This window comes from Phreatobacter sp. (assembly GCF_027532945.1).
Lineage (GTDB): Bacteria > Pseudomonadota > Alphaproteobacteria > Rhizobiales > Phreatobacteraceae > Phreatobacter.
Window position 1 is genome coordinate 1 of record NZ_JAPZTZ010000029.1, and the last position, 56,233, is coordinate 56,233.

The 56,233-nt window shown below is 69.2% G+C and carries 50 protein-coding genes, 2 tRNA genes and 1 pseudogene; 24 read left to right on the plus strand and 29 right to left on the minus strand.

All coding sequences use genetic code 11. The annotated features are described in order from the left end of the window. Nucleotides 1–312, minus strand: a pseudogene (locus tag O9344_RS18195) (C4-dicarboxylate ABC transporter substrate-binding protein); the annotation flags it as partial. A 361-nt stretch (nt 313–673) separates the two neighbouring features. On the opposite strand from O9344_RS18195, the gene O9344_RS18200 reads away from it, so the two are divergent. Continuing rightward, nucleotides 674–1,612, plus strand: coding sequence for a helix-turn-helix domain-containing protein (locus O9344_RS18200; protein WP_298480734.1), 939 nt, complete (start codon nt 674–676; stop codon nt 1,610–1,612). 392 nt (nt 1,613–2,004) lie between these two features. Here the strand turns inward: O9344_RS18200 and O9344_RS18205 are convergent. The 5 genes from O9344_RS18205 to hemC form a co-directional block, all read right to left on the minus strand. Next, a tRNA-Arg gene (locus O9344_RS18205) sits at nt 2,005–2,081 on the minus strand. 54 nt (nt 2,082–2,135) lie between these two features. Then, nucleotides 2,136–3,794 (minus strand): heme biosynthesis HemY N-terminal domain-containing protein, encoded by a 1,659-nt coding sequence (locus O9344_RS18210; protein ID WP_298480736.1) that lies wholly within the window; start codon nt 3,792–3,794, stop codon nt 2,136–2,138. 10 nt (nt 3,795–3,804) lie between these two features. After that, nucleotides 3,805–5,298, minus strand: a complete 1,494-nt coding sequence (locus tag O9344_RS18215; protein ID WP_298480738.1) for a mitofilin family membrane protein — start codon at nt 5,296–5,298, stop codon at nt 3,805–3,807. A gap of 35 nt (nt 5,299–5,333) precedes the next feature. Then, nucleotides 5,334–6,074 (minus strand): uroporphyrinogen-III synthase, encoded by a 741-nt coding sequence (locus O9344_RS18220; RefSeq protein WP_298480740.1) that lies wholly within the window; start codon nt 6,072–6,074, stop codon nt 5,334–5,336. Next, nucleotides 6,074–7,003, minus strand: coding sequence for a hydroxymethylbilane synthase (gene hemC / locus O9344_RS18225; RefSeq protein WP_298480742.1), 930 nt, complete (start codon nt 7,001–7,003; stop codon nt 6,074–6,076). The genes O9344_RS18220 and hemC overlap by 1 nt, the downstream gene beginning before the upstream one ends. A 97-nt stretch (nt 7,004–7,100) precedes the next feature. On the opposite strand from hemC, the gene tsaD reads away from it, so the two are divergent. The 6 genes from tsaD (at nt 7,101) to O9344_RS18255 (ending at nt 11,825) form a co-directional block, all read left to right on the plus strand. Beyond that, on the plus strand, nt 7,101–8,183 hold the full coding sequence (tsaD, locus tag O9344_RS18230) for a tRNA (adenosine(37)-N6)-threonylcarbamoyltransferase complex transferase subunit TsaD (RefSeq protein ID WP_298480744.1): 1,083 nt from the start codon (nt 7,101–7,103) through the stop codon (nt 8,181–8,183). A gap of 16 nt (nt 8,184–8,199) precedes the next feature. Continuing rightward, nucleotides 8,200–9,198, plus strand: a complete 999-nt coding sequence (locus tag O9344_RS18235; RefSeq protein ID WP_298480958.1) for an NAD(P)H-dependent glycerol-3-phosphate dehydrogenase — start codon at nt 8,200–8,202, stop codon at nt 9,196–9,198. A gap of 42 nt (nt 9,199–9,240) precedes the next feature. Then, the gene (locus O9344_RS18240) at nt 9,241–9,531 is read left to right on the plus strand and encodes a hypothetical protein (protein WP_108176241.1); all 291 of its coding nucleotides are present in this window, start codon (nt 9,241–9,243) and stop codon (nt 9,529–9,531) included. After that, nucleotides 9,531–9,953, plus strand: coding sequence for an EVE domain-containing protein (locus O9344_RS18245; RefSeq protein ID WP_298480747.1), 423 nt, complete (start codon nt 9,531–9,533; stop codon nt 9,951–9,953). Before O9344_RS18240 ends, O9344_RS18245 begins: the two co-directional genes overlap by 1 nt. A gap of 123 nt (nt 9,954–10,076) precedes the next feature. Next, nucleotides 10,077–11,288: a CoA transferase gene (locus tag O9344_RS18250; protein WP_298480749.1), complete on the plus strand. Its 1,212-nt coding sequence runs from the start codon at nt 10,077–10,079 to the stop codon at nt 11,286–11,288. A gap of 66 nt (nt 11,289–11,354) precedes the next feature. Beyond that, a complete protein-coding gene (locus O9344_RS18255; RefSeq protein WP_298480751.1) occupies nt 11,355–11,825 on the plus strand; it encodes a hypothetical protein in 471 nt (156 codons plus the stop codon). On the opposite strand, the gene O9344_RS18260 is transcribed toward O9344_RS18255, so the two are convergent. Beyond that, nucleotides 11,822–12,985, minus strand: coding sequence for a serine hydrolase domain-containing protein (locus O9344_RS18260; protein WP_298480753.1), 1,164 nt, complete (start codon nt 12,983–12,985; stop codon nt 11,822–11,824). The genes O9344_RS18255 and O9344_RS18260 overlap by 4 nt on opposite strands. Before the next feature lie 254 nt (nt 12,986–13,239). On the opposite strand from O9344_RS18260, the gene acs reads away from it, so the two are divergent. The 4 genes from acs (at nt 13,240) to O9344_RS18280 (ending at nt 18,278) form a co-directional block, all read left to right on the plus strand. Beyond that, the gene (gene acs / locus O9344_RS18265; RefSeq protein ID WP_298480755.1) at nt 13,240–15,189 is read left to right on the plus strand and encodes an acetate--CoA ligase; all 1,950 of its coding nucleotides are present in this window, start codon (nt 13,240–13,242) and stop codon (nt 15,187–15,189) included. 40 nt (nt 15,190–15,229) lie between these two features. Then, on the plus strand, nt 15,230–15,964 hold the full coding sequence (locus O9344_RS18270; RefSeq protein WP_298480757.1) for a hypothetical protein: 735 nt from the start codon (nt 15,230–15,232) through the stop codon (nt 15,962–15,964). A 67-nt stretch (nt 15,965–16,031) separates the two neighbouring features. Beyond that, nucleotides 16,032–17,429, plus strand: a complete 1,398-nt coding sequence (locus tag O9344_RS18275; RefSeq protein ID WP_298480759.1) for a M48 family metalloprotease — start codon at nt 16,032–16,034, stop codon at nt 17,427–17,429. Between the two features lie 81 nt (nt 17,430–17,510). After that, nucleotides 17,511–18,278, plus strand: a complete 768-nt coding sequence (locus O9344_RS18280) for an SDR family oxidoreductase (protein ID WP_298480762.1) — start codon at nt 17,511–17,513, stop codon at nt 18,276–18,278. Nucleotides 18,279–18,281: 3 nt separating this feature from the next. Here the strand turns inward: O9344_RS18280 and O9344_RS18285 are convergent, their stop codons facing one another. Next, complete coding sequence (locus O9344_RS18285) at nt 18,282–18,749, minus strand: L,D-transpeptidase family protein (protein WP_298480764.1); 468 nt, start codon at nt 18,747–18,749, stop codon at nt 18,282–18,284. A gap of 200 nt (nt 18,750–18,949) precedes the next feature. Between O9344_RS18285 and O9344_RS18290 the strand changes: the two genes are divergently transcribed. The 3 genes from O9344_RS18290 to O9344_RS18300 all read left to right on the plus strand — a co-directional run bounded on the left by O9344_RS18290 (nt 18,950) and on the right by O9344_RS18300 (nt 22,582). Beyond that, nucleotides 18,950–19,636, plus strand: coding sequence for a response regulator transcription factor (locus O9344_RS18290; RefSeq protein WP_108176223.1), 687 nt, complete (start codon nt 18,950–18,952; stop codon nt 19,634–19,636). A 108-nt stretch (nt 19,637–19,744) separates the two neighbouring features. Then, nucleotides 19,745–20,194 carry a cyclic nucleotide-binding domain-containing protein gene (locus O9344_RS18295; RefSeq protein ID WP_298480767.1) on the plus strand — a complete coding sequence of 150 codons (450 nt, stop codon included), beginning with the start codon at nt 19,745–19,747 and terminating at the stop codon, nt 20,192–20,194. A gap of 93 nt (nt 20,195–20,287) precedes the next feature. Further along, nucleotides 20,288–22,582 carry a PAS domain S-box protein gene (locus O9344_RS18300; RefSeq protein WP_298480769.1) on the plus strand — a complete coding sequence of 765 codons (2,295 nt, stop codon included), beginning with the start codon at nt 20,288–20,290 and terminating at the stop codon, nt 22,580–22,582. A gap of 2 nt (nt 22,583–22,584) precedes the next feature. Here the strand turns inward: O9344_RS18300 and O9344_RS18305 are convergent, their stop codons facing one another. After that, entirely contained in the window at nt 22,585–23,010 is a 426-nt protein-coding gene (locus O9344_RS18305) for a globin domain-containing protein (protein WP_298480771.1), read from the minus strand. Between the two features lie 247 nt (nt 23,011–23,257). Then, nucleotides 23,258–23,971, minus strand: a complete 714-nt coding sequence (locus O9344_RS18310; protein ID WP_298480773.1) for a response regulator transcription factor — start codon at nt 23,969–23,971, stop codon at nt 23,258–23,260. 110 nt (nt 23,972–24,081) lie between these two features. Between O9344_RS18310 and O9344_RS18315 the strand changes: the two genes are divergently transcribed. The 7 genes from O9344_RS18315 (at nt 24,082) to O9344_RS18345 (ending at nt 33,145) form a co-directional block, all read left to right on the plus strand. Further along, nucleotides 24,082–24,804, plus strand: a complete 723-nt coding sequence (locus O9344_RS18315) for a response regulator transcription factor (protein WP_298480775.1) — start codon at nt 24,082–24,084, stop codon at nt 24,802–24,804. Nucleotides 24,805–24,853: 49 nt separating this feature from the next. After that, on the plus strand, nt 24,854–26,785 hold the full coding sequence (locus tag O9344_RS18320) for a PAS domain S-box protein (protein ID WP_298480777.1): 1,932 nt from the start codon (nt 24,854–24,856) through the stop codon (nt 26,783–26,785). Nucleotides 26,786–27,124: 339 nt separating this feature from the next. Beyond that, nucleotides 27,125–30,430, plus strand: a complete 3,306-nt coding sequence (locus tag O9344_RS18325; protein WP_298480779.1) for a helicase-related protein — start codon at nt 27,125–27,127, stop codon at nt 30,428–30,430. 19 nt (nt 30,431–30,449) lie between these two features. Further along, nucleotides 30,450–30,833: an RNA-binding S4 domain-containing protein gene (locus O9344_RS18330; RefSeq protein ID WP_298480781.1), complete on the plus strand. Its 384-nt coding sequence runs from the start codon at nt 30,450–30,452 to the stop codon at nt 30,831–30,833. A 94-nt stretch (nt 30,834–30,927) separates the two neighbouring features. Continuing rightward, the gene (locus O9344_RS18335; RefSeq protein WP_298480783.1) at nt 30,928–32,103 is read left to right on the plus strand and encodes a homoserine O-acetyltransferase; all 1,176 of its coding nucleotides are present in this window, start codon (nt 30,928–30,930) and stop codon (nt 32,101–32,103) included. A gap of 14 nt (nt 32,104–32,117) precedes the next feature. Continuing rightward, nucleotides 32,118–32,741 carry a methionine biosynthesis protein MetW gene (gene metW / locus O9344_RS18340; protein WP_298480785.1) on the plus strand — a complete coding sequence of 208 codons (624 nt, stop codon included), beginning with the start codon at nt 32,118–32,120 and terminating at the stop codon, nt 32,739–32,741. Between the two features lie 32 nt (nt 32,742–32,773). Next, nucleotides 32,774–33,145 carry a DUF1304 domain-containing protein gene (locus tag O9344_RS18345; protein WP_298480787.1) on the plus strand — a complete coding sequence of 124 codons (372 nt, stop codon included), beginning with the start codon at nt 32,774–32,776 and terminating at the stop codon, nt 33,143–33,145. Nucleotides 33,146–33,154: 9 nt separating this feature from the next. On the opposite strand, the gene O9344_RS18350 is transcribed toward O9344_RS18345, so the two are convergent. From O9344_RS18350 to O9344_RS18410, 13 genes are all read right to left on the minus strand, one after another. Next, nucleotides 33,155–34,126, minus strand: a complete 972-nt coding sequence (locus O9344_RS18350; protein WP_298480789.1) for a tripartite tricarboxylate transporter substrate-binding protein — start codon at nt 34,124–34,126, stop codon at nt 33,155–33,157. A 127-nt stretch (nt 34,127–34,253) separates the two neighbouring features. Then, nucleotides 34,254–36,938, minus strand: a complete 2,685-nt coding sequence (locus O9344_RS18355) for a nitrate reductase (protein WP_298480791.1) — start codon at nt 36,936–36,938, stop codon at nt 34,254–34,256. 1 nt (nt 36,939) lies between these two features. Then, nucleotides 36,940–38,148, minus strand: coding sequence for an FAD-dependent oxidoreductase (locus O9344_RS18360; RefSeq protein ID WP_298480793.1), 1,209 nt, complete (start codon nt 38,146–38,148; stop codon nt 36,940–36,942). Nucleotides 38,149–38,158: 10 nt separating this feature from the next. Further along, nucleotides 38,159–38,959, minus strand: a complete 801-nt coding sequence (locus O9344_RS18365) for an ABC transporter ATP-binding protein (RefSeq protein WP_298480795.1) — start codon at nt 38,957–38,959, stop codon at nt 38,159–38,161. 10 nt (nt 38,960–38,969) lie between these two features. Continuing rightward, complete coding sequence (gene ntrB / locus O9344_RS18370; RefSeq protein WP_298480797.1) at nt 38,970–39,878, minus strand: nitrate ABC transporter permease; 909 nt, start codon at nt 39,876–39,878, stop codon at nt 38,970–38,972. A gap of 91 nt (nt 39,879–39,969) precedes the next feature. After that, entirely contained in the window at nt 39,970–41,307 is a 1,338-nt protein-coding gene (locus O9344_RS18375) for a CmpA/NrtA family ABC transporter substrate-binding protein (RefSeq protein ID WP_298480799.1), read from the minus strand. A gap of 389 nt (nt 41,308–41,696) precedes the next feature. Beyond that, entirely contained in the window at nt 41,697–42,854 is a 1,158-nt protein-coding gene (locus tag O9344_RS18380) for a CmpA/NrtA family ABC transporter substrate-binding protein (RefSeq protein WP_298480801.1), read from the minus strand. Next, entirely contained in the window at nt 42,851–43,453 is a 603-nt protein-coding gene (locus O9344_RS18385; RefSeq protein ID WP_298480803.1) for an ANTAR domain-containing protein, read from the minus strand. The genes O9344_RS18380 and O9344_RS18385 overlap by 4 nt, the downstream gene beginning before the upstream one ends. A gap of 58 nt (nt 43,454–43,511) precedes the next feature. After that, entirely contained in the window at nt 43,512–44,264 is a 753-nt protein-coding gene (locus O9344_RS18390; protein WP_298480804.1) for an SDR family NAD(P)-dependent oxidoreductase, read from the minus strand. A 39-nt stretch (nt 44,265–44,303) separates the two neighbouring features. Continuing rightward, nucleotides 44,304–45,077 (minus strand): trans-aconitate 2-methyltransferase, encoded by a 774-nt coding sequence (gene tam / locus O9344_RS18395; protein WP_298480807.1) that lies wholly within the window; start codon nt 45,075–45,077, stop codon nt 44,304–44,306. 73 nt (nt 45,078–45,150) lie between these two features. Beyond that, complete coding sequence (locus tag O9344_RS18400) at nt 45,151–46,260, minus strand: GTP-binding protein (protein WP_298480809.1); 1,110 nt, start codon at nt 46,258–46,260, stop codon at nt 45,151–45,153. After that, nucleotides 46,250–47,161: an EamA family transporter gene (locus O9344_RS18405; protein WP_298480811.1), complete on the minus strand. Its 912-nt coding sequence runs from the start codon at nt 47,159–47,161 to the stop codon at nt 46,250–46,252. Before O9344_RS18405 ends, O9344_RS18400 begins: the two co-directional genes overlap by 11 nt. Further along, a complete protein-coding gene (locus tag O9344_RS18410; protein ID WP_298480813.1) occupies nt 47,158–48,651 on the minus strand; it encodes a D-alanyl-D-alanine carboxypeptidase family protein in 1,494 nt (497 codons plus the stop codon). Before O9344_RS18410 ends, O9344_RS18405 begins: the two co-directional genes overlap by 4 nt. Nucleotides 48,652–48,913: 262 nt before the next feature. On the opposite strand from O9344_RS18410, the gene O9344_RS18415 reads away from it, so the two are divergent. Further along, on the plus strand, nt 48,914–50,080 hold the full coding sequence (locus O9344_RS18415; RefSeq protein ID WP_298480815.1) for an acetyl-CoA acetyltransferase: 1,167 nt from the start codon (nt 48,914–48,916) through the stop codon (nt 50,078–50,080). 128 nt (nt 50,081–50,208) lie between these two features. After that, nucleotides 50,209–51,276 carry an alpha/beta fold hydrolase gene (locus O9344_RS18420; RefSeq protein WP_298480960.1) on the plus strand — a complete coding sequence of 356 codons (1,068 nt, stop codon included), beginning with the start codon at nt 50,209–50,211 and terminating at the stop codon, nt 51,274–51,276. Nucleotides 51,277–51,280: 4 nt separating this feature from the next. Here O9344_RS18420 and O9344_RS18425 read toward each other — a convergent pair whose 3' ends face one another. The 6 genes from O9344_RS18425 to O9344_RS18450 form a co-directional block, all read right to left on the minus strand. Continuing rightward, a complete protein-coding gene (locus O9344_RS18425) occupies nt 51,281–52,363 on the minus strand; it encodes a P1 family peptidase (RefSeq protein WP_298480817.1) in 1,083 nt (360 codons plus the stop codon). 65 nt (nt 52,364–52,428) lie between these two features. Then, complete coding sequence (gene mog, locus O9344_RS18430) at nt 52,429–52,968, minus strand: molybdopterin adenylyltransferase (RefSeq protein WP_298480819.1); 540 nt, start codon at nt 52,966–52,968, stop codon at nt 52,429–52,431. Nucleotides 52,969–52,999: 31 nt separating this feature from the next. Next, complete coding sequence (locus O9344_RS18435; RefSeq protein WP_298480821.1) at nt 53,000–53,566, minus strand: GNAT family N-acetyltransferase; 567 nt, start codon at nt 53,564–53,566, stop codon at nt 53,000–53,002. A gap of 55 nt (nt 53,567–53,621) precedes the next feature. Then, nucleotides 53,622–54,269 carry a GNAT family N-acetyltransferase gene (locus tag O9344_RS18440; RefSeq protein WP_298480823.1) on the minus strand — a complete coding sequence of 216 codons (648 nt, stop codon included), beginning with the start codon at nt 54,267–54,269 and terminating at the stop codon, nt 53,622–53,624. Between the two features lie 160 nt (nt 54,270–54,429). Next, a complete protein-coding gene (rpmA, locus tag O9344_RS18445) occupies nt 54,430–54,699 on the minus strand; it encodes a 50S ribosomal protein L27 (RefSeq protein WP_298480825.1) in 270 nt (89 codons plus the stop codon). A 76-nt stretch (nt 54,700–54,775) separates the two neighbouring features. Next, nucleotides 54,776–55,447 carry a 50S ribosomal protein L21 gene (locus O9344_RS18450; RefSeq protein ID WP_298480828.1) on the minus strand — a complete coding sequence of 224 codons (672 nt, stop codon included), beginning with the start codon at nt 55,445–55,447 and terminating at the stop codon, nt 54,776–54,778. A gap of 432 nt (nt 55,448–55,879) precedes the next feature. Here O9344_RS18450 and O9344_RS18455 point away from each other — a divergent pair. After that, nucleotides 55,880–55,969 (plus strand) — tRNA-Ser (locus O9344_RS18455). The last annotated feature ends 264 nt before the right edge of the window (nt 55,970–56,233 follow it).

The window sequence follows — 56,233 nt, forward strand, 5'->3', positions numbered from 1 at the left end:
CAGGGTCCAGACAATGTCCGCGACGCCGTCGCGCGCCTGGTCGAAGAGCTGCGGCGGCGCGCCGCCCAGCTGCATCGACGGGAAGATGTCGATCTTGATGCGGTTGCCGGAGGCCTCCTGCACCTTGCGCGACCAGGGCAGAAGGAAGCGCTGATGGGCGTTGGAGACCGGCGGCAGGAAGTGGTGCAGGCGCAGCGTCACCTGCGGGGCCTGGCCCCAGGCGACCCGCATCACGGCAGGAGTGGCAACAGCGGCGCCGGCGAGCGTCAGCAGGTTGCGACGCGAAAGAGCATGGCGACGGGGGGACGTCATGGGCATTCCTCCTTGTTTCGACATCAGCGAACCGACCGCCGGACGAGAGCATCCGGCAGGGTCGCCTGTTAATTTCTGGGGACCGCCGCAAGGCGATTCCGTGTCGAGCCTTATCGCTTGGCTCGTTCTGGCAGGGTGAAAGTGGGGTGAGGTGAAAGCCGGGGCCGGTCGGTCTCTTCAACTGGCCGTTTAGTTCACCCACTGAATTCGTGGACAGGCTCCCGAAAAGCTAAGCGCCAATCGCCTCGTTGCAGGGGTTGAACAAGCCTGCAACGATCCAATCGTGCGGAGACGCTACCCTATTGCGCCGTCGCCCAGTATGGGCAACCGTGAGAAAAACTTGGACTAATCTGGCGAGTCGATGAAGCGCAGCGGAAGTTCGGTCTACAGTATTCCGGTTTTCGGGCTCTACGGCCTCGCCGCCGCCAGCGGCGCGGCCGGATATGCCCATATCGAGCCGATCAGCTCCCGGGCACCGGCCAATGACTGGCATATTTCGACGCACCGGCACTCGGAACTGGCCCAATGCATCCTGCTCACTGCCGGCGGGGGTGATCTCTTCATCGAGGGACGCACCATCCGCATGGAGCCGCCGTGGATCGTCTGGCTGCCGGTGGGCGTCGTCCATGGCTTCCGGTTCATCCCCGGGACGGAGGGACTGGTCCTGACCGTGTCCCATGATGTGGTCGACGCGGCCACGAGTGCCGTCCCGGACAGTGGTCGCCTAGCCTATGTCGCATCCGAGCCGCGTTACACGGCCCTGTCTGCGGCCGGCGAGATCGGCATCGATGTCGCCGGAGTCATGACGGCGCTCGAACGCGAGCAGATGTTGCCTCGCACGGGAAGCGACACTGTCATCGTATCGACGATCAGTCTGCTCCTGGTGGCCATGCTGCGCCTGAAAACGCTCGACACGCTCGACAGTCATCTGGGCGTGGTGCAGGCCTCAGAATTTCGTCGCTTCAGGAAGGTCGTGGAGACGCGGTTCCGCGAACAGCCCACAGTCGGCGAGATGGCGAGCGAATTGGGCATAACCCCCGATCGTCTTCATTCGATCACGACCAAGGCCGTCGGCAAGGGACCCCTTGCCATCCAGCACGAGCGCATCATCCTCGAATGCAAGCGGGAACTGATCTACACGCTGAAGCCAGTTTCCCAGATCGCCTTTGATTGTGGCTTCGATGACGTCGCCTATTTCAGCCGGTTCTTCAGTCGGCACACCGGCACGTCGCCCCGCCAGTTCCGTGACCAGCATTCGACGTACGGGACGAGCCGCCACAGATCGGCTGCCGACGCCTGAGTCTCCTTCACCTCGCTCCGCGAAGCGCGGGCCTTGATGCCGGGGTTAAGCCATTTCCCATGCGTGCTGCGGCCGCGACACGCTTAAGGCGGAGGTCCACACCAATGGCCATCGCGCAGGCCTGGCCTCGCGGTGAACAAGCTCGAAGCTATCTCCCAGCCGCCGGCTGGGGCATCGCAGTGAGAACCGGACGTTCCGACGTCCGCTAGGGGCTCAATAGCGGACGCCTAGCCGGCTCGATCTCACGCCCCCAATTCGCTGGAGTTTGCTTGAAGCGAGCGGAGGGGTCGGTCCAGGAGCTGTGAGCCGAAAGTCAGGACGGGAGGCCGTTAGGGCAAGCGTTGGGGTAAGTCGCAAAAAACGCGATTTTTCCCAGCAATATCAGCGGCACTTGGCGGTCCCGAAGGGATTCGAACCCCTGACCTTCGGTTTAGGAAACCGCTGCTCTATCCTGCTGAGCTACGGGACCGGCGCGCTCTCTATCTCATGGCCAGTGGCCGGCGGGCAAGCACCGCCCGGCCGTTCAGCCGCCGAAGAGCGAGGCCCGCTTCGGCTTCGCACCCACATCCGGGCCCGGATCATCCGGCGGCCTGCCGATTGGGAACACCGTCTCGGTCGGCACGATACGCGGCTTCGGCGCGGAGACCAGCGTCTGTGCCGGCATCGGCTCGGCCTCGGCAGGCGGCGTCGCAGTGGTGGGAGCCGGCGCGGCGACGGGTTCGGGGGCTGGCGCAGGCATCGCCTCCGGCGCGGCCGGGATCGCCTCGATGGTCTTTGCCTCGATAGGTTTTGCTTCGACGGTCTTGGCGTCGGTAACAGGCGCCTCGATCATCACCGCCGGCTGCTCGCTCTCGTGATGGTCCGCGAGGACGTCGTCGACCTGCAGCACAGGGCCGCCGATCTCCGCCACCGGCACCTTCCACTCGAAAGAATCGAGGCGTCCGGAGACGAGCGAGGCGGGGAACCAGATGTCCGAGGCCTGGCCGTCGGCGGTCCAGACGGGATCGCGGGCGGCGCGCAGCGCGCGGGCCATCCATTCGCGGGCGCGTCCATGGTCGCCGCCGTCCTTGGCGGAGAGCTCGGCCATGAGCAGGCAGGCGCGCTGCGTCGGTCGGTCGGCGACGAGCGGTTCCAGCGCCTTGCGGGCGCGCGCGAACTCGCCGGCGTCGATGGCGGCGCGGGCGACGGCCATGGTGCCCTCGGGATGCGAGGGCACGAGGCGGGCGAGGTGCTCGACGCGCTTCATCTCGTCGAGGCGGGAATCGCCGCGGCGGGCATGGGCATAGACCTCGGCGATGTCGGGATGCGGCATTGCCTTCCAGGAGGCCTCCAGGACGCGCGAGGCCTTGCGGGCATCGCCATCGGCGGCGAGCAGGCGGCCGGCGACGACGGCCGCGGGCACCAGGGTCGGGGCGAGGCCATGGGCCTCGAGGGCGAGGGCCCGGGCAGTGGCGGGATCGTGGTCCTCGGCGGCCATGGCCTTGGCGGTGAGGAGAACGGCGCGCAGGCGCTTGGCCTTGTCGCGGTCGATGGTGCGGGCGGCATATTGGCGCTCGATGCTGGTCAGCGCGCCGTCCCAGTCGCCGGCCAGCGTCTGGCTCTCCAGAACGGCCTGGCTCGCCCAGGCAGCCGAGGGCGCGTCCTTCACGGCCTCTTCGGCGAGGGCCCGGGCCGCCGTCTGGTCGCCGCGGCGCTGGGCCTCGACATAGAGGCCGCGCAGGCCGAGGAGCCGCGTCTCCTGGCCCTCCACCATGGCACGGAAGGCCTGTTCGGCGCCGCCGCGATCGCCCGAGAGCTGCGCCGTCTGGGCCTTCAGGAGCAGGGTTAGCGGCTGGCCGGGGGCGAACTTTGCTGCGTCCTGGGCATGGCGCTCAGCGGCGCGGCGGTCACCGGCGCCAACGGCGAGGATGCCGCGCGTCACCGCTTCGCTGCCCTTGCGGGCGCGGCGGCGGCGCATGGCGCGGCGGGCCATGGCTGGGCTGGTGAGCAGCCACTTGGCGATGCCGATCACCGCCATGGCGACGGCGGCGGCGGCGGCGAGGGCGACGATGCCGGTGAGCACCTCGAACTCGATCTGGCGGCCAAGCCAGACGATGGAGACGGTGCCGGGCTGGTCGGCGACCCAGGCGGCGCCGAAGGCGAGGAGGCCCAGGAGGACGAGGAAGAGGACGACGCGAACCATGATGCTCTCCTCAGCCCCCGCCCATGGCGGTGGCGGCCTCGGCCGACAGGCGGCGCAGCGTGGTGTCCGCGCCGAGCCGCGCCCGCGCCTCGGCGGCGAAGGCGGTGGCGGAAGTCTTCACCCGTTCCGGCAGCTTGTCGAGGTCGGCGAGTGCCCCTGCGAGGTCGGAACGGCGGAGCTTGGCCTCGATGCGGGCGACGACGGTGGGCACATCGTCGCCGGCCGCCTCGCCCACGGGGCGGACGCGGACCAGGCTCTGGGCGCTCTGGGTCAGCCGGTCGAGGAGGGAGCCATCCGATGTGGCGGGTCCAGCGGCCTTGAGCAGGTCAGGCGCCAGCGCGGTGAAGCGCTGGGTGAGGGCGGCGATGGTCGGCAGCCCGCGCTCGGCCTGCGGTTCGAGAGCCGAGACGGCATCCGCTGGCAGTCCGAGGCTGGCTGCGGCGCGCAGCTCGGCCGCATAGGACTGGCCGCGTTCGACGGCGGCGCGCAGGGCGCCGAGGCTGACGACGAGGGCGGCGCGGCGGCCGGAATCGCCGGCCTGGCCGCGGGCGGTTTCGAGCCCGGCGATCTTGGGGGCGAGTTCGGCGAGGGCGCTGCGGGCCGTGCGGATGTCGCCCTCCAGCGCGGCAATGCGCCGCTCGGCTGCCTCGCGCGCGGCGGTCACCGCAGCGGCGATCCGCCCGTCGATATCGGCGGGGCTGACGGAGGGTGCGGGCGCCGTCTCGGCCGGGCGGGCTGCAAGCCGTGTCACCTCTGCCTTCAGGCCATCGATCTCGGCGCGCAGCGGCGCCAGATCCACCGGGGCAGCCGATGAGGTGCTGGCAGGCGCCGTGCCAGCCGTTGCCGATGCGGGTCGCTGCTCCAGTGCGGCGAGCCGGGTCTCGAGGGCCGCACGGGCGGCGTCGAGGGCCTCGATGCGGCGGGCGAGGGGGGTCAGGTCCGGCGCCGGTGCCGTGGCGGGCGCCGGACGGCTGGCCATCTGCCGCAGCTGGGTTTCGAGATCGCCGATCCGCGCGTCGCGCGCCGCGCCGTCGCTGGACGCCGTCGGCAGAAGGCCGGTCGAAAGGGCGCCGATGCCGAGCCCGCCGGTCAGCAATGCACCGACCACGCCGGCGGCGACGAGACGGCCGAAACCGCCGGAGGCTGGTTCAGGCTCCGCGCGATGCGGTGCGGGAGGTGGCGGCTCGGCCGGGACGGGAGCTGCGGCCGGGTCGATCCCGGCGGGTTCCTGCGGCGTCACGACGGCGTCGGGCGTTGGGGGCCTGTCGTGGGCCAAAGCCGCGTCATCCGCTTTCGGCTCGGCAGATGGGTTTTCGCCCGGGATGGCGGCCACCGGCTCGGCGGCGGGCGCGTCCGGGGCCTGAGACTCACCGGAAGGCGCTTCCGTCGCTGCAGAATCTGCGGCCGGCGGCGGCGTCACGTCCGCAGCCTCCAGCGTAATGATCGGGGCCTTGCCACGGCGCTTGGGCTTCGGATCGTCGCCCGGGCGATCGTCATGGGCCATGAGTTGTCTCCGGCTTGCCCCCACAGGCTTCCGGTTTAGCGCGCGGGCGATCCCCCCGGCAACCCGGCCGCGTCAAAGAGCGCAGTCAGGAGGGCCGCCTCGTCGGGCCGCGCGGCGAGGATAACGCGCGGCGGCGACAAAGGGTTCAGCGCCTCGGCAACGGCCTGCGACAGGCAGGCCTGAAGCGGGGCGCGGGCCGCCGCGGTCGTGGAGGCCTCGGCCATGGCGAGGGCCGCATAGGTCGCCGCCGCGCGGGGCGAATAGTGCAGCACTGCGTCGATCGGACCCTTCAGGAGCGCGTCGCGCGCCGCCGCCGGCCACACCGGCACGGCGACCATGCGGTAGAGGGTCGCGGTGTGCACGGCGACGTCGTGCCGGGCGAGCGCTGCGGCGAGATCGCCGGCCCGGTCCTCGCCACCGGCATGAAGGAAGGTCGCGCCCGTGCCGGCCGTCGCCGCGATGAGCGTTGCCAGATCGTCCACGTCCCCCGCGGCGGAGGTGACACGGCGAAAGCCATGGTCCCTGAGAGCTGCCGCCGTTCGGTCCCCTACAGCATAGGCCGGCCGGTCGCGCAGAGCTGCGACAAGGGACGCGGGGAGGAATCGCGGCGTGCGCGGGCTGGTGACGACGAGGCCGGCGAGATCGCGCGTGTCGATTTCTGCCGCGACGGCTTCTGCCGTGAAGAGCGGCGCAACGAGGGCCTCCGCGCCCCGTGCCGCCAGCGCCGCCGCGGTGCGGGCGGCCTCCGGCTCGGCGCGGGTGACGAGCACGCGCATCAGGCGTGCCCGAAGAATCCGGGTCCGCCACGGGCCTTCAGTTCGGCGCCGGCATCGCGGCCGAGCGCTTCGGCCTCGGTCACCGTACCTGCGCGGCTGGCGACATGGCTCTCGCTGCCGTCGGGCCTGAGAATCTCGCCGGTGAAAGCAATGGCGCCGCCCTCAATGCGGGCAAGCCCGGCGATCGGGGTGCGGCACGAACCATCCAGCACGGCGAGGAAGGCCCGCTCGGCGGCGAGCGCGATGGCGGTGGCGCGGTGGTCGAGCGGGGCGAGAAGGTCGCGCGTACGGGTGTCGGCGAGGCGCGTCTCGACGCCGATGGCGCCCTGGCCGACGGCAGGGAGGAAGCGTTCGGCGGCAATCACCTCGGTCACTTCGCCGGAAATCCCGAGCCGGTTCAGGCCGGCCATGGCGAGCATGGTGCCGGCGACCTCGCCGGCATTCAGCTTGGCCATCCGGGTCTGGACGTTGCCGCGGAAGGTGACGACGTCGAGGTCGGGCCGCTCACGGCGGATCTGCGCCTGGCGGCGGAGCGATGAGGAGCCCACCACCGCGCCCCTCGGCAGGTCGGCGAGGGTCGGCGAGGCGCGGCCGATGAAGCCGTCACGCACATCCTCGCGCTCGAGGAAACAGACGAGGCCGAGCCCGTCCGGCAGGACGGTCGGCATGTCCTTGGAGGAATGGACCGCGAGGTCGATGCGGCCGTCCAGCAACTGCTCCTCGATCTCCTTGGTGAAGAGGCCCTTGCCGCCGGCTTCCGAGAGCGGCCGGTCGAGGATGGCATCGCCGCTGGTCTTGATGATCTCGACGGCGATCTCATCCTCCCTGACACCATGGGCTGCGGCGAGAAGGCGCCGGACGAGATGCGCCTGGGCGAGGGCGAGAGCCGAGCCGCGGGTGCCGATGCGGAGGAAGGGCGATTGCGCCATGGGAAGGTCCGGTGATAGGCGGGGCTCACGATCATAGCGACGGATCGGCGGACAGGAAGTCCCGCCGTCCGGCGGGGGAAGGGAGCCCGTGAGGCCCATGCTGGTCCTCGGTATCGAGACCACCTGCGACGAGACGGCTGCGGCAGTGGTCCGGGTCGGGCCAGACGGCCGGGGCACGATCCTGTCCAATGTCGTGCGCACGCAGATCGAGGACCATGCGCCCTATGGCGGCGTGGTGCCGGAGATCGCCGCGCGCGCGCATGTCGAGGTCGTTGATCGGGTGGTGGCGGAGGCCCTGCGCCAGGCCGGTACGGCGGCGGGCGATCTCGATGCGGTGGCGGCTGCGGGCGGGCCGGGCCTCGTCGGCGGCGTGCTCGTCGGCCTCACCACCGCCAAGGCCATGGCGCTGGTGCTCGGCAAGCCGCTGGTGGCGGTCAATCACCTCGAGGCCCATGCGCTGACCGCGCGTCTCACGGATGGCGTCGCCTTTCCCTTCCTGCTGCTGCTCGTCTCCGGCGGCCACACCCAGCTTCTCGCGGTCAGCGGCGTCGGCGCCTATGCCAAGCTCGGCACGACCATCGACGATGCCATCGGCGAGGCCTTTGACAAGGTGGCGAAGCTCCTTGGCCTGCCCTATCCCGGCGGGCCTGAGGTGGAGCGTCGCGCGGTGGGCGGTGATGCCAGGCGTTTCGCCTTCCCAAGGCCGCTGCACGGCCGCCCCGAGCCGGATTTCTCACTGTCGGGCCTCAAGACCGCCGTGCGCATTGCTGCCGATGGTCTGCGCGATCCGTCCGGTGCCCTCACCGAGACGGACATCGCCGACATCTGCGCCTCCTTCCAGGCGGCGGTGGCGGATATGGTGGCGGATCGCTGCCGCGTCGCCATCCGCCTGTTCCGCGAGCGCCATGGCGAGCCCACGGCGCTGGTGGTGGCCGGCGGGGTCGGCGCCAACCAGACCCTGCGCGCGGTGCTTCACAAGACCGCGGAGGCGGCGGGCTTGCCGCTGGTCGTGCCACCACCGAAATTGTGCACGGATAACGGCGCGATGATCGCCTGGGCCGGGGCGGAGCGCCTCGGTCTTGGCCTCACCGATCCGCTGGACGTGGCGCCGCGGGCGCGCTGGCCGCTGGATGCGGCGGCGGCGACCATCGGCTCCGGCCGGCTCGGGGCCAAGGCATGAGGGGGGCGTGAGGCAGATGGCAGGTGCGGGCGTGGCAAAAGTCGGTGTGCTGGGCGCTGGTGCCTTCGGCACGGCGCTCGCCAATGTGGCGGCGCGGGCGGGCGCGGCCGTTACCCTCTGGGCCCGCGATGCCGCCCTCGTTGCCGAGGTGAATGGCCGTCGCAGCAATGCAAAGCGGCTTCCCGGCGCCATCCTGCATGAGCGTGTCACGGCCACAACCGACCTTGCGGCGGCGGTTGCGGCCGATCTTGTCCTCGTCGTGGTGCCGGCGCAGGCGCTGAGGGCCGTGGCGACGGCCGCCGCGCCGCTGCTGAGGCCCGGCACCCCACTCGTCATCTGTGCCAAGGGCATCGAGCGCGGAACGGGGCGCTTTCTCTCGGAGGTCATCGCCGAGGTCGCGCCCGCGGCGGTTGCGGCCGTGCTCTCCGGACCGAGCTTCGCCGCCGATATCGACAAGGCCCTGCCGACGGCGGTGACGGTCGCGGCGGCCGACGATGCGGTGGCGCAGCGCGTCGCGCGAATCCTCGGCTCGCCGACCTTTCGCCTCTACCACACCACCGATCTGCGCGGCGTCGAGATTGGCGGCGCGACCAAGAACGTGCTCGCCATTGCCGCTGGCATCGTCGCTGGCCGCAAGCTCGGCGCCAGCGCCACGGCCGCCATTACCGCGCGGGGCTTCGCCGAACTCAGCCGCTTCGGCGCCCATTTCGGCGCCAAGCCGCAGACACTGATGGGCCTCTCCGGCCTCGGCGACCTGATCTTGTCCTGCTCGAGCCTGCAGTCCCGCAACTTCGCCCTCGGCCACGCGCTCGGCGAGGGCAAGGGCCTCGACCTGCTCTCGGGCAAGGGAGCGCTTGCCGAAGGCGCGCTGACGGCCGAGATATTGGTTGAAAAGGCGAAGGCAGCCGGCGTCGACATGCCGATCGCCGAGGCCGTGGATGCGGTGCTGGGCGGCATGATCGATGTCGACCAGGCCATCGTGCAGCTGATGGCCCGGCCGCAGAAGGCCGAGTGACGAATTTCCCTTTCAACCCCGCGCAGCGCGGAAAGGACGGCGATGACCAATTTCTTCGAGAAACTGGCCCGGGGCGTCGAGGCAGCGACCAAGGCCATGGGCGCCGATCTCGTGGCCGAGACCCATCCCTTCGACCTCACCCATTCCGTGGTGTTTCCGGTCGCCAAGCTGATGAAGCGGCGCACCGGGGGCGAGCCCATCGTGGTGATCGAGCTCTCGGACGGCAAGACGACCATGACGCTGGCGGAGTTCGACCGCTTCGTCACCGAGCTCGACGCCTTCCGCAAGCTCATCCCGTCGGTCTCCACCGGCCCGAAGATCGAGGGCCAGTGATGGCGCACTGGCTCTACAAGTCCGAGCCCTTCAAGTGGTCCTGGGACCAGCAGGTGAAGGCGGCGGCGAAGGGGACGCATTGGGACGGCGTGCGCAACCACGCCGCCAAGCTGAACCTGATGCGCATGAAGACCGGCGAGCGCGGCTTCTTCTACCATTCCAACGAGGGCAAGGAGATCGTCGGCATCGTCGAGGTGATCCGCGAGGCCTATCCGGACCCGACCGCCGAGGCGGGTGAGCCCTGGGTGGTCGTCGATCTCAAGGCCGTGACGCCGCTCAAATACCCGGTGAGCCTCGAGGCGGTGAAGCACGAGCCGAGCCTTGCCAATATGGCGCTGCTCAAGCTGTCGCGGCTCTCGGTCCAGCCGGTGACGGATGAGGAATGGGCCATTGTCTGCCGGATGGGCGGCATCGATCCGTGAGCCTCACGGGCTTTCGACCGGTCCTGCGCTGAGCGCCGGACCGGCTTCCCGCCGCGGCGCTTCGCAAGCAGCGCGGTCGGGGTTACAGTTTTTCCCGAAATGCCATTTCGCAAGGACCCTTCGATGGCCGCTCCTTCCGCCCCGCGCGGGCCGCTCGCCGGCATCCGCATTCTCGACCTGACCTCGGTGATCCTCGGCCCCTACGCCACCATGCTGCTCGGCGACATGGGCGCCGACATCATCAAGGTGGAGAGCCCGGGCGAGGGCGGCGGCGACATCATGCGCTGGCCGGGCGCCTGGCCGGAACAGGCCGGGCCGGGCATGGGCCCGCTCTTCATGATGTACAACAAGAACAAGAAATCCGTGGCCCTCGACCTCAAGCGCCCCGAGGACCAGGAGGCCTGCATCGCGCTGGCCCGCACCTGCGATGTCGTCTGCTCCAACATGCGGATGGACACGGCCGCCCGCCTGAAGATGGACTATGACAGCCTGAAGGCCCGGCTGCCGAACCTCATCTACATCCACGCCGCCGGCTTCGGCGCCGAGGGCCCCTATGCCGGCCGGCCGGCCTATGACGACCTGATCCAGGGCGTCTCGGGCGGCGCCGACATCCTGCCCCGGGTCGATGGTAATCCGGCGCCGCGCTACCTGCCGACGCTGGCCGCCGACAAGACCGTCGGCCTGTTCATGGTCCAGGCGGTGCTGGCGGCTTTGTTCCACAAGCAGCGGACCGGCGAGGGCCAGTTCGTCGAGGTGCCGATGTTCGAGTGCTACACGCACTACGTCATGCACGAGAACCTCTACGGCCACGTCTATGACCCGGCGCCGCCCGGCACGGATTTCGGCTATGCGCGCATCCACAATCCCGACCGCCGGCCCTACAAGTCGAAGGACGGCTGGATCGGCATCCTGCCCTATACGGACCGTAACTGGACCGACTTCTTCGTGCTGGCGGGCCGGCCGGAGCTCAATAGCGACCCGAAATTCTCGACCTACCGGGCTCGGATGGTGAACATCAAGGAGCTCTATTCCATGATGGACGCCATGGTCTCCACCCGCACCAATGACGACTGGGCGAAGGTGCTGACCGAGAAGGCCATCCCCTTCGCGCCGATCAACCGCTTCGGCGACCTGATGGAAGACCCGCACCTGAAGGCGGTCGGCTTCTTCCGCAAGCATGCCCACCCCGATGGCTATACCTGGGTGGACATGAAGCACCCCGTGAACTTCGCGGCGAGCCCGGCCTCGACGCGCCTTGCCCCGCCGAAGCTCGGCCAGGACACGGAAGAGGTGCTGCGCGAGGCCGGAGTCGAGCTGCCGAAGGCGGCGGAGTGAGCGAGGCGCTCCAGCCGGCATCGCCCGGACTGGACGCGCATCACGCAGGCGCTAACTGTTCAGTCCATGCAACGGCTGCTCAAATTCGGCCATTCGATGGGGGCGATCGGCCTCATGGGGGCGCTTGCCTGCCTCCTGGTGCTCGACCATCTGGCGCCGCCGCCCACGGACCTGAAGAGCTTCGCGCTGATCCGCGGCGCCATGGCCGAGATCACCCGCTGGGTGATGCTGCCCTCGCTGATCCTCACCCTGATCCCCGGCCTTCTCGCCATCGGGGTCACCCCGGCCTTCCACAATGCCGGTTGGGTTTGGGCCAAGGCGGCCTCGGGCATCCTCGTCTTCGCCGGCGGGCTTCACGCCATCGGGCCCTTGCAGGACCTGGGGACGCAGAGCGCCGAGGCCCTGGCCGGCCGCATCGACGTGGCGACGCTTTCTGCCGGCATCGCGCCGAATGAGGCGATGACCATGTGGATCCTGCTGGCGGTCTCGACCGCCAATGTCGTGCTGGCGATCTGGCGCGGGCGGATCCTGCGCTAGGCGAGCGCGCGATAGACTTCCGCCTCGAATTCCCGGAACAGCCTGATTGCTCTGGGGTCGAAGAAGGGCACGATCTGGGTGATGAAGACGCCGGCAAGGCCGCTTCGCGGATCGATCCAGTAGAAGGTGTTGGCGAAGCCCGCCCAGGAAAGCGATCCCGCCGGGCGGCCCTCGTCGGTCGGCTCGCGGTTCTGCTGGAAGCCGAGGGTCCAGCCGGTCGGCCGGCCGCGGAAGAAATCGGCGCTGCGCGGGCCCATGGGCGACATCAGGCCGAGCGCGGGAACCGTCAGCTGCGGGATCTGGTCGGTCATCAACCCGGTGATGCTGTCAGGCCCCAGCACCTTCGCGCCGCCCAGCGTGCCACCGGAGAGGATCATGCGCAGAAAGGCGATGTAGTCGCCTGCCGTCGAATAGAGACCGCCGCCGCCGGAGGCGAATTCCGGCTCCTGCACCACCACCATGTCGCTCGGCACATAGGCGCCGTCCTCGGTGACGCCGTGGACGGTGGCGCGCCGCGCCATCTGGGCCTCGCCGAGGCAGAACATCGTGTCGGCCATGCCGAGCGGGCCGGTGATGCGCTCGCGGAAGACGGTCTCGAGCGGCTTATCCGTGAGGATCTCGACGATCCGGCCGGCCCAGTCGGTGGAGATGCCGTAGATGAAGGCCTCGCCCGGCTCGCCGATGAGCGGGGCGTTCAGGGCGGCGAGGCGGCCCGTATTGGTGGCGGGCAGGCCGGTCGCCTTCATGTATTTGCGGATGGCCGAGGAGGCGAAGTCGTAGGAATAGCCGGCCGTGTGGGTGAGGAGGTGCCGCACCGTCACGGCCTTGGCCGGCGGACGGGTGAGCGGCCGGCCCTCGGCGTCGAAATCATGCAGCAGCGCGGCCTCGCCGATGGCGGGGGCGTAGGTCGCGGCCGGCGCGTCGAGGTCGACGCGGCCCTCCTCGACAAGCTGCAGCAGGGCGACGGTGGTGAGCGCCTTGGTCATGGAGGCGATCCAGGCGACGCTGTCCGGCGTCATGGGATCGGCCCCGCCGAGACGCCGGAGGCCGAAGCCGCCCTCGTAGAGAAGCCCGTCGCGGTTGGCGACGGCGGCGACCACGCCGGGCACCTCGCCGGCATCGGCGGCGCGGGCGAGCAGCGTGTCGAGGGCTCTTGTCATGCCGACATCCTTTGCGTCTGGTGCCGCGACCATCCGCGCCGCGCGCCCCGTGCGTCAATTCGTCCGAAGCGCCAAGGCGCGAAGGGGCGGGCGAGCGACCAAAGTGTGAGACGGCTGCCCTTGAGCGCATAACGGGCGCCGACGTATGGTCGCGCCGGATTTCGCGAGGCTGCCGGCCCTAACAGGCGGCCCGCATCAGGAAACGCCGCCGTCCCGGCTTCGCCCTGGCGGCCGCCCAAGGAGAGGGGACCCGCATGTCCGACAAGCTCTATCCCGTCAGCGGCGACTGGGCCGCCCGCGCCTATGTGGATGACGCCAAGTACAAGGCCATGTACGAGGCCTCCGTCGCCTCGCCCGAGGCCTTCTGGGCCGAGCACGGCAAGCGCATCGACTGGATGAAGCCCTTCACCAAGGTGAAGAACACCTCCTATGCGCCGGACAATGTCTCGATCAAATGGTTCGAGGACGGCACCACCAACGTCTCCTACAACTGCGTCGACCGGCACCTCGCCAAGCGCGGCGACCAGGTGGCGATCATATGGGAGGGCGACGACCCCAAGGACGACGCCAAGATCACCTACCGCCAGCTCCACGCCCATGTGATGAAATGGGCCAACGTGCTGAAGAGCCAGGGCGTCAAGAAGGGCGACCGGGTCACGATCTACCTGCCGATGATCCCCGAAGCCGCCTATGCGATGCTCGCCTGCACCCGCATCGGCGCCATCCATTCCATCGTCTTCGGCGGCTTCTCGCCCGACAGCCTCGCCGGCCGCATCGAGGATGCCGGCACCTCCGTGGTCATCACGGCGGATGAGGGCCTGCGCGGTGGCCGCAAGGTGCCGCTGAAGGTCAATGTCGACGCCGCCGTGGAGAAGGCTCCGGGCGTGGTGAAGAGCGTCATCGTGGTGAAGCGCACGGGATCGCCGATCGCCATGGCAGCCGGGCGTGACCACTACTATGCCGATCTCGCCGCCACGGTGCCGGATGAGTGCCCGCCGGAGGAGATGAACGCCGAGGATCCGCTGTTCATCCTCTACACCTCCGGCTCGACGGGCAAGCCGAAGGGCGTGCTGCACACCACCGGCGGCTATCTCGTCTATGCCTCGATGACCCACCAGTATGTCTTCGACTACAAGGATGGCGACATCTACTGGTGCACGGCCGATGTCGGCTGGGTGACCGGCCACAGCTACATCGTCTATGGCCCGCTCGCCAACGGCGCGACGACGCTGATGTTCGAGGGCATCCCGACCTATCCCTCCATCTCCCGCTTCTGGGACGTGGTGGACAAGCACCAGGTCAACACCTTCTACACCGCGCCCACCGCCATCCGCTCGCTGATGGGCGCCGGCGAAGAGCCGGTGAAGAAGACCTCGCGCTCATCGCTCCGCCTGCTCGGCTCGGTCGGCGAGCCGATCAATCCGGAAGCCTGGGAGTGGTATCATCGCGTCGTCGGCGATGGTCGCTGCCCCATTGTCGACACCTGGTGGCAGACCGAGACCGGCGGCATCCTGATCACCCCGCTGCCGGGCGCGACGGCGCTGAAGCCGGGCTCGGCGACGCGGCCCTTCTTCGGCGTGAAGCCGGAGGTGGTGGATGCCGAGGGCAAGGTGCTGAGCGGTGCCTGCGAGGGCAATCTGGTGATCTCCGATTCCTGGCCGGGCCAGATGCGCACGGTGTTCGGTGACCACGAGCGCTTCGTGCAGACCTATTTCTCCACCTATGCCGGCAAGTATTTCACCGGCGACGGCTGCCGCCGCGATGCCGACGGCTATTACTGGATCACCGGCCGCGTCGACGACGTCATCAACGTCTCCGGCCACCGCATGGGCACGGCGGAGGTCGAATCCGCCCTGGTCGCCCATCCGAAAGTGTCCGAGGCCGCGGTGGTCGGCTATCCCCACGACATCAAGGGCCAGGGCATCTACGCCTATGTCACCCTGATGGCCGGCGAGGAGCCGACGGAAGAGCTGCGCAAGGAGCTCGTTGCCTGGGTGCGCAAGGAGATCGGCCCGATCGCCTCGCCCGACCTCATCCAGTTCTCGCCCGGCCTGCCCAAGACCCGCTCCGGCAAGATCATGCGCCGTATCCTGCGCAAGATCGCCGAGAACGAGTTCGGTTCGCTCGGCGACACCTCGACCCTCGCCGATCCGGCGGTCGTCGACGACCTCATCAACAACCGCCAGAACCGCAAGGGTGCGTGATGGGATAAGCGGGGCGCATCGACCGATCGTCCCGCTGTTCTTGCGGCCCCTCACCGGGGTCGTCGCCCTTGCCTGCGCGGTCGCAATGGCAAGGCCGGCGGCGGCCTGCGCTCCCGAGGGACTCCAGCCCGTTGCCGGCCTCGCTGCCCAGGGGCCGCTTCTTGTCGGCGCCGCCGACGGCCGCCGTTTCCGCCTTGCAGTGCTGGTGGGTGAGGCGCCCGTGCCCGCCGGTCGCATCATCCGCATCGCGCCGCTCGGGCCCGCCGACCGCCACGATCGGGTGCCGGTGCTGGCCCTTGGCCCCGATGGTCCTGTGGAGGCGGAGATCCTGCGCCAGGGCCTCGCGCGGCTCTCCCTCGCCCATCGCATTGCCCGCGATTGCTGGGTCCTGCTGGAGCGCGCCGAGGGTGAGGCTATTGCGGCGCAGCGTGGCATCTGGGCCACGCCGCGGTCACTTCTTGATACAAATGATGACGCAGCGCTCGCCGCCAGCGAGGGGCGATTCATCATTGCAACCAGCCGTGTTCGCTCCGTCAGGACCGTCAATCGCATCACTTACGTCAATTTCGGGCCCCCCGGCGCGGGGGCGCTGACGGTCACCATCCGCGAGGCGGACATGGGGGCCTTTCGCGCCGCCGGGCTTGAACCTGCCGCATTCCGCGGGCACATGCTGCGGGTGCGCGGGGTTGTGACGATCCGGCGTGGTCCCTTCATCGCGGCGGCGGTGCCGGAGGCCTTGACCATCGCGGAGGCGCCCGGCGGAGGCGCAAGGTAGCGTCGGGACCGTGGCTCGGTTCGTGGCAGCAGCATCCTTGTTCGGTCGGTCGCGCGGATCGGCCGCGATGGCGCTCGCCCTGCTGCTATCCGCCTGCGCCACAGCACCCGACACCACGCCGCTGCCCGAGCCGGTGCCGACCGAGACGCGCCTGCCGCCGCTCACCTCGCGCGACCATGGCCGGATCCTCGCGGCTTTCGGTGGCGAATACAGCGCACCGGGCATCGATCGGCTGGCCGATGAGGTGCTCGACCGCCTCGCCGCGGCCTCCGACAAGCCGGACCTGCGCTACCGGCTCACGGTGCTCAATTCGTCGACGGTCAACGCCTTCGCGCTGCCATCCGGCCACCTCTACATCACTCGCGGCATGCTGGCGCTCATCAACGACATGAGCGAGTTTGCCGCCGTGCTCGGCCACGAGATGGCCCATGTCTCGGCCCGCCACGCCAATCAGCGCGAGGACCAGGTGCGCACCAGCGAGCTCGTCGCGGTGATGCGGGCGCGGCTCCTCAACGATATGGCCGGCGCCGAGGCACGTCGCGAGGCGGCGCGCGTGTCGCTGGCGAACTTCTCCCGCGCCCAGGAGCTCGAGGCCGACACGATCGGCGTCGCGCTGATCGCCAAGGCCGGCTTCGACCCCTATGGCGCCTCGCGCTTCCTGCAGACCATGGACCGCAACGCCGAGCTTCGGGGGCAGGCCCAGGCCAATAGCGGTTCGCCGGACTTCCTGTCGTCGCATCCCTCGACGCCGGAGCGCATTCGCCAGGCGGTGCTGGCGGCGCGCCAGCACCTCGCTCCCGAGGGTCGGCCACGCGATCGCGAACGCTACCTGCGCGCCATCGACGGCATCACCTTCGGCGAGGATCCGCGCCAGGGCGTGGTGCGCGGCCGCAGCTTCCTGCATCCGCGGCTCGGCTTCACGGTGACGGCCCCGGAGGGCTTCACGCTCGAGAACAGCCGCCAGGCGGTGACCGGCCTCGGCCCCAACGACATGGCCATCCGCCTCGACGTGGTGCGCGTCCCGGCGAGTCAGGCGCTCACCGATTATCTGAAATCCGGCTGGATCGACGGACTGTCCACCGAGACGGTCGAGGCGGTCACCATCAATGGCTTCCAGGCGGCAACCGCCGTCGCCCGCGGCAGCGACTGGTCGTTCCGCATTTTCGTGGTGCGTTTCGGCAGCGAGGTCTATCGCATCATCTATGCGGCGCGGGACCTCAATGCCGAGGTCGACGGTGGCTTCCGCGCCTCGATGGAGACGTTCCGGCGGCTGACCAGTGCCGAAGCGGCGGTGAAGCCGCTGCGCATCCGCACCCCGCGTGCCGGCGAGGGCGACACGGTCCTGACCTTCGCCCGCAAGATGCAGGTGCCGGACCGGGCCGACGAGCGCTTCCGCGTGCTGAATGGCCTTGCCGACGGCGAGCAGCCGCGCGGCGGCGAGCTCGTCAAGATCATTGCTGAGTAGAACTACCATACAAGCCGCTTGCATCGGCGGCGATCCTGGCCTTTGCTCCTCGCCCCGAGGAAACACCGACAAGGCCATCCCATGACTGCTTCATCCTTCGACCTTACCGGCCGCCGCGCTCTCATCACCGGCTCCGGATCGGGCATCGGCCTTGCCTATGCCGAGGGACTTGCCGCGGCGGGCGCGGAGATCGTCCTCAACGGCCGTGACAAGGCGAAGCTCTCGGCCGCGGAGGCCGGCCTGCGCGCCAAAGGATACAAGGTGTCCTCGCGCGCCTTCGACGTGACCGACCCGGATGCGGTGACCGCCGGCGTCGACGCCATCGAGAAGGAGATCGGTCCGATCCAGATCCTCGTGAACAATGCCGGCATGACGATCCGCCAGCCGCTGGAGGATTTCCCCGTCGATGCCTGGCGCCGGGTCATGGCGACCAATATCGACAGCGTCTTCTATGTCTCTAAGGCGGTGGCCAAGCACATGCTGCCGCGCGGCTACGGCAAGATCATCAACACCTGCTCTGTGATGAGCGAGCTCGGCCGGCCCTCCATCGCGCCCTACACCGCCTCCAAGGGGGCGGTGAAGATGATGACGCGGCAGATGGCGGTGGAATGGGGCCGCCGTGGCATCCGCTCCAACGGCATCGCCCCCGGCTATTTCAAGACGGAACTGACCGATGCGCTGGTGAAGGACGAGAAGTTCTCGTCCTGGCTGGAGGCCCGCACCCCGCTGGGGCGCTGGGGCGATGTGTCGGAGCTGAAGGGCGCCTGCGTGTTCCTGGCGGCGCCGGCCTCCGACTTCGTGACCGGCCACGTGCTCTTCGTCGATGGCGGCCTCACCGCCTCGGTCTGAGCGTCAGCGGATCACCATCACCGCATCGCGGGACAGCCGGGGCAGGATCCTGGCGAAATCCGCGATGCGGATGGCGACGCAGCCCGCTGTCGGCGTGAAGCCATCGCGCGCGCCGTGCCAGAAGATGGCACTGCCGCGGTGGCGGCGCACCGGGTGGTCGTTCCAGCCGAGCTCGACGATGACGTCGTAGAGATGGTCGGCGCGGGTGAGGCGCTCCTCGGCCGGGCCCGGCGGGCGACGGATGAGGCGGTTGTAGCGGCGGTCGCCTGAATCGTCGCACCAGGCGTCCTCCGGCCGTATGGCGCGAATTGGCCGGCGGGTCTGTGGGCGCACCAGCCGGTCGGCGCGGAAGAACACCCGCCTCAGCGGCAGGACGGCGCGCGGCGTCGCCCCGTCGCCCTCACGCTTCACCGTGCGGATGCCGCTGCGACCGAGGGCGCAGGGGAAGGCGGCGAGGCCCACATGGACCATGCCGCGGCTCCTGCGACCGGGCAGCGCATGGACAAAAATCCGTGTGATTCGGGGTTTCGCCATGAAAATGTCATCCATATCTCTACGACGCGTTAGGAACCGATGTGTAACGCCGTCGGCCACCATACCGTAGTGCCTTCCACGTCCCTTCCCCGGCCGCCTCCCCCACCGGTGCCGCCTCTCCCCCATCAGGTGATTTGATGAGCCAAGTCCGCAAGATCCTGCTTTGCGACGACGACGTCGACATGCGCGATGCCCTCGCCGAGCAGCTGGCCCTGCACGAGGAATTCGCCACCGAGGCTGTCGATTCCGCCGCCAAGGCCATCCAGGCGGTGAAGGGCGACCATTACGACCTCCTCATCATGGATGTCGGCCTTCCCGACATGGACGGTCGCGAGGCGGTGAAGCTGATGCGCAAGGGCGGGTTCAAGAGCCCGATCCTGATGCTGACCGGCCACGACACCGATTCGGACACGATCCTCGGCCTCGAGGCCGGTGCCAACGACTATGTCGTGAAGCCCTTCCGCTTCGCGGTGCTGCTCGCCCGCGTGCGCGCCCAGCTGCGCCAGCACGAGGCGAGCGAGGACGCGGTCTTCCAGATCGGCGCCTATTCCTTCCGGCCCTCGTCGAAGCTGCTGGTCACCGAGAAGAACAGCAAGATCCGCCTCACCGAGAAGGAGACGGCGATCCTGCGCTACCTCTATCGCCAGGGCGTCAAGCCCGTGTCGCGCGAGGTGCTGCTCTCTGAGGTCTGGGGCTACAATTCCGGCGTGACCACGCATACGCTGGAGACGCACATCTACCGGCTCCGGCAGAAGATCGAGAAGGATCCGAGCAATGCCACCCTTCTCGTGACCGAGGGCGGGGGCTACAAGCTGGTCCCCTAGGATCGTTACCGCTTTCCAAAGGAATGCAGGTAGATTCATCCGACCCGCCCTGCCGCCGGCAGGGACGGATCTTTGTCCTGTTGTCCCGGTCCTGCCGAAACGGAGCCCATGGCGCTCGACGACGACATCGCCTTGTTGGCCCGGGTTCCCTTGTTCGCCAGCCTTGGCGATGAGCCCGTCCGCCTGCTCGCCTTCTCGGCGGAGACGCGCTTCCTGCGCGCTGGCGACGCGCTGTTCAAGGAAGGTCAGGCCGCTGATAGCGGCTATGTCATCGCCGCGGGGCGGGTGGGGCTGGAGAGCGAGGGAGATATCGGCGAGTTCATCGCCGGTCCCGGCAGCCTCATCGGCGAGATCGCGCTCATCATCGAAACCCTGCGGCCGGCGACAGCCACCGCCCGCGACCCGGCGACGGTGCTGCGCATCCCGCGATCGCTGTTCCGGCGTGTCCTGACCGAGTTCCCCGACGCCGCCCAGCGCATCCACCAGGATTTCCGCGACAAGATGCGGGCAACGACCGCGGACCTGCAGCGGGTCGGACGGCTCTTCGAGCGCGGTTGAGGCCGCGGCGCATGCCTGCTTGACGCGCCGGCAGGTCGGCACCACTCTGCCGCCTCGCAGCGTCCCTGACGCCTGATCCGCAGCGGAGACGGCATGTCCCAGTCCGCCCAGCCCGCGACGCGCCCCGACAATGGCGGTCAGGACCTCTCCCGGCGCTTCGCCGGCCTGCTGGTGCTGTGCGGGTTGCCGCTCCTTCTCCTTGTCGCCGGAGTCGCCTGGTCGACCTATGGCCGGGCCGAGCTCACCGCCCAAGCACGCGAACATGTGGTCGAGCATCTCCTGCTGTTCGTCGGGGTGGTGACGACCTTCGTCATCCTCGCCCTGCTGGTCTGGCGACAATTCGTCGAGCCGGCGGTGACGCTCGCCCGTGCGGTCGCCGAGGCGGGGCAGGGAGGCGCTGTCGTTCTGCCCGAGGTGCCCGCCCCCTGGCTCGGCCTGAGGCGGCAGCTCGAACTGTCCATTGCCGAGCAGCAGGCGAAGATCCATCAGCTGCGCGCCATGATCGACGGCATCCCGCTCAGAACCGTCTATGTCGATCCGGACCTGATCTACCGCGACGCCAACCGGGAATTCCTCGAATTCGTCGGCAAGCCGCGGGAGGGGGTGGTGGGCCACAGCGTCGCCGAGATCCTCGGCTCCAAGGTGGTCGAGCAGTACCAGATCCTCGGTGAGCGCGTCCGGCGCGGCGAGACCATGCGCTGGGAAGGCTGGATCCCCTTCGTCACCCGCGGCCAGCGCTACCTGCAGGTCTCGCTCATGCCCTATGCGGCGGTGGGCGACACCCGCATCGGCTATCTCACCTTCACCCGCGACCTCACCGAGCTGAAGCTCGGCGAGCAGGAGTTGGCGCGGAACATGGAGGCGCTTGCCCGCAGCGAATCCATGAACAAGGCGGTGGTCATTTCCGCGCTCGACGCCATCATCGTGGCCGACGAGAACTGGCAGGTGGTCGAGTTCAACCCGGCTGCCGAGGCGCTGTTCGGCTATTCCCGCGATGAGGCGCTCGGCTCCTATTCCTTTGACCTCGTCGTGCCCGACACCCTGCGGTCGGTGCATATCGAGACAATGGAGCGCTACAAGGCGAAGAGCGACGCGGGGAGCCTTGCCCGCCGCTTCGAGACCGTGTCCAAGCGCCGCGACGGCAGCACCTTCCCGGTCGAATATTCCGTCAACACGGTCAGGACGGGTGCCCACCGCCTGTTCATGGCCCATGTGCGCGACCTTACCGAGGCCAAGCGGATGGAGGCCGAGGCGCAGGCGAGCCGCGAGCGCCTCCATCAGGTCGAGAAACTCTCGGCCATGGGATCGCTGCTCGCCGGAGTCGCCCACGAGCTCAACAATCCGCTCGCCATCGTCATCGCCCAGTCCTCGCTGCTGGTGGAGAAGGCGACCGCCGATGACGTGAAGCGCCGCGGCGAGCGCATCCATGCCGCGGCCGAGCGCTGCGGCCGCATCGTCAAGAGCTTCCTGGCCATGGCACGGCAGAAGCCGCCGCAGCGTGAGCCGGTCGCCATCAGCGAGGTGGTGACGGCAGCGCTGGAGATGGTGAGCTACGGGGTCCGCAGCTCGGGAATCGAGGTCGAGACCACGCTGGAGCCGGACCTTCCCGTGATCACCGGTGACCGCGATCTGCTCACGCAGGTCATCGCCAACCTGCTCATCAACGCCCAGCAGGCGCTGATGGACCGCCCCTCTCCGCGGCGGGTGGCCATTGGCGCGCGGCGGGACGGTGAGGCCATCGCCATCCGCGTGACGGATAATGGCCCGGGCATCCCCGAGGAGATCATGCGGCGGGTCTTCGAGCCCTATTTTACCACCAAGCCGGCGGGTGTCGGCACGGGCATCGGCCTGTCCATCTGCCGCAATGTGGTGGAGGCCCATGGCGGCAGCGTCAGCCTGTCGAACCGGCCGGAGGGCGGTGCGCAATTCGATATCCGCCTGCCGGTTGCGACCAGCGAGGCGCAGGCGGTTACGCCACGGACCCCGGCGGGAACCGCCGGCGGCCTTGCGGTGCTCATCGTCGATGACGAGGCGGATGTGGCGCGCTCGCTTGCCGAGATCGTCGAGGGGCTTGGCCACCATGCGACGACCATGGAGCGCCCCGCCGATGCCCTCGAGAGCATCGGTCGGGACCGAATCGACATCGTCTTCGCTGACCTGAGGATGCCCGGGCTCGACGGCGTCGATTTCCGCGACCGCATCCACCTGCGGGATCCCGAGCTGGCGCGCCGCACGATCATCGTGACGGGCGACACGGTGGCGGGGCCCGACCGTCTGGCACGGGCGGAGGGCGCGGAGGTCGTGGTGCTGGAGAAGCCCTTCACTTTCGACGACGTCCGCACCGTGCTCGCCCAGGTGATGGCGAGCGCCGTGCCGACCCGTCACTGACCTCAGCCGACGGTCACGGCCTTGCGGCTTGCCGCCTCGATCATCGCATCGGCGAGGATTCCATAGGCGAGGGCCCAGGCGGCCTGTGCGGAGTCGTCGAAGGCCGGGCCGAGCGTGTCGGCGAGGGTGGTAAGCAAGGCGAGGCCGACCGTGTCGTAATGGGCGGCGGTGGCGCCGTAGTCGCCATGGCGTTCGCCGAGGGCGCGCACATCGCCGATGACAGCCTCGAGGTCGTGGAGCGACAGCACGACGTGGCTGAGGGCCTGGACCAGCTTGCCGCGCTGGGCGGCAAGATCAGCGGGGAAGAGCGGCCGGAGCGCCGGATCGAGATCGAAAAGCTTGCTGTAGAACCGCGCCGCGAAGGCATCGGCCTGGCGGCCGACCTGGCCGAACTGGGAGCGGATGAGGGTAATCTGGGCGGGCGTCATGGCGGGACTCTCAGGTTGTTCGAGGCCTCACCCTGGCCCACGTCCCCTTCGCCCCGATGTCGCGTTGCAGCATGGCCGTTTCGCAGGTTTCAGGCGTCTGGCGGAAAGCGTTGAAACATCAGGTCATGCGCGGCGACATCGGCCTGTGTCGCGACGAGGCGAGGGTCAGGTTCAACACCGCTCCGCTCGCATCCCGGTTCCGATGACCCGCCCGCCTCTCACGATCGCCACCAGACTGTCGCCCGGCTCAGCTTGCGGCCTCGTCCCCGGCCGCCGCCTCTGTGGTGTGGCTCGGCATGTCGAAGACGTAGCCATGGCCGCGCACCGTGCGGATCGCCTCGGTGTCGAGCTTGCGCCTGAGGCGCGCGATGCGCGAATCGACGGCGCGGTCGAAGGCCTCCTCGTCCTCCGCCGGGGCCTGTTCCATGATCTCTTCGCGGGTCAGCACCTTGCCCGGATTGTCGGCGAAGATGCGGATCAGCGCGACCTCGCCGGCCGAGAGCCGGTCGGTGGAGCCGTCCACCTTGAGGATGCGCGCGGCGACGAGATCGACCGAAGCCTTCTCGAAGACCACGAGATTGCGCCGCCGGCCAAGGCGGCGCTGCAGGATGTTGGCGACGCGGGCGGCGAGCTCACGCAGCTCCACCGGCTTCTGCACGTAGTCGTCGGCGCCGAGTTCGAGGCCGAGCACGCGATCGACCGGGTCCGGATTGCCGGTCAGGACCAGCACGGCGACGTCGCTGGCAAGGTCGGTGCGGATGAGGATGTCGATGCCGTTCTCGCCGGGCAGGCCGATGTCGAGAATGATGAGATCGGGCTTGGTGCGGGTGAGATGGGGCTCCAGCTCCCAGGCCGCGCCGAGGCAATCGACATCATAGCCGAGATCGGTCAGGTATTCCTGCACCGCTTCTGCCCAGTCGGGCTCGTCGTCGAGGACCGCGATCCGGCCGCGCCGCGCCATGGCTTCACCTTCCACACCAACCTGCCGCGGGAGCTTCCCTGTCGGCAAGTTCATTCTAGAATGCGGCAAGACACGCTGTCACGCTTGCCCGGAATCGGGGGATATTCCGCATGAAAGCCACGGTGGCCATCGTCGACGACGAGGAGCACCTGCGGGAGGCCGTGGGTGAATATCTGGAGCTTCAGGGCTTCGAGGTGTTCACCTACCGCAACGCGCAGGCCTTCCGGGAAGAGAGCGTCGGCAAGGTGATCGACGTTGCCATTCTCGATGTCGCCATGCCCGGCGAGGACGGCCTGTCGCTCGCCCGCTTCATCCGCAAGACCGGCGGGACGGGCATCATCATGGCCACCGCCGCCGGCCGGCCGATCGACCGGATCGTCGGGCTGGAGATCGGCGCCGACGATTATCTGGTGAAGCCCTACGAGCTGCGCGAGCTACTCGCCCGCATCAAGAGCGTGTTGCGGCGGGTGAAGGCAGCACCAGCCACCGCCGCGACCCCCGCGCCGGCTGCCCCGGAGGGGCGCAGCCTGCGGTTCGGGGCGCTGACCCTCGACCTCGACGCGCGCCGGTTGACCGATGCCGGCCGCGGCCCGATCGAACTGACGGCCATGGAATTCGACCTTCTCCAGGCCCTGGCGACGCGGCCGAACCGCGTGCTCTCCCGCGGCCAGCTGCAGGAATTCGCCCATGGCCGCACGGTCGATGAGAGCGACCGCTCCATCGACATCCGCGTGACCCGCCTGCGCAAGAAGATCGAGCCTGATCCGGAGCACCCGCGCTTCATCAAGACCGTGCGGGGCGAAGGCTATGTCTTCGTGCCCAGCGGGGCCTGAGGGCATGGCCGAACCGCCCAGCCATTCTTCCCCATCCGGTTTCCCCGGCATGGCGGCGCTCCTCACGGACGCCGCCGTCGCACATGATGGGCGACTCGACGGATCCATCCTCGGTCGGCTTTTTGACGCCATGCCGATCCGCGTCACCGCCGCCGATGCGGAGGGCCGGTTCGTCTATGCGAACCGCGTGGCGCTCGACATGTTCGGTCTCCGGCTCGAGGATATTGTCGGCCGGACGGTCCGCGACATCCTCGGTGAGGAGATGCATCGCCGGACGGCGCCGCTCCTGCCCGAACTCGGCAAGGGCTCGCCGATCCAATGGACGGATTGGGTGACCTACGGCACTGGCGCGCGCCGCTATGTCGAGCAGCTCTACTCACCCTGTTTCGGTGCCGACGGCGTCCTTCTCGGTTTCATCGCCTTCATCCGCGACCTCACCGACCTGCGCGAGCGCGAGGAGGCGCTGGAGGCCCGGCTCGCAGCGCTGAACGTCGCCGAGACCATCAACACCGCCATCATCAAGACCTCCATCGACCCGATCATGGTGGTGGACGAGGCCGGCATGCTGGTGGATCTCAACCCCGCGGCCATGGCGACGTTCGGCTATTCGCGGGCGCAGGCCGTGGGCAAGCCCATCGGCGAACTCATCGTCCCGCCGGCGCTCAGGGCCGCCCATGCCAGCGGCATGGCGCGCTATACGGCGACCGGCATCAGTCGCGTCCTCGATCGTCGCCTCACCATGGAGGCGCAGCGCGCGGACGGCTCGCTCATCCCGATCGAGTTGACCATTTCCGAGATCAAGCTGCCGGAGCGGCGTGTTTTCACCGCCCATCTGCGCGACCTCACCGAGGCGCGCGAGGCGGAGCGGCAGCTCGAACGCCAGCGCGAGCGCCTGCACCAGGCGGAGAAGCTCTCCGCCATGGGTTCGCTCCTCGCCGGCGTCGCCCATGAGCTGAACAACCCGCTCGCCATCCTCGTCGCCCAGTCGACCCTGCTGATGGAGACGGCGAACGATCCCGGCCAGAAACGCCGCGCGGAACGCATTCACGCCGCCGCCGACCGGGCGGGCCGAATCGTCAAGAGCTTCCTCGCCATGGCGCGGCAGCGTCCAGAGACGCGCGAGCGGGCGCAGATCAACGACCTTGTGCGCTCCACCGGTGAAATGCTCGCCTATGGCCTGCGCAGTCATGACGTGACGCTGGAGCTCGACCTCGACCCCGACCTGCCGGATATCACCGCCGACCGCGACTTCATCGGCCAGGTCATCGCCAATCTCATCGTCAACGCCCAGCACGCGCTGATCGACCTCGACCCGCCGCGCCGTGTCTCGATCCTCACCCGCCGCAAGAACGGCCATGTGCGTCTGGTGGTCAGCGATAACGGCCCTGGCGTGCCCGATGCGATCGCGGGGCGCATCTTCGAGCCCTATTTCACCACCAAGCCGGCCGGTGTCGGCACCGGGATCGGCCTGTCCATCTGCAAGTCCATCGTCGAATCGCATGGCGGCATGATCACGCTCGGCCGCAGCGAGGCGGGCGGCGCCGCCTTCACGGTGCTGCTGCCGATCTCGGAGGGCGCCGCGACCACGGCCGAGGAGGCAGCGCCGGAAGAGGCGACCGGGCTCGCCGTCCTCGTGGTCGACGACGAGGCTGATGTCCGCGCTGGCCTCGCCGAGATGCTGGAGCTGTTCGGCCATCGCGTGCTGCCGGCCCAGACCGCGCGCGAGGCGCTGGAGGAGGGCGCGGTCATGGAGGCCGACCTGGTCTTCGTCGATCTGCGGATGCCGGGCATCGACGGACTTCGCTTCCGCGACCGGGCCATCGCCCTCAATCCGCGGCTCGCCGACCGCATCGTCATCATGACCGGTGACGCGGTGGAGGGGCCCGGCGCCATCCAGCGTCACGCGGGCGAGGCAGTGGTGACCATGGAGAAGCCGTTCACGCTCGCCGACGTGCGGCGAATCCTCGCCGCCTTCGCCTAGAGTCCTGCCGCACCGCCTGCGAATCCCGGCCCGGGGCTTTCGAGTCTTGATGTCTGCCGTGGGGCAAGAAGAGCCGCTCTCCCGAGTCGTCGTTAAGACATCGTCAACCATGATGACTCGCGGCGCGATGAAAAAGACTCACGGCCCCGCCCGATCGACTCGCCTTGTGCCTGGAATGACTCTGGCACACCACATGTCGTCGTGAACGAATCGGGATTCGACGCGAGTCAGCGATTCGGACCCGATTCGTTCCAGACTCGTTCCCGATGTGAACGAGGCCGTCCGGGTCCATCGAAATGTCACGCCTTTCGCGTGCCGGCATGATACAGACGGCCCTGAATGACCCTGTCGCTTCCGCCTTTGCCCCCCGCCCACCGAGGGCGTGGGGTCACCGCAGTCCTCGGCCCGACCAATACGGGCAAGACGACGCTCGCCATCGAACGGATGCTGGCCCATCCCTCGGGCCTGATCGGTTTGCCGCTGCGACTGCTGGCGCGGGAGGTCTATGCCAAGCTCGTGGCGCGGGCCGGCGCTGGCGCGGTCGCCCTCGTGACCGGCGAGGAGAAGATCAAGCCGCCGGGCGCGCGCTACTGGGTGGCGACCGTCGAGGCCATGCCGCTCGACATCGATGTGTCCTTCCTCGCCATCGACGAGATCCAGATCGCCGGGGACCTCGAGCGCGGCCATGTCTTCACCGACCGCATCCTCAATCGCCGCGGCCGCGACGAGACCATGCTGCTGGGCGCCGGCACCATGCGGGGCCTTGTCGAGAAGCTCATCCCCGGCATCAATATCGTCACCCGGCCACGCTTCTCGAACCTCACCTTCGCGGGCGAGAAGAAGATCACCCGCCTGCCGCGGCGCTCGGCCATCGTCGCCTTCTCGGCGGATGAGGTCTATGCGATCGCCGAGCTGATCCGCCGCCAGCGTGGCGGCGCTGCCGTGGTTCTCGGGGCGCTGTCGCCGCGCACGCGCAACGCCCAGGTCGAGCTCTACCAGGCCGGCGATGTCGACTATCTCATTGCGACAGACGCCATCGGCATGGGCCTCAACCTCGATGTCGAGCATGTCGCCTTCGCCTCCGACCGGAAGTTCGACGGCTACCAGTTCCGCCGGCTGAACCCGGTGGAGTTCGCGCAGATTGCCGGCCGCGCCGGGCGTTCCAACCGCGACGGCACCTTCGGCACGACGGGCCGCTGCCCGCCGCTGGAGGATGATCTCGTCCAGGCGCTGGAGAGCCACAGTTTCGAGGGCATCAAGGTCCTTCAGTGGCGCAATGCCCATCTCGACTTCAGCTCCATCGACAGCCTGCGTGACAGCCTCGACGTGGTGCCGGAGGAGCCGGGCCTCACCCGCTCGCCCATCGCCATCGATCAGCGGGTGCTGGAACTCGCCCTGCGCGATCCGGAGGTGAAGGCGCGCGCGGTCGGCCGCGAGGCGGTGTCGCGGCTCTGGGACGCCTGCCTCATGCCGGACTATCGGCGCATCTCGCCGGCCTCGCATGCCGACCTCGTCGTCACCCTCTACGGCTATCTCACCGGCCGCACGGCGCGCATCCCCTCCGACTGGATCGCCTCGCAGGTCGCCTTCGCCGACCGCACCGACGGCGACATCGACACACTCTCGACGCGGATTGCGCATATCCGCACCTGGACCTTCGCGGCGAACCGCCCCGATTGGGTCGACGACCCCGTTCACTGGCAGGCCGAGACCCGCCGTGTGGAAGACAATTTGTCCGATGCCCTCCATGAACGCTTGACGCAGCGCTTCGTGGATCGCAGGACGAGCGTGCTGATGCGGCGCCTAAGGGAAAACACCATGCTCGAGGCCGAGATCACCAAAAGCGGCGACGTCACCGTCGAGGGCCAGCATGTCGGCCGCCTCGAAGGGTTCCGCTTCGCGCCGGATCCGCAGGCGGGCGATGGCGAGGCCGGCAAGGCGTTGCGCGCCGCCGCCTCGAAGGCGCTGGCCGGCGAGATCGACGCCCGCGCCGAGCGGTTGTCGTCCTCAGGCGACGAGGCCTTCATCCTCTCCAGCGACGGCACCATCCGCTGGCACGGCGAGGCGGTGGCCAAGCTCGTCGCCGGTGACAAGGTTCTGGCGCCGCGGGTGCGCATCCTCTCCGACGAGCACCTGACCGGCGGTCCGCGCGACCAGGTCCAGGCGCGCCTCGACCTCTGGGTCCATGCCCATATCGCCAAGCTGCTCGGCCCCGTCCAGGCGCTGGAAGCCTCGCCGGAGCTCACAGGCCTTGCCCGCGGCGTCGCCTTCCAGCTTGCCGAGGCCGTCGGCGTCATCGAGCGGCCGAAGGTCGCCGAGGACGTGAAGCAGCTCGACCAGGAGGCGCGCGCCGTCCTGCGCAAGCTCGGCGTGCGCTTCGGCGCCTATCACATCTACCTGCCGGCGACGCTGAAGCCGGCGCCGCGCGCCCTCGCGCTCCAGCTCTTCATGCTCCGCCACGACATGCTGGAGAAGAAGGGCCTCGCCGAGCTGCCGGCGCTCGCCGCCTCGGGCCGCACCTCCATCGCCATCGATCCGGAGATCGAGAAGGACCTCTATCGACTCGTCGGCTTCCGGGCGCTCGGTGCCCGTGCGGTGCGCGTCGACATCCTCGAGCGCCTTGCCGACATCATCCGCCCGGCGCTGGCCTGGCGGCCGGGCACGCTGACGCCGGAGCCCGCCGGTCATTTCCCCGGCGGCGGCTTCACCGTCACCGTCAGCATGACCTCGCTGGTCGGCTGCTCGGGCGAGGACTTCGCCTCGATCCTCAAGGGCCTCGGCTACCGCATGGAGAAGCGGCCCGCGCCGCCGCCGAAGCCGGCCGAGCCGGCGCCGGTCGTGGCCGAGGCAACGCCTGAGGTTGCCGCCGAGACGCCCGCCGAGGGCGCCGAGGATGGAGCTCTCGCTGTCGAGACGGTCGAGGAGGCCATCGCTGCCGACGCCGTGGTCGAGACCGCGTCCGAGCCGGAACCGGCCGCCGAGGAGCCGGTCGCGGCGCCCGTCGAAGAGGCTTCCGCCGAAGCGGCGCCCGCTGCCGAAGTGCCCGCCGATGACGCCGTCGTCGAGACGGTTCCTGAGGAGGCGTCCGCCGCCGAGACCACCGAAGCCGCCGCCACCGACGCACCGGCCGAGCCCGCTCTCGTCGACGTCTGGCGTCCCGGTGGCCGCATGGATGGCGAGCGCCCGGCGCGCCGCGACTTCCGCCGTGGCGGCGAGCGCGGCGACGGCGAGCAGCGCCAGGGCCGCCCGCGGCACGATCGCGGCCAGCGTGGTGGCCAGCGGAATCAGGGCCCGCGCGAGGGCCAGCCGGCCGAGGCTGGTGCAGAGGGCAATCGCCGCCAGGGTGATCGCCCGCGCGGTGACCGTCCCCAAGGTGACCGTCCCCAAGGCGATCGTGCCCACGGCGAGCGCCCGCAAGGGGAGCGGCCCGGTGGTCGTCCGCCCCGGCGCGACTTCTCCAAGTTCGGCGAAGCCCGCGGCAAGGGTCCGGAGGGCGGCCGCCCGCCGCGTGACGACCGTCGCGACCAGAACCGCGGCCCGGCCAGTTTCCAGGATCGCGCGCCCCGCAAGGAGAAGGAGCCCGACCCGCTTTCGCCCTTCGCCAAGCTGGCGGCGCTCAAGGACGCGATGACGAAGAAGCCGTGACGGCAAGAACGGGGCGCGATTGAGCGAGACGGACCGGCTGAGGATCGACAAGTGGCTGTGGTTCGCCCGGGTCGTGAAGACCCGCAGCGCCGCGGCCGCCTTGTGCGAGGACGGCTCGGTGAGGCTCAACGGCGCGCGCGTCGACCAGGCGCACAAGCCGGTGAGGGTCGGCGATGTGCTCACCGTTGCCCTGCACGGCCGGGTCAAGGTGCTGAAGGTGCTCGACCTCGCCGAGCGCCGCGGGCCCTATAGCGAGGCCCAGCACATCTACGAGGACCTCTCGCCCGAGCCGCCGCGCTTCGATCCGCCCTCGCCGGTCGCCGGGCGCGAGCCGGGCAGCGGCCGCCCGACCAAGGCGGAGCGGCGCGACCTCGATCGCCTGCGCTGGGGCGACGAGGACTGATGCGTCGGTGATTCCGCTTGCCAGACCGCGGCGTTCGGAATAACGAACAAAGCGATTGTCCTGCGAAACGCCTTCCTCCGGACCGTTCTCTTCCATGGCCCGCGCCCGCCGCATCCCTGACGATCTTGCCCGCCAGCAGGCCGACCAGCCGGCCGGAGACGTCGCGCATTTCGGCACCGACGAACCGCTGGTGCTGGATGCCGGCATCAGTCTCGCGCCGTTCCAGATCGCCTATCGCACCTACGGCACCCTCAATGCCGAGCGCTCCAACGCCATCCTGGTCTGCCATGCCCTGACGGGCGACCAGCATGTGGCGAGCGAGAACCCGGTCACCGGCAAGCCCGGCTGGTGGGACATCATGATCGGTCCGGGCAAGCCGATCGACACGGACCGCTATTTCGTCATCTGCACCAATGTGCTCGGCGGCTGCATGGGCACGACCGGGCCCGCCTCGACCGATCCCTCGACCGGCCAGCCCTATGGCCTGTCGCTGCCGCTCATCACCATCCCCGACATGGTGCGGGCCCAGGCCATGCTGGTGAAGCGGCTGGGCATCGACACGCTGTTCAGCGTCGTCGGCGGCTCCATGGGCGGCATGCAGGTGCTGCAATGGGCGGCGCAGTATCGCGATGCCGTGTTTTCGGCCATGCCGATCGCCACCGCCGCGCGTCATTCGGCGCAGAACATCGCCTTCCACGAGGTCGGCCGGCAGGCGATCATGGCCGACCCGGAATGGCGCGGCGGACGCTACCTCGCCGAAGGCACGCGGCCCTCGGCCGGCCTCGCGGTGGCGCGCATGGCCGCCCACATCACCTATCTCTCGGACGCTGCCCTGCATCGCAAGTTCGGCCGCCGCTTCCAGGACCGCGATGCGCCGACCTTCTCCTTCGATGCGGATTTCCAGGTCGAGAGCTATCTGCGCTACCAGGGCGAGGCCTTCGTCGAGCGCTTCGACGCCAATTCCTATCTCTATGTGACGCGCGCGATGGACTATTTCGACATCGCCGCGGACCATGGCGGCTCGCTCGCCCGCGCCTTCGCCGGCACCCGGACGCGCTTCTGCGTCGTCTCCTTCACCTCCGACTGGCTGTTCCCGACCGCGGATTCGCGCCAGGTGGTGCATGCGCTGAATGCGGCAGGCGCCTCGGTTTCCTTCGCCGAGATCACCTCGGACAAGGGCCATGACGCCTTCCTGCTCGACGAGCCGGAACTCTTCGCCATCACCCGCGGCTTCCTCGAATCCGCCGCCCGCGCCAGGGGGATCGCGTGAGCGCCGATCGCACTATGACCGCCGTGCCCGGGCCGATCCGGGCGGATTACCTCGTCGTCTCGCGGCTCATCCAGCCGGGTTCGCGCGTCCTCGACGTCGGTTGTGGCGATGGCGGGCTGCTGAAGCTGCTGCGTGACGAGAAGGGCGTCGACGGCCGCGGCATCGAACTGTCGCGTGAGGGCGTCAACCGCTGCGTCGCCGAGGGTCTCGCCGTCATCCAGGGCGATGCCGACACGGACCTCGCCTTCTATCCGGACAATGCCTTCGACGTGGTGATCCTGTCGCAGACGATCCAGGCGACACGGGCGCCGCGCGTCGTGCTGGAGCACATGCTGCGCATCGGCCGCCAGGCCATCGTTTCCTTCCCGAATTTCGGCCACTGGCGCCTGCGCTACCAGCTCGTGACCCGCGGGCGGATGCCGACGTCCGAGAACCTGCCGTACCACTGGTACGACACGCCCAATATCCATTTCTGCACCATCCGCGATTTCGTCGACCTCGTGCGCGAGATCGATGCGGTGATCGACCATTCCACCGCGCTCGACGCCGCCGGCCGGGAGGTACGCGTGGACGCGCCCTGGTGGTTCTGGAACCTGTTCGGCGAGCAGGCGGTGTTCAAGCTCTCGCGCGCCCGCTGACGGTCGCGGATTTCAGGACGAAAGGACTTTTCATGTCCCTTATTGCCAAACTCCTCGTCGCGCTTGTGGCGGCCATCCACGTCTTCATCCTGGTGGTGGAGATGTTTATGTGGAACACGCCCTTCGGCCATCGCGCCTTCAACCTGACGCCGGACTTCGCGGCGCAGTCGGTGGTGCTGGCGGCCAACCAGGGCCTCTATAACGGCTTCCTTGCCGCCGGCCTGATCTGGAGCCTCATCGCGCCGAAGCACCTCGCCTTCGCGCTCAAGGTGTTCTTCCTCGGCTGCGTGTTCGTCGCCGGGCTCTATGGCGCGGCGACGGCCAAGACCTCGATCCTCTTCATCCAGGCCCTGCCCGCCGCCCTCGCGCTCGGCGCGGTGTTCATCAGCCGCGAGCGCGCCTGATCCGCAGGCTCACTGCGGCTCGATGCGGGCCTCGCGGACGATGCGCTGGTAGCGCTCGCGCTCGGTGCGGGCGAAGGCGGTGAAGACGTCGGGGGCGTTGGGCGCGGCGACGGCGCCGATCTCCTTGAGCTTCGCCACGACGTCAGGCCGCGAGAAGATCTCCCTCACGTCGGCGGCGACCTGATCGACGATCGCCCGCGGAACGCCGGCCGGCGCGAAGAGCCCGTGCCAGGTGCCGATGTCGAAATCCGGGAAGGTCTCGGCAATGGCCGGCACGTCCGGGGCCGTCGGGCTGCGCTCCTTCGAGGTCACCGCGATGGCGCGCACCGTGCCGCCCTGGGACTGCGGCCAGGCGAAGGTGATGTTGTCGAAGGCCAGGTGAATGTGGCCGCCCACCAGCGCATTCATGATCTCGTTGGACGAGCGGAAGGGAATGTGGGTCATCGGCGCGCCGATGAGGTTGGAGATGATCTCGGCGGGGATGTGGTTCGAGGCGCCGATGCCGGAGGAGCCGTAGTTCAGCTTGCCGGGATTGGCCTTGGCATAGGCGACGAACTCCGCGAACGTCCGCGCCGGGATGCTGTTCGACACGACCAGCATGTTCGGCAGGGTGGCGAAGAGGCTGACCGGCTGGAAGTCGCGGTCGGCATCATAGGTCAGCTGCTTGTAGACGTAAGGCGCGATGGCGTGGGTGCTCGCCGTGCCGACGAAGAGCGTATAGCCGTCCTTCGGGGCGCGCGCCGCGGCGCCCGCACCGACCGTGCCGCCGGCGCCCGCACGGTTCTCGACGACAAAGGCGGTCCCGTATTTCTGCTGCATCGCCTGGGTGAAGATGCGGGCGAAGAGGTCGGTCGTGCCGCCGGCCGTGAAAGGCACGATCACCGTCACCTGGCGCTGCGGCCAGGTGGGCGGGGTCTGGGCGGCAGCGGGCGCGAGGCCAAGGGCGATGGCGCCGGCGAGAGCCAGAAGCAGCTTCTTCATGGGTGTCCTCCTGGCATCGTTGAACCCGCGGGAGCGGGCGTGCCTTGGAGGCGAGTTTGGACCGGGGCGAAGCTGCGGGACAACCGCGAATTTGCAGCACCCCCCTGCGCCACCGGAGGGAAGGGCCTCAGGCCGAGACGAGCCTGGGTTTGTGCACGAGGATGCGGCGGATCTCGGAGCGGCAGGAGCCGCAATTGGTGCCGGCGCGGGTGGCCTTGCCCACGGCATCGACATCGCCCGCGCCCGCGGTGATCGCCTCCTTCACCGCATTGAGCCCGATAGAGAAACAAGCGCAGACGGTGGGGCCGGGGTCGGGCAGGCCGTCGGGCGAACGGCCGGCGAGCAGCGCCTTGCGAGTGGTGGCGTCCAGCGTCTCGCGAGCAAAGAGCCCTGCCACCACCGGATAGGCGGCACGGGCACCGGGGCCGAGGAAGCAGACCGCATCCAGCTGGTCGCCGCGGAAGGCGGCGGCGCGGTAGAGGCCGCGGGCGGGATCGCTGACCTCTGTGACGGTGACGCCGTCGCCGGCGAGGCGGCGGATGAAGTCCCGACCGTCGAGTGCGTCAGGTGAGGCGAAGAGCAGGGCCTCGCCGTTTTCGACCGTCACCCGGGTCCACAGGAGGCCGGCATCGGCGGCAGGCCTCGACCGTGCCAGCACGAAGCCTTCGGTCGTGACGGCGACGGATGCCAGCGCCGCCGGTGTCGCCTTCAGCTCTGGCTGTCCCGAGAAGGGGTCGGTCGCGGCCTGGACGAGCGCGCCGACGCGGGCCGCGGCGCTGGTCTCGCCGGTCCAGTGGATCGGCGCGAAGATCTCGCCGCGGCGCTGGCCCGGATCGGTGGCCAGGCGCAGCACCGCCTCGCCATGGGCGGTGGCGATCCGCACCATGGCACCGTCGGCGAGGCCTGTCGCTGCGGCATCCTCCGGGTGGATGGCGAGCGTTGGTTCGGGCGCGTGGCGGCCGAGCGTCTGCGCCTTGCCGGTGCGCGTCATCGTGTGCCACTGGTCGCGGGTGCGGCCGGTGTTGAGAAGGAAGGGACGCTCGGCGTCCGCCGGCTCTGTCAGGGCCGGCGGGGCAACCGCCACCAGCCGCGCGCGGCCGTCCGCCGTGTAGAAGCCGCCGGCGGCGAAGAAGCGCTTCAGGCCGCGGTCGGTATGGTTGCGGACGGGCCACTGGACGGGGGCGAGGTCCTCGTACTGGGCGTCGCTCAGGCAGGCGAGGCCGCCGATGTCGAAGTCGCGGCTGCCGCGGTTCTCGAAGCTCGACAGCGCCGCATGTTCACGGAAGACCGCGGCGACATTCGGCCAGGCGAAGCCTTCGGCGAAACCGAGGCGCTTGGCTACCTCGGCGATGATCCACCAGTCGGGCCTCGCCTCGCCAGGCAGGGGCAGGAAGGGGCGCTGGCGCGAGATGCGGCGCTCGGAATTGGTGACGGTGCCGTCCTTCTCGCCCCAGGCGGCGGCGGGCAGCAGGATATGCGCGCCGGACTGGATCGTGTCGTTGGACAGGACGTTGTCGGAGACCACGAGCAGGTCCAGCCCGCCGAGCGCGGCGCGGACAGCATCGGCGCGCGGCATGGAGGCAGCGGGGTTGGTGCCCATGACCCATAGGGCGCGGATGGCGCCGGCGGCGACCGCGTCGAACATCTGCACCGCCTTCAGCCCCTCGCGCTCGGCCATGCGCGGCGCGCCCCAGAAGCGGCGGACGCGGTCCACCTCGCTCGCGGAGAAGCCCATATGGGCGGCGAGCATGTTGGCGAGGCCGCCGACCTCGCGGCCGCCCATGGCGTTGGGCTGACCGGTCAGCGAGAAGGGGCCCATGCCCTGCCGGCCGATGCGGCCGGTGGCGAGGTGGCAGTTGAGGATGGCCGAGACCTTGTCCGTCCCCTGCGCCGACTGGTTCACGCCCTGGCTGTAGAGCGTCACGGTGCGTGTGGTCTCGGTGAACCAGGCAAAGAAGGTCGCGACATCCTCAAGGCCCAAACCGGTGGCGGCGGCCGTGGCGGCGAGGGACGGGGTGATCTCGCGCGCGCGGGCGAGGGCCTCGTCGAAGCCCGTCGTGTGGGCAGCGAGATAGGCGGTGTCGCAGGCGCCGGCATTCGCAAGATGGACGAGGAGGCCCGCAAACAGGGCGGTGTCGGTCCCCGGCCGGATCTGCAGCATGAGGTCGGCATCGGCTGCGGTGGCAGTGCGGCGGGGATCGATCACGACGATGCGCGCGCCGCGCTCGCGCTGGGCGGCGACCATGCGCTGCCACAGGACCGGGTGGCACCAGGCGGCATTCGATCCGACGAGGATCAGCAGGTCGGCCTCGTCGAGGTCCTCATAGGCCCCCGGTACGGTGTCGGCGCCGAAGGCGCGGCGGTGGCCGGCGACCGAGGAGGCCATGCAGAGCCGTGAATTGGTGTCGACATTGGCCGTGCCGACAAAGCCCTTCATCAGCTTGTTGGCGGCGTAATAATCCTCGGTGAGCAGCTGGCCGGAGAGATAGAAGGCGGTGGCGTCCGGTCCCGCTGTATCGATCGCACGGCGAAAGCCCTCCGCCACGGCGTCGAGGGCGGTTTCCCACGACACGCGCGCGAGGGTGCCGGAGCGCGAGCGCATCATTGGATGGAGTAGGCGGCCTTCGAGCGAGAGCGTCTCCCCCAGGGTCGAGCCCTTGACGCAGAGCTTGCCGCGGTTGGCGGGGTGGGAGGGATCGCCGGCGATGGTCACGCTGCCGTCGGTGCCGGCGCCGGCGATGACGCCGCAGCCGACCCCGCAATAGGGGCAGGTGGTGGCAACCGGCTTCGGCAGGGGCTCGTGGACGGTCATGTCAGGCGGCCTCGGCCAGGGCGGGGCCGAAGATCACCGCATCGCGCAGGCGGTCGAGCGGCCGGCCGGAGCGGATGAGGTCGAGATACCAGGGCGCGTCGGCGGTTTCGCCGAAGAGGATGGCGCCGGCGAGCGCCCCGTCGCGCAGCACCAGCTTGCGATAGGTGCCAAGGCCGGGGTCGCGCCAGATCACGACCTCGTCGCCCTCACGCCCGAGGAAGTCGCCGGCCGAGAAGACCGGCACGCCGGAGACCTTGAGGTTGGTGGCGAGCACGGTGCCCTCATAGGCCGCGGGCCGTCCGGCGAGGTGGCGCGCCAGCGTCGCCGCCTGCTGGTAGGCCGGCTCGACCAGGCCGTAGCAGGTGCCCCGGTGCTCGGCACATTCGCCGATCGCATGGATGTCGGCATCGGAGGTGGTGAGACGGTCGTCGACGACGACGCCGCGGCCGTTGTCGAGGCCCGCCTCCCGCGCCAGCAGGGCATTGGGGCGGATGCCGACGGCCGAGACGACGATATCGCAGGCCAGCACCCGCCCATCGGTGAGGCGCAGGGCCTCGACGCAGCCATCGCCCTCCACCGCCGCGGTGTCGGCACCGAGCAGCACGGTGATGCCGCGGGTCTCCAGCGCCGCCTTGAGCAGGGCTGCGGCTTCCGCATCGAGCTGACGCTCCATCAGGCGATCCATCAGATGGACCAGGGTCACCTGCGTGCCGGTGGCGGCGAGGCCCCAGGCCGCCTCGATGCCGAGGAGGCCGCCGCCGATCACTACGGCGCGTGTTGCCGGACCGGCCGCCGCCAGCATGGCGCCGACATCCTGATGGTCGCGGAAGGCGACGACGCCGGGAAGGTCCATGCCGGGCTTGGACAGGCGGATCGGATCCGAGCCGGTGGCGAGGACGAGCTTCGCATAGGGCAGCCGGGCGCCATCCTCCAGCACCGCCTCCTTGCGGTCGCGGTCGATGGCGACAGCGCGCCGGCCATAGACGAGGGTGACGCCCTGCGCCTCCCACCATGAGCGTGGCTTCAGCTCGGTCTCGGCGCCGGTCATCTCGCCGGCGAGCACGGAGGAGAGCAGCACGCGATTATAGGCAAGGTGCGGCTCGGCCCCCACCACCAGCACCGCGTAGCGCCCGAGCGCGTGGCGACCCAGCTCCTCGACGAGGCGCGCCGCGGCCATGCCGTTGCCGATGATGACGAGCGGCTCGGACATGGCGCGCCCGTCAGGCCGCTTCGACGAAGGCGTGGCGCTCGTAGAGGAACTTCAGCACCGCCTCGCGCGCCTTGATGTAGGTGGGATTGGCCACCAGCTCGAGGCGCTTGCGCGGCCGCGGCAGGGTGACGTCGAGGATCTCGCCGATGGTCGCCGAGGGGCCGTTGGTCATCATGATGATCCGGTCGGAGAGGAGCACGGCCTCGTCGACGTCATGGGTGATCATGATCATGGTGTTCTTCAGCGTCGCGTGGATCTGCATGACCGAGTCCTGCAGATGGGCGCGGGTGAGCGCGTCGAGGGCGCCGAAGGGCTCGTCGAGCAGCAGGATCTTCGGCTCCATGGCCAGCGCCCGGGCGATGCCGACGCGCTGCTTCATGCCGCCGGAAATCTCGCCGGGGCGGCGATCCTTGGCATGGGCCATGTGGACGAGGTCGAGCTTGTGCATCGTCCATTCGTGGCGCTCTGCACGGCTCTTGGCGCCGCGGAAGACCTTGTCCACGGCCATGCGGACATTGTCGTAGACGGTGAGCCAGGGCAGCAGCGAGTGGTTCTGGAAGACCACGGCGCGCTCGGGGCCCGGCGCGTTGACCTCCTTGTTCTCGAGCAGCACGCCGCCGGAGGTCACCGGCGTCAGGCCGGCGATAATGTTGAGCAGCGTGGACTTGCCACAGCCGGAATGGCCGATGATCGCGACGAACTCGCCCTTGTCGATGCCGACATTGATGTTCGAGAGCACGTTGTTGGACGTGCCGCCGCGGGTGAAGGTCTTTTCGACGCCCTCGATGAGGAGATAGGGAACCTGCTTCATCGGTCGATCCTCAATTGGCAGCCGTGCCGCGGGTGACGATGGTCGCGAGCCCCGCAATCAGCCGGTCGAGGATGAAGCCGACGGAGCCGATATAGACGAGCGCGATGATGATGTCGGAGAGCTTGGAGGAGTTCCACGCGTCCCAGATGAAGAAGCCGATGCCGACGCCGCCGGTGAGCATCTCCGCCGCGACGATGGCGAGCCAGGCGAGGCCGACGCCGATCCTGAGGCCGGTGAAGATGTAGGGGGCCGCCGAGGGCAGCATGATCTTCCAGAAGAACTCGATCTGGTTGAGGCGCAGCACCGCCGCGACGTTGCGATAGTCCTGCGGGATGTTGCGAATGCCGACCGAGGTGTTGATGAGGATCGGCCAGATCGCGGTGATGAAGATCACGAAGATCGCGCTGGGATTGGCATCGCGGAAGGCGGCGAGCGAGATCGGCAGCCAGGCGAGCGGCGGCACGGTGCGCAGCACCTGGAAGATCGGGTCGAGGCCGCGCATGGCCCAGGTCGACTGTCCCACGATGGTGCCGACCGCGATGCCGACCAGGGCGGCGAGGCCATAGCCGATGGCGACCCGCTGCAGCGAGGTCAGCACGCGCCAGCCCAGCCCGATGTCCTGGCTGCCGTTGACGAAGAACGGGTCGAGGATGAGATCGCTGGCGTCGCGCCAGACCTGGCTCGGCGAGGGCAGCGTGGCACCCGGCTTGGCGCAGAGGATCTCCCAGACGAGGAGGATCACCGCCAGGGTCAGGAGCGGCGGGATCACCGCGGTGGCGACCGCCACGGCGCGGGTCTTCAGCCAGTCGAGGCCGGCGCTCTTGGGTTTCAACGTCAGGGCGATGACCTCGGCTTTCGGGGCCGGCGCGGGAGCGACCGGTTCTGCGGTGTCGACGGCTCTCAATGCGGGTCGGGACATCGGCTCTCTCGCGGGGCGGGGAAGGGACGGCCGCCCGGGCGGGCGGCCGTGCAGTCGGCATCGGATGCGGCAGGTCAGGTCCTGCGGGGCATCAGACCTGGGCGCGCTTGATCTTGAGGCCGCGCAGATAGGCCTGGGGATCGGCCGGATCGAACTTCACGCCGTCGAAGAAGGTCTCGACGCCGCGCGAGTCGGAGGTCGGCACGCCCGACACGCCGAGGGTCTTGGCCGCCTGCAGCCAGAGGTCCGAACGATTGGTCCTGTCGACCAGCGCCTTGATGTCGGTCGTCGGCTCGAACTTGCCCCAGCGGATGTTCTCGGTGACGAACCAGGTGTCGAGGCTCTTCCACGGGTAGGAGGCAGCGCCGCCCTCACCCCAGAACTTCATGCGCAGCGGCGAGTCGGACACGGTGCGGCCGTGGCCGTAGTTGATGTTGCCCTTGAGGCGGCCGTTGATGTCGTTGACGGGGACGTTGAACCACTGGCGGCGGCTGACGATCTGGGCCAGCTCCTCCTTGTTCTCCATCTTGTCGCACCACTGCTGCGCCTCCATCACCGCCATGAGGATGGCCTGGGTGGCGCGGGGATTGGCGTCGACCCAGTCGGCGCGCATGCCGAGGATCTTCTCGGGATGCTTGAACCAGAACTCGCCGGTGGTGATGGCGGTGTAGCCGATGGCCTGGTTGACGAGCTGCTCGTTCCACGGCTCGCCGACGCAGAAGCAGTCCATGTTGCCGACCTTCATGTTCGCCACCATCTGCGGCGGCGGCACGGTGATCACCTTGATGTCGGTGTCGGGGTCGATGCCGCCGGCGGCGAGCCAGTAGCGGATCCACAGGTCGTGGGTGCCGCCCGGGAAGGTCATCGCGGCGGTCAGCTCCTTGCCCTGCGCCTTCTTGCGCTCGAAGGCGGCCTTCAGAGGCGAGGAATCCTTCTGGATGTTCAGGTCCTTGTACTCGTTGGAGACCGAGATGGCCTGGCCGTCCTCGTTGAGGTTGAGGAGCGTGTACATCGGCAGCGGCTGGCCGTTCTGCATCACCTTGCCGGTGGAGTAGAGATGCGTCTTTGGCCGCAGGATGTGACCGCCGTCGATGCCGTTGGCCCTGGTGCCGAGGGCCATGTTGTCGCGCGTCGCGCCCCACGAGGCCTGGCGGGCAATGTCCATGTCGGGCACGCCGTGCTTGGCGTAGAAGCCCTTCTCCCTGGCGATGATGAGCGGCGCTGCGTCAGTCAGCGCGATGTAGCCGAGCTTGGTGCCCTTCACCTCGGGACCTGCCCCTTGCGCGAAGGCGCCTGACGGCAGTGCGGCCTTGGCGGCGGCGAGCAGCGCGGCGGTCGCGGCAGTGTCGCGCAGGAAGCTGCGGCGCGTCAGCCGGCGCGCGGCGGCGAGAGGAGCATCCGCGGTCGTGTCCCTGGAAGTCTTGCTCATGCGTCGGATCCCGGTTCGGCGCCTCGCGGCGCGGGTGGAGGTCTGGGCCGGTCGCATCGGGCGCCCGGCGGGCTGCACGGTCCCGGCTCGGCCGGGAATAAAAAAACCGCCAACAAAGGTCCGGGTGCGGCCTGCCCTGGCTGTGCGGGCTGCTCGTCGGACATTTGTCAGCGGCGTTGCTGAGCGGCCCAGCGTCGGGCCTCGCGACACCTCACGGCATCGCTTCAGAGATGAGTATTCAAGGCTTGTGCCAAGTGCCTCGGGCACGGCCGGCGGCCGCTTTCACTGGCTTTCCGCAGGGATCGCGGTGGTCGAGGCCCTGGGCATCAGACCGAATCGACGCCATTTGTCTGGCGTGCTGCCACAGGATTGTGCAGCGCACATACGCGTCAGGCGCGCAGCTTCGGCAGGCCCCGGTCATCGAAACGGGCGAGATAGCCAGCGAGGTCGGCGGGGTCGAAGGCCGGTTCGAGGATGCTGCCGATGGGATCGGCATCGGCCGGCGGCAGCGGGCCCGGCATGGCGGCGTCATAGATGTCGGTGCGGATGAGCGCCGCGATGCGGGCCGGGATGCCCGGATCGAAGCGCGTCTGGCCCCAGCGCACCATCTGGGCATAGAGCCAAGCGTAGCGGCCGGCATCGGGACGCACCGTGCCCGGCACGTCGTAGCGGATGAAGTCCGGAACCGAGCGCGAGGGCCCGCCGGGGGCGAAGACCAACCGCCCCTCGATGGTCCTGAGCACCAGTGGCGCCGAGACGCCGAGGTAATGCGGCGCGGAGAGGATCGCCGCCAGTTCGAGCGCATTGGCTGGATCGGCGCACCAGGCGGCGCCCTTCGCCGTCGCGGCTACGATGGCGCGCAGCGTATCGGGATCGCCGCCGGCCAGTATGTCGCCGATGACCAGCGTCTTCTCGGGGATGCGGGCAAAGAGGGCGGAGCTCGGGGTGAGGATGTGACCGGCGCCGCGATCCACCGCCACGGAGTTCCAGGGCGATCCCACGCAGAAGCCGTCGATCAGGCCCTTCTCCAGCGACCCCGCCATGAGCGGCGGCGGGATGACGACGAGCTGCACGTCGCGATCAGGATCGATGCCACCAGCGGCGAGATAGGCGCGCAAGATGTAATTGTGGGTGGAATAGGGGAAGGTCGAGGCGAAGACCGGCGGGTTGAGGCCTGCCTCCACCCGCCGGCGGATGGCGGCTGCGAAGAGCGGCAGTGCCGCAACTGGGTCATCCGGAAGGTCGCCAAGCTCCCGCACGAAGGCGGCGGAGAGGGTGATGGCGTTGCCATTGAGGGCGAGCGTCGCCGGAGCGATGAGCGGCACCGTGACATGGCCGATGCCGAGCGCGCTGGCGATGGCCAGCGGGGTCAGCATGTGGGCGGCGTCGAACAGGCCGATGGAGAGCTTGTCGCGGATATTGGCCCAGGAAACCTCGCGGACGAGGTCGAAGGCGAGGCCCTCTTCCTCGGCGAAGCCGCGCTCGTGGGCCGCGATCAGCGGTGCCGCGTCGGTGAGGGGGATGAAGCCGATGGTGATCCGTTTCATCCCAGCATCTCCAGACCGGTGACCACCGCCTGCGCGATCTCTCCCAGCTTCTTCTTCTCGTTCATGGCGCGCTTGCGCAGCAGGGCATAGGCCTCCTCCTCGGAGATGCCCTTGTGTTTCATCAGCAGACCCTTGGCGCGCTCGACCACCTTGCGCTCCTCAAGGGCCGATTTCGCCTGGTCGAGTTCGTTCTGCAGCCGCGCAAAGGCGTGGAAGCGGGCGACGCACATGTCGAGGATCGCCTTGACCCGCTCCTTCTTCAGGCCGTCCACCACATAGGCGGAGACGCCGGCCTCGATGGCCTTGTTGATCATGCCGGTGTCGGACTGGTCGACGAACATGGCGACCGGCCGCTTCACCAGCCGCGACACCTGGAAGAGCTGTTCCAGCACGTCGCGAGAGGGGTTCTCGAGGTCGATGACCACGACGTCCGGATCGGTGGCGTAGAGCCGGGCGAGCAGATTGGTCATCTCGCCGATATGGACGATGCGGGAATAGCCGGCGTCGCGCAGGCCCTCCTCGATGATCGCCGCGCGGGAGCGGCTTTCGTCGACGATGGCGATGGTCAGGCTCAGATCGTTGGGGATCGGGTCCGGCATGATGTGGGTCGAGGGTGCACTGCACTCGCCCCGGCTGCAAGCCCGCGGAGGCTTGCCGTCAATAGACGGCGCGGCCTCCGGAAATGTCGAAGACGGCGCCGGTGGAGAAGGCGCAATCCTCCGAGGACAGCCAGGCGATCATGGCCGCGGCCTCGTCGACCTGGAGAAAGCGGCTCATCGGGATCTTCGACAGCATGAAGTCGATATGCTCCTGCTTCATCTGGTCGAAGATCTCGGTACGGGCCGCCGCCGGCGTGATGCAGTTCACCAGGATGCCGGAGGTCGCGAGTTCCTTGCCGAGCGACTTGGTGAGGCCGATCAGGCCCGCCTTCGACGCCGAATAGTGGGAGGCGTTGGGGTTGCCGTCCTTGCCGGCGATGGAGGCGATGTTGACGATGCGGCCATAGCCCTTGGCCAGCATGACCGGCACGATGGCCCGGCAGGTCAGGAACGGCCCGACAAGGTTGACGTCGACGACCCGGCGCCAGACCTCCGGCGAGAGCTCCCAGGTCTTGCCGTTGCCGCCGGTGATGCCGGCATTGTTGACGAGGATGTCGATGCCGCCATGGGCTGCGACGGTTGCCTCGGTCGCCGCCTGCACCGATGCCTCGTCGGTGAGCTCCACGACATGGGTGCTGACCTTGGCGCCGGCGGCCAGCGTCGCCGCCGCCTCCTTCAGCCGGGCGGCGTCGATATCCCAGAGTGCCACGGCGGCACCGGAGTCGAGCATGCGGCGGGCGGCGGCATAGCCGATGCCACGGGCGCCGCCGGTGATGACAGCGGTGCGGCCGGTGAGATCAATGCGGTTCATGGGGTCGTTTCCTCAGGGCTGTTTTTGTCGTTGGGGTCGTCAGCGCGTCGCGACGATGAAGAGGCGGGGGAAGGCGAGCAGCACCTTGCCCTCCGCGTCGACGGGATAGTGCGGTGCGATCCGCGTGCGATAGGCGGAGAGATAGGCCTCGCGCTCCTCCGGCTGGAGGGCGGCGAGGAAGGGACGGAGCCCTGAGCCCTTGAACCACTCGACGATGCCGTCGAGCCCGTCGAGCGGGTGGTGGTAGACCGTGCGCCAGACGTCGACACGGGCAGCGTGGGGCTTCAGCAGCCGGTAGTACCAGGCGGCGCTGCCGAGCGCGGTGCGCGTGCCCGCCGCGGCTGCGAGCCGGCCGGCCCAGGGCCCGTCGGCGGCGGCGTCACGCATGCCCACATGGCTCGGCTCGTCGAGATTGTCCGGCATCTGCAGCGCGAGGCTTCCGCCCTCGGGCAGGAGGCCGAGGAGCCGCGGCAGGATCGTCTCGTGGCCAGGGACCCACTGGAAGACGGCGTTGGAATAAAGGATGTCGACGGGCGCTGTCGGCTCCGGCCGCCAGGTCGTGAGGTCGGCGACCTCGAAACGGATACCGCTCAGGCGGGCGCGGGCATTGGTGATCATGTCGGGGGAAGAATTGAGGCCGATGATCTCGGCTTGCGGAAAGGCCTCCAGCAGCAGTTCGGTGGTGTTGCCGGGCCCGCAGCCGAGGTCGACGACCCGCCGCGGCTGGCGCGTCGGCACAGCGGCCAGCAGGTCACGGGCGGGCCGCGTTCGTTCGTTCTCGAACTTCACATATTGCTTGGCCGACCAGTCCATGCACGCCTCCCGCGCGGTGCAGTCGATCACCGGTCGGGGCGCGTCGCAAGGCCGCGCGGGGTGGCCCCCTTCGTCACAGGCGCATGCCCGGAATGGCAAGGGGGTTGTCGGTGAGCGCCGTCCGGTCGGCCTGGTCGGGCCGCGCGATGCCGAGGAAGGCGTCGTGCAGCGCGCGGATCACCGCCGGATCCATGTCCTTGAGGATGAAGACGATGCGGGTGCGCGCGTCGCCGTCCGGCCAGGAATCGAGCACGGTGGTGGGGTGGAAGAGGTGCTGCGCGCCATGCACCACCACTGGCCGTTCCGGGAATTCGGCGATCTTCACCACGCCCTTCACCCGCAGGAGATGCGGCCCGTGGGCGCCGCGCAAGAGCTCGAGGAACATGTCGAAGGCGGCTGAGCCCATCGCCTGGTCGGTGGTGAGGACGAAGGCGCGGATGCCGTCGTCATGGCCGTGGGGCGCGGAATCGGCGCCGGTCAGCGCCTCCTCGTTGAGCCAGCGTGCGACGTCGGGGATCTTGGTGACGGGGTCGTGGAGGCCGGCGGCGAGGATGGCCTCGGTGGTCGCCTCGCCCTTGGCCGCATCGAGGCGGCGGGCGGCCGGGCTCAGCGCCGCGAGGCGCTCGAGTAGCGCGAGATAGGCGGGGCGGCGCGTCTCGTCGACCAGGTCGGTCTTGGTGATGACGATGCGGTCGGCCACGGCCGCCTGCCGCACCGCTTCCGGGTGGGCGTCGAGGGTCGCAAGGCCGTTCACCGCATCCACCACCGTGACAACGGCGTCGATCTTGTAGCGCAGCGCCAGATAGGGATGGGCCATCAGCGTGTGCAGGACGGGGATCGGGTCGGCGAGGCCGGTGGTCTCGATGACGACGCGGGCGAAAGGCTCGACGCGCCCATTGTCCACGGCGCGCAGGAGATCCTCGAGCGCAGCGACCAGATCGCCGCGCACGGTGCAGCAGACGCAGCCCGAGGACAGCATGACGATGCCCTCTTCCACCGTTCGGACCAGCAGGTGGTCGAGGCCGATCTCGCCGAACTCGTTGATGAGCACGGCGGTGTCGGCGAGGGCCGGATCGGCGAGCAGGCGGTTCAGGAGCGTCGTCTTGCCGGCGCCGAGGAAGCCGGTGAGCACGGTCACCGGCACGGGCGGTCGCGGGCGGCGGGGAGCGGGGTCAGCGGCCATCGGAGGCGGGCACCGGCGGGGTTTGCGGCTCGCGCCTCAGTTCCGCCAGCGAGGAGGCGACGAGGGCGGCGAGCACGAGGAGGCTGCCGATCATCTGGGCATAGGAGAGCGTTTCGCCAAGGACGAGGCCGGCAAAGAGGATGGCGACCACCGGTTCGAGGCAGAAGATCAGGCCGATCATCGCCGCCGGCGCGCGGCGTGCCGCCACCATCTGCAGGGCGAAGCCGGCGAGATAGCCGACCACCGTCAAGGCGCTCGGCAGCCAGGCGTTGGCGATCGCGCCCCAGCCGATGCCCCCGAGGAGGAGGGCAGCGGCCCCCGAGATCGGCATGATGACGATGTGCGACCAGAACATCATCGCCTGGGGGCCGACATGCCGGCCGGACCGCGAGGCCATGAAGAACTGCCAGGCGGCGAGCGTGCTGGCGAGCGCCGCGAGCAGGATGCCACGCGGGTCGATGTCGCCGAGCTTCGGGCCGATGGCGATGGCAAGGCCGGCAAAGGCCAGCGCGAAGACGAAGAAGCGGTGGAGGGTGAAGCGCCCGCCTTCGACGAAGGGGCTGGCGAGAAGGATGAGCAAGGGGAAGGTGTAGAAGATGATCGCCGCGACGCCGATCGGCACGAAGGAGACGGCGAAGAAATAGGCGAGGCCGACGCCGGCCGAGGCGATGCCGAGGCCGAGGATCGATGGCCGCCCGGCTGCCGGCAAGCGGAGCGCCGCCCGGCTCAGGGCCGCGACCACCGCCACCGCGCCGAGCATCAGGAAGACGCGCAGGAAGACGAGGTCGGCGGCCGAGACGCCCTGCTGGGTCGCCATGCGCGCATAGACGATGTTGATGCCATAGGCCGTCGCCGAGGCGAGGGCCGCCGCAATGCCGATGCCGACGGAGCTGCGGATCACGGCTGGGCGGCGGGCCGCTGCGGACGCTGGGCCGGGCGGGGAGTCTGGCGGTTGGCGTTGGCGGCGCGGTTCTGGCGCGTGGCCGGAGCGGCGCGCTGCGCGGGACGCGGCGGAGCGGTGGCGGGGCGCTCGGGCGGCAGCGCGCCGTTGAGCATCATCGGTGCTCCTGTCGGCGCAATGGCGCCATGGCGGACCGGTATCGCGGCCGCAGGGGCAGCGCCGCCGCGGATGGCTCCCGCTGCGGGCGCGATGGCTGCGGCGGGGGGCGTGGGGGCCACTGTGACATTGGCCGGGGCGGCAGCGGGCAGCGTCACCGCCCGGTTGCCGGCCGAGGCAAGGGCTGGACCGGCAGGGGGCGTTGCCGGCGCGCGGCTGCCGATGAAGACCGGCACCGGGTCCGTGCTCGGGCGGTAGGGGCCGAGCAGCGACACGACGGCCCCTGGCATGGCAGCGAGCGCCGTCGGACGCGTGCCGGGACGGGCGGTGCGGCTCTGCTGCTGCGCCATCATCTGCGCATAGGAGAGATTGCCTGGGTCGGCGGTGTGGGCCGCGGCGACCGGCTCGGCGTCGAGCTCCTCGCCCGCTTCGATATAGACGGGGCCGCGCGGACCACGGCGGCGGCAGGTCTGGTCGCGGATATCAGGCGGACCGGAGGAGAGGTCATTGGCGATGCCATCGAGGCCAATTCCCGAACCGCCGGAGACGAAATGGCGCTCGAACAGGCCGGCCGCCGTCTCCGCCCGGCCGCGGGCCGAGGTGGCGCCCAGCACGACGACGATGAGCTGGCGGCCGCCGCGCGTGGCCGTCGCGACGACGTTGAAGCCGGAGGCGCAGGTGAAGCCGGTCTTGAACCCGTCGGCGCCCTGGTAGCGGCCGATCAGGTGGTTCGGGTTGCGCATGACGCGGTTGCCGTAGCGGATCGCCGGAATGCGCCAGAGCTGCGCCTGTTCGGGGAATTCCCGCATCATGGCGCGGGCGAGCAGGGCCATGTCACGGGCGGTGGTCTGCTGGCCGGCGCCGGGTAGGCCGTTCGGGTTGATGAAGCGGGTGCCGCTCATGCCGAGCCGCTGGGCTTCGGCATTCATCATGCCGGCGAAGGCCTCGACCGAGCCGCCGACGCCCTCGGCGATGGTCACCGACACATCGTTGGCCGACTTGACCATGATCATCTTCAGGGCGTTGTCGAGGGTCACCACCGTGCCCGGCCGGAAGCCCATCTTGGACGGTGCGGAGCGGAAGGCGCGCTGCGAGACGACGAGGCCGGTATCCAGCGACAGGCGACCGGCGCGCACCTGACGGAGCGCCACATAGGTGGTCATCATCTTGGTGAGCGAGGCCGGCAGCCAGGGGGTACCGCCGCGATCGGATTGCAGGACCTGGCCCGAGGCCACGTCGACGACAATGGTCGGCCCGACCTGCTGGGCCGCGGCCGGGGCGAGACCGGCGATGAGGGCGAGCGCGCCGGCGAGGACAGGAATTCTGATCCGCAATGGCTTGGGCCTTCTGGCACGGGCGGCGCAACCGACCCTGTTTATCCGCTTCTTGCGGCTTTCGCCAAGGGAGAAGCGGGGGTCAGATCGGGGTCTCTGTGAAACGGGACGAAGGCGGCCAAAGCGTGACGGCGGGCCGGCCTCGCAACCGCGTCGCGCCTGCCATGCGCCGGACGGAGGATGGCGCGGGTTCGGCCCGGTCCTTATTGTGTAACGACACGTCGTCCCCTTCCGCTCCGCTCCCCTCACGAGGATCGCCGCCATGACCGCCTGCATCGTCGGCTGGGCCCACACGCCCTTCGGAAAGCTCGAGACCGAGACCGTCGAGAGCCTCATCATCCGCGTCGCCAACGAGGCCATGGACAATGCCGGGATCAGCCCGGATGAGGTCGACGAGATCCTGCTCGGCCATTTCAACGCCGGCTTCTCGCCGCAGGACTTCACCGCCTCGCTGGTGCTGCAGGCCGATCCGCGGCTGCGCTTCAAGCCGGCGACGCGCGTCGAGAATGCCTGCGCCACCGGGTCGGCCGCCGTTCACCAGGCGGTGCGCGCGGTGAAGGCAGGCGATGCCCGGGTCGTACTCGTCGTCGGCGTGGAACAGATGACCAAGACGCCGGGCCCGGAAATCGGCAAGAACCTCTTGCGCGCCTCCTACCTGCCGGAGGATGGCGACACGCCCGCGGGCTTTGCCGGCGTCTTCGGCAAGATCGCCCATAACTACTTCCAGCGTTGGGGCGACCAGTCCGATGCGCTCGCCATGATCGCGGCGAAGAACCACAAGAACGGCGTCGAAAACCCCTATGCGCAGATGCGCAAGGATTTCGGCTACGAGTTCTGCCGCACCGAGAGCGAGAAGAACCCCTTCGTCGCGGGCCCTCTGAAGCGGACGGACTGCTCGCTCGTCTCCGACGGCGCGGCGGCCCTGGTCATCACCGACACCGCGACGGCGCTCAGGATGAAGAAGGCGGTCGCCTTCCGCGGCCATGCCCATGTGCAAGACTTCCTGCCCATGTCGAAGCGCGACATCCTGAAGTTCGAGGGCTGCAGCCAGGCCTGGGGCAAGGCACTGGCCGAGGCCGGCATCGGCCTCACCGACCTCTCCTTCGTCGAGACTCACGACTGCTTCACCGTGGCCGAACTCATCGAATATGAGGCGATGGGCCTCGTGCCGGAGGGGCAGGGCGCCCGCGCCATCCTCGAGGGATGGACGCAGAAGGATGGCAAGCTGCCGGTGAACCCCTCAGGCGGCCTGAAGGCGAAGGGCCATCCGATCGGCGCCACCGGCGTGTCGATGCATGTGCTATCGGCCATGCAGCTGATGGGCGAGGCCGGCGGCATCCAGGTGAAGGATGCGAAGCTCGCCGGCATCTTCAACATGGGCGGCGCCGCGGTGGCGAACTACGTCAGCGTGCTCGAGCGCCTGCGCTGAGGGCGCTCTTCGGGCCGATGAGCGGCGGCGGACTTGCCGCCATTGAAGACGGCGCGCCATAGTCATCCCAAGAGCTCCGGGCGGCGGTCCCCGCCGCACCGGGCCGATCCGGGAGGACGACCATGGTCATGACGCGCGTCGCGCGGCTCATCGCCGCCGCCATTCTGTTGCCGCTGCTCGCACTGACCGCCGTGGCGGCGGACTATCCCGAGCCGAAGCGCGGCACCTTTGTCGCCCGCGACTTCCGCTTCCACACCGGTGAGATGCTGCCGGAGGTGAAGCTCAGCTACCTCACCATCGGCAATCCGTCCGGCGAGCCGGTCCTCGTACTCCACGGCACGGCGGGTTCGGCGGCCAGCATGGTCAATCCGGGCTTTGCCGGCGAGCTCTTCGGGCCGGGCCAGCCGCTGGATGCGACGAAGTATTTCATCATCATCCCCGACGCGATCGGTGCGGGGCAGTCGTCGAAGCCCTCCGACGGGATGCGGGCCGCCTTCCCGCGCTACAATTACGACGACATGGTCGCCGGCCATCACCGGCTGCTGACCGAGGGCCTCGGCATCCGCCGGGTGCGGCTGATCATCGGCAATTCCATGGGCGGCATGCATGCCTGGGTCTGGGGCGTCACCCATCCCGACTTCATGGACGCGCTGGTGCCCATGGCCTCGCAGCCGACCGAGATGTCGAGCCGCAACTGGATGATGCGGCGGCTGATCATCGACTCGGTGCGCAACGATCCCGACTGGAACAACGGCAATTATACGTCTCAGCCGAGGGCGCTGCGCGTCGCCAATGTCTTCTATGGCATCGCCACCAATGGCGGTACGCTCGCCTACCAGGAGATGGCGCCGACCCGCGAGGCCGCCGACAAGCTGCTCGACGGGCGCCTCTCTGCGCCGTTCACGGCAGATGCCAACGACTTCATGTACCAGTGGGATTCCTCGCGCGACTACAATCCGGCGCCGCGGCTCGACCGCATCCGCGTCCGTGTGCTTGCCATCAACTCCGCCGATGACGAGCGCAATCCGCCGGAGACGGGGATCATGGACCGCGAGCTGAAGCGCATTGCGCATGCGCGGCTGCTGCTCATCCCGGCGAGCGCCGCGACGCGCGGCCATGGCACGACCGGCATGGCGCGGTTCTGGAAGACGGAACTCGGCGCGTTCCTGGCGACGGTGCCCCGCCGGGGGTCGTGAGGCTTTAGCCGAACTCGCTCGCGCTGGGCACCGCCGGCACGCCCGGCCCCGATACCGCTCTCGCCGCCAGGACGGCGCGGATCACCGCCGCCGCCATGACCTGCGCGGCGATGGCGCCGAGCGCCATCATGTTGCCGGTGACGCCGCTCTTGCCCGTCGCGACGCAGAACAGCGTGTCGCCGTCCCACATCGTGTGGATGGGGTCGATGGTGCGGGCGAGGCCGTCATGGGCCTGCTGGGCGATCTTCTGCGCCTGGGCCTTGGTCAGCTGCGCATCGGTCGCGACGATGCCGATGGTGGTCGCCATCCCCGGCTGGAGAGCGGGCGGAAGCTCGCCGCGCAGGATCGCCTGGGTGAGGCCGAGGCGGCGGCGGCCATCCTCGGTGCGGGTGCCGGCGATCACCTCGCCGGAGCGCGGGTCGATGACGTCGCCGACCGCATTGACCGCCACCAGCGCGCCGACCGTCACCTTGCCGACCTTCACTGATGCCGTGCCGATGCCGCCCTTCATGGCGCGGGCGAGGCCATAGGCCTTGCCGACGGTCGCCCCTGCTCCGGCGCCGACCGAGCCCTCGGCGGGTGCCTCGGTGGTTGCGGCGGCGCAAGCCCTGTAGCCGGCCTCCGCGTCCGGGCGGATGCGGTGGTCGCCCATGCCGAGGTCGAAGAGGATGGCGGCCGGCACGATGGGCACACGCGCCGGTCCTGCCGGAAAGCCGATGCCCTTCTCCTCGAGAAAGCGCACTGCGCCGGTCGCGGCCTCGAGGCCGAAGGCGCTTCCCCCCGCCAGCATGATGGCGTGGACGCGGTCAACGAGGTTGGTGGGGTTGAGGAGGTCGGTCTCGCGCGTACCGGGGGCGGCGCCGCGCACATCGACGCCGGCCGTCGCCCCCTCCTCGGTGATCAGGACCGTGCATCCGGTGGGGCGGCGCGGATCGGTGAAGTGCCCGACCTTCACGCCGGCGACGTCGGTGATGGCGCCGCCGAGCGGCGGGGGTCTTCCGCCCTGGGCCTGGGCCGAGGCGGGCGTTGTCAGGGCCGAGAGCGCTCCCAGGCCGAAAAGAGCTGCGGTTGCGTCGCGCCGGTCCATGATCGCCTCCGTGGTGCGTATCGACGGAGGCTAGACCGGTCACCGGAGGAGGTGAAGACGTGTTGTCACGCCCCCTTGGGCCGGAAGGCCACGCAATGGGCCGGGTTCGTCTCCAGGCGCGGACCCTCGATCAGGTCGATGCAATAGGGGATGGCGGGCATTACCGCGTCGAGGCACTCGCGGATGGAGGAGGGCTTTCCGGGCAGGTTGACGATGAGCGAGCGGCCACGGATGCCGGCGGTCTGTCGCGACAGGATGGCGGTCGGCACGACCTTGAGGCTGACCTGCCGCATCAGCTCGCCGAAGCCCGGCATCATCTTCTGGCAGACTGCTTCCGTCGCTTCGGGCGTCACGTCGCGGATCGCCGGGCCGGTGCCGCCAGTGGTGAGGATCAGCGGACAGTGTTCCTGGTCGGCCAGCTCGATCAGCGCCGCCTCGATCACCGCCTGCTCGTCGGGGATGACGCGCGGCACGGCGTGCCAGGGGCTCGCGAGGAGGTCGGTGAGGGCGGCGACGATGCCGGGGCCGCCCTTGTCCTCATAGAGGCCGCGGCTAGCGCGATCGGAGACGGTGACGACCCCGATGGGGATGGAGGTGCTGGTCATGCATCCTCCCTAGCGCCGGCGCCCGGCATTCTCAATGCGGCGCGGCGGCCTCGTGATCCTCCCGGGTGAGGATCATGTCCACATGGGGCACATCGGCGCCACGGGCGGCGCTGGCCTTCACGCTCTCGCCAGTGCGGCGGAAGCCGAGCTTCTCCTGCACCCTGAGTGAGGCCGGATTGTCGGCAAAGGCGCCGGCCTCCAGCCGCTGGATCTCCGGGTCGCGGAAGGCGAGGGCGATCATTGCCCTGACAGCCTCGGTGGCGAAACCCTTGCCCCAGAAGGGCTTGCCGAACCACCAGCCGATGGTCGCCGTGTCATCCTGCCGGGAAAAGCTGACGAAGCCGACGAGGGCGTGCGGCTCCTTGGCCCGCGCCACGGCGAGAGCGAGCGAATCGCCTGTGAGGTTCGAGGCCAGCACGTCGCCGATGAAGGCGGAGGCATGGGCCTCGGTGTAGGGATGCGGCACGACCGCCAGCATCCGGGCGACATCCTTGTCGCCGGCGAGGCGAGCGAGGCGCGGCACGTCGTCGAACGTCGGCTGGCGCAGCACCAGCCGCCGCGTCGTCAGCGGCACATGGGGCAGGAAGGGTCCCGTCATGGGGTTCACCTGCGAACCCCGCCGGCTGTGCCGGCGGGGGGCTGCGGGACGAGGCTCACGCCGGGCAGCACGCGATGACCTTCGGCGCCGAGCGCCTCAGGATCGGGTCGCGCCAGGCCTTCAGGCTCGCCCAGAGCGTGCGCTCCAGGCGGAACTTGTCGACCGGCACCGAACTCGCCAGCAGGCGCGAGCGGGTGAGGCCTGCGCCGACCCACTGGAAGCCGCAGCGCTCGATGACCCGCCGCGACGCCGGATTGACGACGCGGGCGCGGGCGGCAACCGCCTCGGCGGCGCGATCCGTGAACAGGTGGTCGACGACGGCCCGGGCGGCCTCCGTCGCATAGCCGCGGCCCCAATGGGCGGTGCCGAGCCAGTAACCGATTTCGGGATCGCCTGTGTCGGGCATCACGAAGCCCGTCGCACCGATGGGCGCGCCGTTGGCCTTGAGGGTGATGAGAAGGGGATGGTCCTGGGAGGTCCAGGCGTTGGCGATCCAGTTTTCCGCGTCTTTCGCCGCATAGGGGTGCGGGAGATTGGCCGTCATCTCGGCAATCCGTCGGTCATTGGCCAGCGCCACGACCGCCGGGACGTCCTCGAAACGCGGCACACGGAGAACGAGCCGCTCCGTCTCGAGGACGGGCATACAGCTCTCGCGCAGATCGCCGCCGAGGCGGCCTTCCAGTTCGGTTTCCAGGGCAGTCATGGCAGGTTCCTTCCCTTGCCTGTCAGCGGGCCTGGAACCATTTCCAGGACCGAAGAAGAAGGGGCGCCCGGCTGTCTCGCCTGGCGCCCCTCGATCTTCGATCCGCGATCATGGGGCAGCCTGGCGAACTCGCCGGCGGCCCCGATGTCGGTGCCGCCTGTTACTCGGCGGCGGCAATCATCGGAACAACCGACACGTAGGTACGGTCATTCGCTTTCGTTCGGAACTCTACGCGGCCGTCGACGGTCGCGAAGAGCGTGTGATCCTTGCCAAGCCCGACATTGGTGCCGGGATGGAACTTCGTCCCGCGCTGACGCACGAGGATGTTGCCCGAAACGACCTGCTGGCCGCCGAACCGCTTCACACCGAGACGCTGGGCGTTCGAGTCGCGACCGTTACGCGACGAGCCGCCTGCCTTTTTGTGAGCCATGATGAGCTCCCGATTCCGTTGGTCTTATAAGACGTGTTGTGCAGAGAGATGGCAAGAGCGTGGCGATGAGCCGCGCTTACTTGTCTTCCCCGGATTCCAGCTCGGCCTTGTCGACCTTGGCGCGCGGCGGCTTGCCCGCCAGCAGCTCCTTGGCCTGCTCGACCCATTCCTCGCGCGTGGCGCGGCCACGGAGCGCGAGCTCCTTGTCCTTCGCCTCGATGTCGGCCTCGCTCCAGGAGGCGATCTGCTCCCAGGAGGTGATGCCGGCGGCGCGCAGCTTCTTCTCGATCGTCGGGCCGATGCCGGCGATCAGCGACAGGTTGGACGAGTCCATCTTGCCGGTCGGGGCGGCGGCCGCCTGGGCGACCTCGGCCTTGGCGGCCTTGCCCTCGGCCTTGTCGGCCTTCGGAGCAGCGGCCTTCGACGGCTTGGCGCCGCCGGTGAGGATCTCGGCGATGCGCACGATGGTCAGGTCCTGGCGGTGACCCTTCTTGCGCTTCGAATTCTGGCGGCGGCGCTTGCGGAACGAGATGGTCTTCGGGCCGCGGGCCTGCTTCACGACCTCGGCGGCCACGGAGGCGCCGGCCACGAAGGGGGAGCCGATGGTGATGCCGGCGTCGCCGCCGACCACGAGCACCTCGGGGAACACCACCGTCTCGCCGGCCGCGGCCTCGAGCTTCTCGATGGTGATCGTGTCGGCGGCGGCAACCTTGTATTGCTTGCCGCCAGTCTTGATGACTGCGTACATGTTTTCGGTCCTTGTCGACGATGCCTGGCGGGTCCGGAGGCGTGAGCCTCAAGCCTTGGCCGGCCGTCTTCTTGTTTGGTCTTGCCGCCGGCGGACCGGCGGTTGTCGGTGATTGTCCCGAACCGCCATCGGAACCCAAAGGTCCGCGACATGCGGGAGCGGGACGCGGCTCAATGATGGAAAAGGCGGCGCGAGTCAAGGCAAACCCACGACGCGCCGCCATTTTTCGCGGGTTGGGGGCCTCACGCCTCCCGTCGGCGCTACCCGGGCAAAACGCGCACATCGCGCGGACCTTCGAGCGCGGTCGCGCACCTCCCCAGCGCGAAATTCCACGCCTGCGCCCACGCCGCGCTTGAATGCGCCCGCTCGTTCCGCTATGTGCCGCTTCGCTTCAACTCGGGCGTTGCGCTTGCCGCATCGCCTTGCGACCGCGGAGAGGTGGCTGAGTGGTTGAAAGCACCGCACTCGAAATGCGGCATACGGGCAACCGTATCGGGGGTTCGAATCCCTCCCTCTCCGCCAATCCCATCTGAAATCGCTGGTAAAATTTCGCTGTTGGGTGGCTTACCCTAACGGCTGCCCTAACGCGCCGCCGTCATGGATCTTTCCGAAACTCGGCTTGGCTCGCGTGGGCCGATCAGCGTGACGTCGAACTTCTGTGAGACGTTTGCCACGCAAGATCGAGCGGTGGGCTGCGGCGTCTTTACACCGGGAATCTCCGTCCGCTTCTGGGCCGAGGCTGTGTGAAAACCTGCGCTGTGATGTCATTCGACAGCTGGTTCGGAG

What these genes read in the sequence shown, in the direction of transcription:
- O9344_RS18200 (WP_298480734.1), top strand. Translation starts at nt 674, where the DNA reads ATGAAGCGCAGCGGAAGTTCGGTCTACAGTATTCCGGTTTTCGGGCTC.
- O9344_RS18210 (WP_298480736.1), bottom strand. Translation starts at nt 3,794, where the DNA reads ATGGTTCGCGTCGTCCTCTTCCTCGTCCTCCTGGGCCTCCTCGCCTTC.
- O9344_RS18215 (WP_298480738.1), bottom strand. Translation starts at nt 5,298, where the DNA reads ATGGCCCATGACGATCGCCCGGGCGACGATCCGAAGCCCAAGCGCCGT.
- O9344_RS18220 (WP_298480740.1), bottom strand. Translation starts at nt 6,074, where the DNA reads ATGCGCGTGCTCGTCACCCGCGCCGAGCCGGAGGCCGCCCGCACCGCG.
- hemC (WP_298480742.1), bottom strand. Translation starts at nt 7,003, where the DNA reads ATGGCGCAATCGCCCTTCCTCCGCATCGGCACCCGCGGCTCGGCTCTC.
- tsaD (WP_298480744.1), top strand. Translation starts at nt 7,101, where the DNA reads ATGCTGGTCCTCGGTATCGAGACCACCTGCGACGAGACGGCTGCGGCA.
- O9344_RS18235 (WP_298480958.1), top strand. Translation starts at nt 8,200, where the DNA reads ATGGCAGGTGCGGGCGTGGCAAAAGTCGGTGTGCTGGGCGCTGGTGCC.
- O9344_RS18240 (WP_108176241.1), top strand. Translation starts at nt 9,241, where the DNA reads ATGACCAATTTCTTCGAGAAACTGGCCCGGGGCGTCGAGGCAGCGACC.
- O9344_RS18245 (WP_298480747.1), top strand. Translation starts at nt 9,531, where the DNA reads ATGGCGCACTGGCTCTACAAGTCCGAGCCCTTCAAGTGGTCCTGGGAC.
- O9344_RS18250 (WP_298480749.1), top strand. Translation starts at nt 10,077, where the DNA reads ATGGCCGCTCCTTCCGCCCCGCGCGGGCCGCTCGCCGGCATCCGCATT.
- O9344_RS18255 (WP_298480751.1), top strand. Translation starts at nt 11,355, where the DNA reads ATGCAACGGCTGCTCAAATTCGGCCATTCGATGGGGGCGATCGGCCTC.
- O9344_RS18260 (WP_298480753.1), bottom strand. Translation starts at nt 12,985, where the DNA reads ATGACAAGAGCCCTCGACACGCTGCTCGCCCGCGCCGCCGATGCCGGC.
- acs (WP_298480755.1), top strand. Translation starts at nt 13,240, where the DNA reads ATGTCCGACAAGCTCTATCCCGTCAGCGGCGACTGGGCCGCCCGCGCC.
- O9344_RS18275 (WP_298480759.1), top strand. Translation starts at nt 16,032, where the DNA reads ATGGCGCTCGCCCTGCTGCTATCCGCCTGCGCCACAGCACCCGACACC.
- O9344_RS18280 (WP_298480762.1), top strand. Translation starts at nt 17,511, where the DNA reads ATGACTGCTTCATCCTTCGACCTTACCGGCCGCCGCGCTCTCATCACC.
- O9344_RS18285 (WP_298480764.1), bottom strand. Translation starts at nt 18,749, where the DNA reads ATGGTCCATGTGGGCCTCGCCGCCTTCCCCTGCGCCCTCGGTCGCAGC.
- O9344_RS18290 (WP_108176223.1), top strand. Translation starts at nt 18,950, where the DNA reads ATGAGCCAAGTCCGCAAGATCCTGCTTTGCGACGACGACGTCGACATG.
- O9344_RS18295 (WP_298480767.1), top strand. Translation starts at nt 19,745, where the DNA reads ATGGCGCTCGACGACGACATCGCCTTGTTGGCCCGGGTTCCCTTGTTC.
- O9344_RS18300 (WP_298480769.1), top strand. Translation starts at nt 20,288, where the DNA reads ATGTCCCAGTCCGCCCAGCCCGCGACGCGCCCCGACAATGGCGGTCAG.
- O9344_RS18305 (WP_298480771.1), bottom strand. Translation starts at nt 23,010, where the DNA reads ATGACGCCCGCCCAGATTACCCTCATCCGCTCCCAGTTCGGCCAGGTC.
- O9344_RS18310 (WP_298480773.1), bottom strand. Translation starts at nt 23,971, where the DNA reads ATGGCGCGGCGCGGCCGGATCGCGGTCCTCGACGACGAGCCCGACTGG.
- O9344_RS18315 (WP_298480775.1), top strand. Translation starts at nt 24,082, where the DNA reads ATGAAAGCCACGGTGGCCATCGTCGACGACGAGGAGCACCTGCGGGAG.
- O9344_RS18320 (WP_298480777.1), top strand. Translation starts at nt 24,854, where the DNA reads ATGGCGGCGCTCCTCACGGACGCCGCCGTCGCACATGATGGGCGACTC.
- O9344_RS18325 (WP_298480779.1), top strand. Translation starts at nt 27,125, where the DNA reads ATGACCCTGTCGCTTCCGCCTTTGCCCCCCGCCCACCGAGGGCGTGGG.
- O9344_RS18335 (WP_298480783.1), top strand. Translation starts at nt 30,928, where the DNA reads ATGGCCCGCGCCCGCCGCATCCCTGACGATCTTGCCCGCCAGCAGGCC.
- metW (WP_298480785.1), top strand. Translation starts at nt 32,118, where the DNA reads ATGACCGCCGTGCCCGGGCCGATCCGGGCGGATTACCTCGTCGTCTCG.
- O9344_RS18345 (WP_298480787.1), top strand. Translation starts at nt 32,774, where the DNA reads ATGTCCCTTATTGCCAAACTCCTCGTCGCGCTTGTGGCGGCCATCCAC.
- O9344_RS18350 (WP_298480789.1), bottom strand. Translation starts at nt 34,126, where the DNA reads ATGAAGAAGCTGCTTCTGGCTCTCGCCGGCGCCATCGCCCTTGGCCTC.
- O9344_RS18355 (WP_298480791.1), bottom strand. Translation starts at nt 36,938, where the DNA reads ATGACCGTCCACGAGCCCCTGCCGAAGCCGGTTGCCACCACCTGCCCC.
- O9344_RS18360 (WP_298480793.1), bottom strand. Translation starts at nt 38,148, where the DNA reads ATGTCCGAGCCGCTCGTCATCATCGGCAACGGCATGGCCGCGGCGCGC.
- O9344_RS18365 (WP_298480795.1), bottom strand. Translation starts at nt 38,959, where the DNA reads ATGAAGCAGGTTCCCTATCTCCTCATCGAGGGCGTCGAAAAGACCTTC.
- ntrB (WP_298480797.1), bottom strand. Translation starts at nt 39,878, where the DNA reads ATGTCCCGACCCGCATTGAGAGCCGTCGACACCGCAGAACCGGTCGCT.
- O9344_RS18375 (WP_298480799.1), bottom strand. Translation starts at nt 41,307, where the DNA reads ATGAGCAAGACTTCCAGGGACACGACCGCGGATGCTCCTCTCGCCGCC.
- O9344_RS18380 (WP_298480801.1), bottom strand. Translation starts at nt 42,854, where the DNA reads ATGAAACGGATCACCATCGGCTTCATCCCCCTCACCGACGCGGCACCG.
- O9344_RS18385 (WP_298480803.1), bottom strand. Translation starts at nt 43,453, where the DNA reads ATGCCGGACCCGATCCCCAACGATCTGAGCCTGACCATCGCCATCGTC.
- O9344_RS18390 (WP_298480804.1), bottom strand. Translation starts at nt 44,264, where the DNA reads ATGAACCGCATTGATCTCACCGGCCGCACCGCTGTCATCACCGGCGGC.
- tam (WP_298480807.1), bottom strand. Translation starts at nt 45,077, where the DNA reads ATGGACTGGTCGGCCAAGCAATATGTGAAGTTCGAGAACGAACGAACG.
- O9344_RS18400 (WP_298480809.1), bottom strand. Translation starts at nt 46,260, where the DNA reads ATGGCCGCTGACCCCGCTCCCCGCCGCCCGCGACCGCCCGTGCCGGTG.
- O9344_RS18415 (WP_298480815.1), top strand. Translation starts at nt 48,914, where the DNA reads ATGACCGCCTGCATCGTCGGCTGGGCCCACACGCCCTTCGGAAAGCTC.
- O9344_RS18420 (WP_298480960.1), top strand. Translation starts at nt 50,209, where the DNA reads ATGACGCGCGTCGCGCGGCTCATCGCCGCCGCCATTCTGTTGCCGCTG.
- O9344_RS18425 (WP_298480817.1), bottom strand. Translation starts at nt 52,363, where the DNA reads ATGGACCGGCGCGACGCAACCGCAGCTCTTTTCGGCCTGGGAGCGCTC.
- mog (WP_298480819.1), bottom strand. Translation starts at nt 52,968, where the DNA reads ATGACCAGCACCTCCATCCCCATCGGGGTCGTCACCGTCTCCGATCGC.
- O9344_RS18435 (WP_298480821.1), bottom strand. Translation starts at nt 53,566, where the DNA reads ATGACGGGACCCTTCCTGCCCCATGTGCCGCTGACGACGCGGCGGCTG.
- O9344_RS18440 (WP_298480823.1), bottom strand. Translation starts at nt 54,269, where the DNA reads ATGACTGCCCTGGAAACCGAACTGGAAGGCCGCCTCGGCGGCGATCTG.
- rpmA (WP_298480825.1), bottom strand. Translation starts at nt 54,699, where the DNA reads ATGGCTCACAAAAAGGCAGGCGGCTCGTCGCGTAACGGTCGCGACTCG.
- O9344_RS18450 (WP_298480828.1), bottom strand. Translation starts at nt 55,447, where the DNA reads ATGTACGCAGTCATCAAGACTGGCGGCAAGCAATACAAGGTTGCCGCC.